Annotated in this window: 54 protein-coding genes (1 of these 54 only partly in view); 34 read left to right on the top strand and 20 right to left on the bottom strand. The window is 64.5% G+C overall.

The annotated features are described in order from the left end of the window. Nucleotides 1-318, top strand: the 3' portion of a protein-coding gene (locus tag N826_RS44735) for a hypothetical protein (RefSeq protein ID WP_186818094.1). Its footprint begins 90 nt before the window's first position; only the last 318 of its 408 coding nucleotides appear in the window; its start codon lies beyond the left edge, outside the window; its stop codon occupies nt 316-318. A gap of 98 nt (nt 319-416) precedes the next feature. Further along, entirely contained in the window at nt 417-704 is a 288-nt protein-coding gene (locus N826_RS45950) for a DUF3800 domain-containing protein (RefSeq protein WP_211099257.1), read from the top strand. Between the two features lie 83 nt (nt 705-787). Here N826_RS45950 and N826_RS11065 read toward each other — a convergent pair whose 3' ends face one another. After that, nucleotides 788-1,501, bottom strand: a complete 714-nt coding sequence (locus tag N826_RS11065) for an SDR family NAD(P)-dependent oxidoreductase (RefSeq protein WP_147040807.1) — start codon at nt 1,499-1,501, stop codon at nt 788-790. 109 nt (nt 1,502-1,610) lie between these two features. On the opposite strand from N826_RS11065, the gene N826_RS11060 reads away from it, so the two are divergent. The 3 genes from N826_RS11060 to N826_RS11050 all read left to right on the top strand — a co-directional run bounded on the left by N826_RS11060 (nt 1,611) and on the right by N826_RS11050 (nt 3,056). Continuing rightward, nucleotides 1,611-2,147: an RbsD/FucU family protein gene (locus tag N826_RS11060; protein ID WP_063772239.1), complete on the top strand. Its 537-nt coding sequence runs from the start codon at nt 1,611-1,613 to the stop codon at nt 2,145-2,147. Between the two features lie 114 nt (nt 2,148-2,261). Beyond that, nucleotides 2,262-2,765: a hypothetical protein gene (locus N826_RS11055; protein WP_063772238.1), complete on the top strand. Its 504-nt coding sequence runs from the start codon at nt 2,262-2,264 to the stop codon at nt 2,763-2,765. A 6-nt stretch (nt 2,766-2,771) separates the two neighbouring features. Continuing rightward, nucleotides 2,772-3,056, top strand: a complete 285-nt coding sequence (locus tag N826_RS11050) for a PGPGW domain-containing protein (protein WP_052831035.1) — start codon at nt 2,772-2,774, stop codon at nt 3,054-3,056. A 39-nt stretch (nt 3,057-3,095) separates the two neighbouring features. On the opposite strand, the gene pyrB is transcribed toward N826_RS11050, so the two are convergent. Continuing rightward, nucleotides 3,096-3,971, bottom strand: a complete 876-nt coding sequence (pyrB, locus tag N826_RS11045; RefSeq protein WP_044428658.1) for an aspartate carbamoyltransferase — start codon at nt 3,969-3,971, stop codon at nt 3,096-3,098. 247 nt (nt 3,972-4,218) lie between these two features. On the opposite strand from pyrB, the gene N826_RS11040 reads away from it, so the two are divergent. The 3 genes from N826_RS11040 to N826_RS44165 all read left to right on the top strand — a co-directional run bounded on the left by N826_RS11040 (nt 4,219) and on the right by N826_RS44165 (nt 6,605). Next, entirely contained in the window at nt 4,219-5,379 is a 1,161-nt protein-coding gene (locus N826_RS11040) for a L,D-transpeptidase family protein (RefSeq protein WP_052831033.1), read from the top strand. A 165-nt stretch (nt 5,380-5,544) separates the two neighbouring features. Next, a complete protein-coding gene (locus tag N826_RS11035; protein ID WP_044428656.1) occupies nt 5,545-6,333 on the top strand; it encodes an SDR family oxidoreductase in 789 nt (262 codons plus the stop codon). 107 nt (nt 6,334-6,440) lie between these two features. Further along, on the top strand, nt 6,441-6,605 hold the full coding sequence (locus N826_RS44165) for a hypothetical protein (RefSeq protein WP_169789323.1): 165 nt from the start codon (nt 6,441-6,443) through the stop codon (nt 6,603-6,605). Nucleotides 6,606-6,630: 25 nt separating this feature from the next. Here N826_RS44165 and N826_RS11030 read toward each other — a convergent pair whose 3' ends face one another. From N826_RS11030 to N826_RS11020, 3 genes are all read right to left on the bottom strand, one after another. After that, nucleotides 6,631-7,077, bottom strand: coding sequence for a hypothetical protein (locus tag N826_RS11030; RefSeq protein WP_147040805.1), 447 nt, complete (start codon nt 7,075-7,077; stop codon nt 6,631-6,633). 35 nt (nt 7,078-7,112) lie between these two features. After that, entirely contained in the window at nt 7,113-8,174 is a 1,062-nt protein-coding gene (locus N826_RS11025; protein ID WP_044428650.1) for an SPOR domain-containing protein, read from the bottom strand. A gap of 110 nt (nt 8,175-8,284) precedes the next feature. Next, nucleotides 8,285-9,544 (bottom strand): MFS transporter, encoded by a 1,260-nt coding sequence (locus N826_RS11020; protein WP_169789322.1) that lies wholly within the window; start codon nt 9,542-9,544, stop codon nt 8,285-8,287. Between the two features lie 227 nt (nt 9,545-9,771). Here N826_RS11020 and katE point away from each other — a divergent pair, with 227 nt between their 5' ends. The 5 genes from katE to N826_RS10995 all read left to right on the top strand — a co-directional run bounded on the left by katE (nt 9,772) and on the right by N826_RS10995 (nt 15,280). Beyond that, complete coding sequence (katE, locus tag N826_RS11015) at nt 9,772-11,895, top strand: catalase (protein ID WP_044428647.1); 2,124 nt, start codon at nt 9,772-9,774, stop codon at nt 11,893-11,895. 210 nt (nt 11,896-12,105) lie between these two features. Then, nucleotides 12,106-13,239: an alpha/beta hydrolase gene (locus N826_RS11010; protein ID WP_211099256.1), complete on the top strand. Its 1,134-nt coding sequence runs from the start codon at nt 12,106-12,108 to the stop codon at nt 13,237-13,239. Nucleotides 13,240-13,268: 29 nt separating this feature from the next. Then, entirely contained in the window at nt 13,269-14,297 is a 1,029-nt protein-coding gene (locus N826_RS11005; protein WP_244619627.1) for an alpha/beta fold hydrolase, read from the top strand. A 20-nt stretch (nt 14,298-14,317) separates the two neighbouring features. After that, entirely contained in the window at nt 14,318-14,593 is a 276-nt protein-coding gene (locus N826_RS11000; protein WP_044428960.1) for a GNAT family N-acetyltransferase, read from the top strand. Between the two features lie 6 nt (nt 14,594-14,599). Beyond that, nucleotides 14,600-15,280, top strand: coding sequence for a TenA family protein (locus tag N826_RS10995; protein ID WP_044428645.1), 681 nt, complete (start codon nt 14,600-14,602; stop codon nt 15,278-15,280). A gap of 9 nt (nt 15,281-15,289) precedes the next feature. Here N826_RS10995 and N826_RS10990 read toward each other — a convergent pair whose 3' ends face one another. Next, nucleotides 15,290-17,926: a GAF domain-containing protein gene (locus N826_RS10990; RefSeq protein ID WP_044428643.1), complete on the bottom strand. Its 2,637-nt coding sequence runs from the start codon at nt 17,924-17,926 to the stop codon at nt 15,290-15,292. 655 nt (nt 17,927-18,581) lie between these two features. Between N826_RS10990 and rpoH the strand changes: the two genes are divergently transcribed. Then, on the top strand, nt 18,582-19,481 hold the full coding sequence (rpoH, locus tag N826_RS10985; RefSeq protein WP_044428640.1) for an RNA polymerase sigma factor RpoH: 900 nt from the start codon (nt 18,582-18,584) through the stop codon (nt 19,479-19,481). Nucleotides 19,482-19,536: 55 nt separating this feature from the next. Here rpoH and N826_RS45700 read toward each other — a convergent pair whose 3' ends face one another. After that, nucleotides 19,537-19,662 (bottom strand): hypothetical protein, encoded by a 126-nt coding sequence (locus N826_RS45700; protein WP_280178475.1) that lies wholly within the window; start codon nt 19,660-19,662, stop codon nt 19,537-19,539. A 191-nt stretch (nt 19,663-19,853) separates the two neighbouring features. Between N826_RS45700 and chrA the strand changes: the two genes are divergently transcribed. Continuing rightward, entirely contained in the window at nt 19,854-21,248 is a 1,395-nt protein-coding gene (gene chrA / locus N826_RS10980; protein ID WP_044428637.1) for a chromate efflux transporter, read from the top strand. Between the two features lie 64 nt (nt 21,249-21,312). Here the strand turns inward: chrA and N826_RS10975 are convergent, their stop codons facing one another. After that, entirely contained in the window at nt 21,313-21,888 is a 576-nt protein-coding gene (locus N826_RS10975) for a type 1 glutamine amidotransferase domain-containing protein (RefSeq protein WP_044428957.1), read from the bottom strand. Nucleotides 21,889-22,174: 286 nt separating this feature from the next. Here N826_RS10975 and modD point away from each other — a divergent pair, with 286 nt between their 5' ends. The 3 genes from modD (at nt 22,175) to N826_RS10960 (ending at nt 25,236) form a co-directional block, all read left to right on the top strand. Further along, the gene (gene modD, locus N826_RS10970) at nt 22,175-23,035 is read left to right on the top strand and encodes a ModD protein (protein ID WP_044428635.1); all 861 of its coding nucleotides are present in this window, start codon (nt 22,175-22,177) and stop codon (nt 23,033-23,035) included. Next, a complete protein-coding gene (locus N826_RS10965; RefSeq protein WP_044428633.1) occupies nt 23,032-23,736 on the top strand; it encodes an NnrU family protein in 705 nt (234 codons plus the stop codon). Before modD ends, N826_RS10965 begins: the two co-directional genes overlap by 4 nt. A 72-nt stretch (nt 23,737-23,808) precedes the next feature. Further along, entirely contained in the window at nt 23,809-25,236 is a 1,428-nt protein-coding gene (locus N826_RS10960; RefSeq protein WP_044428631.1) for an ATP-binding protein, read from the top strand. Nucleotides 25,237-25,379: 143 nt separating this feature from the next. Here N826_RS10960 and N826_RS10955 read toward each other — a convergent pair whose 3' ends face one another. Next, nucleotides 25,380-25,781: a DUF29 domain-containing protein gene (locus tag N826_RS10955; protein ID WP_244619626.1), complete on the bottom strand. Its 402-nt coding sequence runs from the start codon at nt 25,779-25,781 to the stop codon at nt 25,380-25,382. A 23-nt stretch (nt 25,782-25,804) separates the two neighbouring features. Next, a complete protein-coding gene (locus N826_RS10950; protein ID WP_044428629.1) occupies nt 25,805-27,022 on the bottom strand; it encodes an argininosuccinate synthase in 1,218 nt (405 codons plus the stop codon). Nucleotides 27,023-27,301: 279 nt separating this feature from the next. Here N826_RS10950 and N826_RS10945 point away from each other — a divergent pair, with 279 nt between their 5' ends. Further along, on the top strand, nt 27,302-27,592 hold the full coding sequence (locus tag N826_RS10945) for a hypothetical protein (RefSeq protein WP_186818093.1): 291 nt from the start codon (nt 27,302-27,304) through the stop codon (nt 27,590-27,592). 20 nt (nt 27,593-27,612) lie between these two features. Here the strand turns inward: N826_RS10945 and N826_RS10940 are convergent, their stop codons facing one another. The 4 genes from N826_RS10940 to N826_RS10925 form a co-directional block, all read right to left on the bottom strand. Further along, nucleotides 27,613-27,873: a hypothetical protein gene (locus N826_RS10940; protein WP_044428627.1), complete on the bottom strand. Its 261-nt coding sequence runs from the start codon at nt 27,871-27,873 to the stop codon at nt 27,613-27,615. A gap of 17 nt (nt 27,874-27,890) precedes the next feature. Then, complete coding sequence (locus N826_RS10935; protein WP_044428626.1) at nt 27,891-28,133, bottom strand: hypothetical protein; 243 nt, start codon at nt 28,131-28,133, stop codon at nt 27,891-27,893. 90 nt (nt 28,134-28,223) lie between these two features. Next, nucleotides 28,224-29,417: a dual-specificity RNA methyltransferase RlmN gene (gene rlmN, locus N826_RS10930; RefSeq protein WP_044428625.1), complete on the bottom strand. Its 1,194-nt coding sequence runs from the start codon at nt 29,415-29,417 to the stop codon at nt 28,224-28,226. A gap of 98 nt (nt 29,418-29,515) precedes the next feature. Continuing rightward, the gene (locus tag N826_RS10925) at nt 29,516-30,061 is read right to left on the bottom strand and encodes an invasion associated locus B family protein (RefSeq protein WP_084720657.1); all 546 of its coding nucleotides are present in this window, start codon (nt 30,059-30,061) and stop codon (nt 29,516-29,518) included. Between the two features lie 178 nt (nt 30,062-30,239). Between N826_RS10925 and N826_RS10920 the strand changes: the two genes are divergently transcribed. Together N826_RS10920 and N826_RS10915 are read left to right on the top strand one after the other, a co-directional pair. Then, nucleotides 30,240-30,899 carry a sigma-70 family RNA polymerase sigma factor gene (locus N826_RS10920; RefSeq protein WP_308518277.1) on the top strand — a complete coding sequence of 220 codons (660 nt, stop codon included), beginning with the start codon at nt 30,240-30,242 and terminating at the stop codon, nt 30,897-30,899. Nucleotides 30,900-30,912: 13 nt separating this feature from the next. Continuing rightward, a complete protein-coding gene (locus N826_RS10915) occupies nt 30,913-31,590 on the top strand; it encodes a ChrR family anti-sigma-E factor (protein WP_044428616.1) in 678 nt (225 codons plus the stop codon). Nucleotides 31,591-31,614: 24 nt separating this feature from the next. On the opposite strand, the gene N826_RS10910 is transcribed toward N826_RS10915, so the two are convergent. Continuing rightward, nucleotides 31,615-32,313 (bottom strand): extensin-like domain-containing protein, encoded by a 699-nt coding sequence (locus N826_RS10910; protein ID WP_044428614.1) that lies wholly within the window; start codon nt 32,311-32,313, stop codon nt 31,615-31,617. 240 nt (nt 32,314-32,553) lie between these two features. Between N826_RS10910 and N826_RS10905 the strand changes: the two genes are divergently transcribed. Genes N826_RS10905 through N826_RS10895 form a run of 3 tightly spaced genes read left to right on the top strand, consistent with a single transcriptional unit; the run spans nt 32,554 to nt 36,319 of the window. Then, nucleotides 32,554-34,191, top strand: a complete 1,638-nt coding sequence (locus N826_RS10905) for an OpgD/OpgG family glucan biosynthesis protein (protein WP_084720656.1) — start codon at nt 32,554-32,556, stop codon at nt 34,189-34,191. Next, nucleotides 34,188-36,128 (top strand): glucans biosynthesis glucosyltransferase MdoH, encoded by a 1,941-nt coding sequence (gene mdoH, locus N826_RS10900; RefSeq protein ID WP_044428611.1) that lies wholly within the window; start codon nt 34,188-34,190, stop codon nt 36,126-36,128. Before N826_RS10905 ends, mdoH begins: the two co-directional genes overlap by 4 nt. Next, the gene (locus N826_RS10895; RefSeq protein WP_044428609.1) at nt 36,128-36,319 is read left to right on the top strand and encodes a DUF1289 domain-containing protein; all 192 of its coding nucleotides are present in this window, start codon (nt 36,128-36,130) and stop codon (nt 36,317-36,319) included. Before mdoH ends, N826_RS10895 begins: the two co-directional genes overlap by 1 nt. A 152-nt stretch (nt 36,320-36,471) precedes the next feature. Here N826_RS10895 and N826_RS10890 read toward each other — a convergent pair whose 3' ends face one another. Together N826_RS10890 and ubiG are read right to left on the bottom strand one after the other, a co-directional pair. Next, nucleotides 36,472-36,744 (bottom strand): hypothetical protein, encoded by a 273-nt coding sequence (locus tag N826_RS10890; RefSeq protein WP_044428608.1) that lies wholly within the window; start codon nt 36,742-36,744, stop codon nt 36,472-36,474. Nucleotides 36,745-36,924: 180 nt separating this feature from the next. Next, the gene (gene ubiG, locus N826_RS10885; protein ID WP_084720655.1) at nt 36,925-37,725 is read right to left on the bottom strand and encodes a bifunctional 2-polyprenyl-6-hydroxyphenol methylase/3-demethylubiquinol 3-O-methyltransferase UbiG; all 801 of its coding nucleotides are present in this window, start codon (nt 37,723-37,725) and stop codon (nt 36,925-36,927) included. A 251-nt stretch (nt 37,726-37,976) separates the two neighbouring features. Between ubiG and N826_RS10880 the strand changes: the two genes are divergently transcribed. The 9 genes from N826_RS10880 to N826_RS41635 all read left to right on the top strand — a co-directional run bounded on the left by N826_RS10880 (nt 37,977) and on the right by N826_RS41635 (nt 49,368). Then, a complete protein-coding gene (locus tag N826_RS10880; protein WP_044428606.1) occupies nt 37,977-39,212 on the top strand; it encodes an aspartate kinase in 1,236 nt (411 codons plus the stop codon). A gap of 81 nt (nt 39,213-39,293) precedes the next feature. Continuing rightward, nucleotides 39,294-40,397 carry an NAD(P)H-dependent flavin oxidoreductase gene (locus N826_RS10875; RefSeq protein WP_044428604.1) on the top strand — a complete coding sequence of 368 codons (1,104 nt, stop codon included), beginning with the start codon at nt 39,294-39,296 and terminating at the stop codon, nt 40,395-40,397. Nucleotides 40,398-40,496: 99 nt separating this feature from the next. Beyond that, a complete protein-coding gene (ptsP, locus tag N826_RS10870; RefSeq protein WP_044428943.1) occupies nt 40,497-42,749 on the top strand; it encodes a phosphoenolpyruvate--protein phosphotransferase in 2,253 nt (750 codons plus the stop codon). Between the two features lie 115 nt (nt 42,750-42,864). Then, nucleotides 42,865-44,127, top strand: coding sequence for a helix-turn-helix domain-containing protein (locus N826_RS10865; protein WP_052831029.1), 1,263 nt, complete (start codon nt 42,865-42,867; stop codon nt 44,125-44,127). A 125-nt stretch (nt 44,128-44,252) separates the two neighbouring features. Next, nucleotides 44,253-45,410: a flavodoxin-dependent (E)-4-hydroxy-3-methylbut-2-enyl-diphosphate synthase gene (gene ispG / locus N826_RS10860; protein WP_044428603.1), complete on the top strand. Its 1,158-nt coding sequence runs from the start codon at nt 44,253-44,255 to the stop codon at nt 45,408-45,410. Nucleotides 45,411-45,451: 41 nt separating this feature from the next. Further along, entirely contained in the window at nt 45,452-46,780 is a 1,329-nt protein-coding gene (gene hemA / locus N826_RS10855; protein ID WP_044428602.1) for a glutamyl-tRNA reductase, read from the top strand. Beyond that, nucleotides 46,777-47,838: a peptide chain release factor 1 gene (gene prfA, locus N826_RS10850; protein ID WP_052831027.1), complete on the top strand. Its 1,062-nt coding sequence runs from the start codon at nt 46,777-46,779 to the stop codon at nt 47,836-47,838. Before hemA ends, prfA begins: the two co-directional genes overlap by 4 nt. Before the next feature lie 10 nt (nt 47,839-47,848). After that, nucleotides 47,849-48,727 (top strand): peptide chain release factor N(5)-glutamine methyltransferase, encoded by an 879-nt coding sequence (gene prmC, locus N826_RS10845; RefSeq protein WP_244619625.1) that lies wholly within the window; start codon nt 47,849-47,851, stop codon nt 48,725-48,727. A gap of 296 nt (nt 48,728-49,023) precedes the next feature. Next, nucleotides 49,024-49,368 (top strand): DUF4167 domain-containing protein, encoded by a 345-nt coding sequence (locus tag N826_RS41635; RefSeq protein ID WP_425600601.1) that lies wholly within the window; start codon nt 49,024-49,026, stop codon nt 49,366-49,368. A gap of 64 nt (nt 49,369-49,432) precedes the next feature. On the opposite strand, the gene N826_RS10835 is transcribed toward N826_RS41635, so the two are convergent. Both N826_RS10835 and N826_RS10830 read right to left on the bottom strand, forming a co-directional pair. Beyond that, a complete protein-coding gene (locus N826_RS10835) occupies nt 49,433-50,194 on the bottom strand; it encodes an MOSC domain-containing protein (protein WP_044428600.1) in 762 nt (253 codons plus the stop codon). 280 nt (nt 50,195-50,474) lie between these two features. After that, a complete protein-coding gene (locus N826_RS10830; RefSeq protein ID WP_244619624.1) occupies nt 50,475-50,954 on the bottom strand; it encodes an NUDIX domain-containing protein in 480 nt (159 codons plus the stop codon). Nucleotides 50,955-51,175: 221 nt separating this feature from the next. Between N826_RS10830 and clpB the strand changes: the two genes are divergently transcribed. Beyond that, on the top strand, nt 51,176-53,830 hold the full coding sequence (clpB, locus tag N826_RS10825) for an ATP-dependent chaperone ClpB (protein ID WP_044428598.1): 2,655 nt from the start codon (nt 51,176-51,178) through the stop codon (nt 53,828-53,830). A gap of 120 nt (nt 53,831-53,950) precedes the next feature. On the opposite strand, the gene N826_RS10820 is transcribed toward clpB, so the two are convergent. Further along, nucleotides 53,951-55,441 (bottom strand): M23 family metallopeptidase, encoded by a 1,491-nt coding sequence (locus tag N826_RS10820; protein WP_244619623.1) that lies wholly within the window; start codon nt 55,439-55,441, stop codon nt 53,951-53,953. Nucleotides 55,442-55,965: the final 524 nt, after the last annotated feature.

Below are 55,965 nucleotides of genomic sequence, written 5' to 3'. Positions count from 1 at the left end.
CCGAAGGAACGGCATTTTGTCCTTGCCGGTATCGCCATCAACGAGCAGCAAATTCATTGGCTTGGGCAAGAGTTAGAGCGCGTTGTCGCTACGACTAAACATCACACACCAAGCAGCTTGGAGTTACATGGCAACCAGATTTTGGCGGGAAGAAACTGGTGGCGCAGTGTCGATAAAGAAGAACGCTGCCGTATTATCCGAGACAGTCTTTTAGCAGCTCAGTCATTACATGGAAATGATACGTGGTGCCTATTCGGCGTGATCGTAGATAAAACCCAGATCGGTGATGAGGATCCAGTAGAATATGCATTTGAATAAATCGTAATGCGGTTCGACAAATTCCTCATGCGCCGCTATCGGAATAATAAAAAGATAAAGGACTGCTCGTTCTTGATAAATCGACAAGAGAGACACGTTTGCAATCTTTGGCTATCGAATTCAAAAGCGCAGGTCATCGCTGGGGCTTTCCAAGGAACATAGTCGACGTTCCCTTCTTTGTGGATTCACAAGCAACTCGGCTGATTCAGTACGCCGATCTCGTTTCGTATGCGCTTTGGAGAAAATTCGAACAAGGCGACAGCGAGTTCTTCGAAGCGATTTCAAGCTCGTTCGACTCTGACGGTGGGGCTGTCCATGGTTTGCACCACCTTAAAGGCAGATCCGAAGCCTGCGATTGTCCTGCTTGCGCCAACAGGCTCTTGTAGATGCTGTAGCGGCCAACTTGGTTTTTGGATCGATATGTGAGGTGCCAAGACAATACGTGAAGGTCGTATTCACGACGTCGTCATCATCTCCCGCCCGCCACCGGCAGGACCGCTCCCGTGACATAGGAGGCGGCGTCCGAGCACAGCCAGAACACCGCCTCCGCCACCTCGTCCGCCGTGCCGGCCCTGTTCATCGGGATCTCGCCCCGCATGGTTTCCAGCCGGGCGGTGATGCGGTCGGTATCCGCCGGGTCCGACAGGGTCAGGCCGGGAGCCACGGCGTTGACCCGGATGCCCTGTGATGCCACTTCGGCGGCAAGTCCGGCGGTGAACACGTCGATGGCTCCCTTGGTGGCGGCGTAGTGGACCCACTGGTCCGGGCTGCCGCGCTTCGTCGCGGTCGATGATAGGTTGACGATCGACCCGCCGCCCCTCGCGGCCATGTGCTTGATAGCTTCGCGAGCGCACAGGATGGGGCCGATCAGGTTGGTCGCGGTCACGTCCCGCAGCAGGTCGGCGGTCACGTCCTCGATCCGGCGGCGCGGGCCGGTGATGCCGGCATTGTTGACCAGCGCGTCGATCCGGCCGAAGTCGGCCACGACCTGGCGGAACAGGGAAATAACATCCGCCTCGCTCCTGATATCGCAGCGGTAAGCCGATGCGGGACCGCCGGCCGGCGGCTCCCGGGTCGTCCAGGTGAAGGCAACGCGCCAGCCCCGCGCCGCGAACAGTCTGACGGTCGCGGCGCCGATGCCGCGCCCGCCGCCGGTGATGAGGACGGTTTTCCGGATGGTCATGGCGGCCATGGAACACCGTTGTCGCCCGTCTTGCAACCTCCGCCCCGCAGCGGCGGTTATCTTCGGGGGTGCGGTGTGGACCGCCCATACCGGAGGAACCGACGCCATCATGCTCAAGGGACTGGACCCGCTGCTCAATGCCGATCTTCTCTATGTCCTCGCGGCCATGGGGCATGGCGACGAGCTGGCGCTGGTGGACAGGAACTTCCCCGCCGTATCGCTGGGCGCCCGGGTAATAAGGCTGGAAGGCGTCGACGCCCCGAGGGCTCTGGAGGCCATCCTCAGCGTCATGCCGCTCGACGACATGCTGGATACGCCTTACACCCGCATGGTCGATCTGGGGTCAGCCGAGATCGAGGAATCCGATGTCTGCCGCGAGTTCATCCAGATCGTCGAGCGCCATGAAGGGCCGCGCTGGCAGATCGGCCGCCTCGACCGGTTCGGCTTCTACGACCGTACGCGCGCCGCTTTCGCGGTCGTGGTGACGGGCGAGACCCGCGTCAACGGCAGCCTGCTCCTGACCAAGGGAGTGGTCCGGCCGGCGGAGCCGATCCAGCCGCCGCCGGAGGCGGTCCAGGCAGGAAAGGCCGAGTCCGGCAGGTCCGAACTTGAACAAGCCGACTCCGTACCTGCCGCAAGCTCCTGACGCCCTCCCTCCGATTTGCTGCGGGAAACATCTTCGCCGACACGCTCCATTCCTGTTATTCTGTCGGCAAGCAGCAATTCCAGAGCGGGTGGTTCTTTTCATCGGGAGACTACCATGGTGGTAGGGCGCCGTTACCTGATCCGGCAGACATCGGGCGACCTGGTCGAGCTTTCCCACCGGGACTTCGACCGCGCCGACGACCGTATCGCTCCGATCGCCGGCCTCGCCGGCCGTTGCGTCGAGATGGTCTCGGTCGTGGTGGTCGAAGCACCCGATCATAAGCGCGTCGTGTCCGATGTCGCCTTCACCAAGGTCTATTTCGACGCCGACGGGTTCGTCGACGTTTCCAAGCGTGACCTGATGATCCGCCTGATGCTGGAAAGCTGCGCCGACCGGCGTCCCCCCGCTGCGGCGCGCGACCGCAAGTCGCTGACCGGGTTCGCCCACCGTGCCCGCGGCAGGCTCGACCGCGAGTTCCGCTGGCGTCCCGACCGGGCCGTGCTGAACGAGGTCATGATACGGTTCGACCTGCCGCTGTCCGACCGGCTGGCGCCGGAAGCTTTGACAGCGGAGGGTGCGGGACGCTCGGGGGCCGACATGAAGCCGACCGTCCACTGATCCGCCATGACAAGGCGCCCCGGTTCCGCCACATCCACCCTGTCCGTCGGCCGAATCCGCCAGCTTGCCCTGATCGGCATGGGCTGGACCATCGTCGCCGCCGGCATCCTGATAGCTCCGCTGCCGGGACCCTTCGGCTTGCCGATAGCCCTGGTCGGCACGGTCATCCTGCTGCGCAACTCCGCCGACGCGCGGCGGCTGTTCGTCAGGATGCGCCGCCGCAAGCCCGGCTGGTTCGTCGCGTTCGACCGCTACGTGCGGCGGCGGAAGCGCCGTCCGCCGCCAGCATAGTGAACCGGGCATCCTGAACCGCTCTCGAGCTGAAGCGGATCAGCCCAGCAGATACATCAGCAGCGCCATGCGGACGAACAGCCCGTTCTGCATCTGGCGGAAATAGGCCGCGCGCGGGTCGGCATCCAGCTCCAGCGGGATCTCGTTGACGCGCGGCAGCGGGTGCATCACCGACATCGTCGGCTTGGCCCGGGCCATGTGGTCCAGCGTCAATCCATAGTTGTAATCGCCGGTTGCCTCGAACCGTTCCTTCTGGACCCTTGTGACGTACAGCACGTCGGTGCCGGTCAGCACCTCGTCCAGCGTCGCCACCTGACGGTCGGCCGGGAGGACGAGGTCGGCGGGCATCCGCAGTTCGGTCGGCGAGACGAAGTTGATCTTGACGTCGTACAGGCGCAGCAGGCGGGCGAGGCTGTGGACGGTCCTGCCGTGCTTCAGGTCGCCCATCATGGTGACGGTCAGTCCGTCGATGCCGCCCTGTTCCGCCATGATGGTGTAGAGGTCGAGCAGGGCCTGGGTCGGATGCTCGCCGACGCCGTCGCCGGCATTGACGATCGGGACCGGCGACACGGCGGCGGCGCGCTGGGCGGCGCCCTTTTCGGGATGGCGCAGCACGATGATGTCGGTGTAGCAGGCCAGCGTCCGGATCGTGTCTTCCAGGATCTCGCCCTTGGAGACGCTGGAGAAGGTCACGTCGTTGATCGGCAGCACCCGTCCGCCGAGGCGGCTCATCGCTGCGAAGAAGCTCGACGACGTCCGCGTCGAGGCTTCGTAGAACAGGTTCGCCAGCAGCTTGCCGCGCAGATGGCTGATGCTGTGCCCCTTCGCCTTGCTGATCCAGTTCGCGTGGTAGAACAGTTCCTCGATGAGCGGTTTGTCGAACTGGTCGATGGACAGGACATGCGTGAGCTTCATCAGGATCTCCAGCGGCAGCGCTGCCGGGGCCGCGAGCGGGGCCGAAGCAGGGGCCGAAAACGAGGACCGGAAAACAGGCCCGGCGCGCGTGCTTTTGCAGCAAAATCGGATCGGACACAACCCGGATGTGATCCCCGGATGGGCAAGCCGGCAACACCTCCGAAGGGCGTGACTTAAATCACGTTCCCGCTCTGGTTCCGCTGCCGCGATGCGCTAAAATAATTGTCCCATATCCTTCGAGTCCGCCATGATTTCCCGCATCGCCCATCCCGTCGCCCTGCTGGCCCTGCTGGTAGCGTTCCTCATCGCTGCCTCCGCCGCTCCGGCGCGGGCCGGCGGGTTCGATCAGGCGCTGGGAGTATGGACGGCGGCGCTGGAAACCCGTCTGGCGGCGCTGGAGGAGGAGGCGCGGGCGGAGGGCGTGCCGGTATCGACGCGGATCGCACGCGGACCGGTGCTGAAACCCGGCATGGTGGACGAGCGCGTGCTCCAGCTCAGCCGGCGGCTGGTCGAACTGGGATACCTTGCGCCCGGTTCCGAGCGCGACATCCATGACGAGACGGTCGCCGGCGCCGTCAGCGTCTTCCAGGCTGAACGCGGCCTGACCCCCGACGGCAAGGTCGGCGGCGCCACTCTGTCGTCCCTCAACGTCACGCCGGCTCAGGAGATCGCGTCGATCCGCGAAACGCTGGCCCGCATGGCGGAGTTCAGGGCCTCGGTGCCGGCCACCATGGTCGTGGTGAACCTGCCGGCACAGGAACTGGCGCTGGTGCGCAACGGCGAAACGGTCCTGACGATGGATACCGCCGTCGGCAGCCCGTCGCGTCCGACTCCGCTGCTGGCCGACCAGATCACCCACGTCATCCTCAACCCGACCTGGACCGTGCCGCCGACCGTCCTGAAGCAGGACAAGCTGCCGAACCTGCGGCGTACCGGCGCACCCGGTATCGATCATGCCTCCGTCTGGCTGGACGGCACGGTGGTCGATCCCGCCTTGGTGGATTGGACCAACGTGTCGCCCTGGCGGGTCCGCATCGTCCAGGAGGCGGGGGACCACAATGCCCTCGGGCGTTACCGGTTCAACCTGACCAACGACGACCAGATCTATCTGCACGGCACCAACGACCCGCGCGTCTTCAACCGCGACAGGCGTGCCGTCAGTTCCGGCTGCGTGCGGCTGGCGGATCCCAGGACGCTGGCGGAGGAACTGCTGATGGCTTCAGGCTTCAACCCTTCGCGGATATCGGCCATGGTCGATGCGGGGGAGACCCGATGGATCAGGCTGGCCCAGCCGATGCCGGTGCGGTTCGTCTACTGGCCGGCCGTGCTGCGCGGCGAGCGTGTCGTGGTGCTGCCCGACATCTACGGGATCGTTCCGCCGCCGGAACTGATCGCCGCGGCCAACTGATCTTGCCTGGCCAGCCCGCGCCCTGCCCGCGACGTCCGCGCCGTCCAGGCCGACGATGACGAGTAGCGCGATTTCCCCAAAGGGCTGAAAAGTAAATGCTTCCTTGCCTCCCGCCGCCATCCGGTTAACGTACCCGGTCGTAATGGAAGTGGGAGGATATGAAGAATGGACCTCGGACTTACGGGCAAGCGCGCCTTGGTACTGGGATCGAGCAAGGGGCTGGGCCACGGCATCGCCGAGCAGCTGGCGGCGGAAGGCGCCCATGTGACGCTGGTCGGCCGTAACGAGGACCGCCTGCGTCAGGCCGCCGAAGCGATATCGGCGCGCGGCGCCGGCACCGCCCGCTACGTGGCGGTTGACATGAACGGACCAGAAGCGGTCGACCGGCTGATGGCCGGCCTTGCCGACGGTCCCGGCGCGATCGACATCCTGGTCAACAACAGCGGTGGACCGCCACCCGGCAACATCTCCGCCGTCACGGCGGAGGACTGGCTGAAGCACTTCCAGGCCATGGTCGTGACCCTGATCGAGACGACCGGCCGCGTGCTTCCCGGCATGCGCGAGCGCGGCTGGGGCCGCATCCTGACCGTCGCATCGTCGGGCGTGATCCAGCCGATCCCCAACCTCGGCATCTCCAACACGCTGCGTGCGTCCCTGGTCAACTGGGGCAAGACGCTGTCGCTGGAGGTGGCACCCGATGGCGTCACGGTGAACACGATCCTGCCCGGACGGATCCAGACGGAACGGCTGGAGCAGCTCGATGCCGTCGCGTCCCAGAAGCAGAACAAGAGCCTGGAAGAAGTAGCCACCGCCAACAAGGCGCAGATCCCGGTCGGCCGCTACGGTACGGTGGAGGAATTCGCTTCGGTCGCGACGTTCCTGCTGAGCGCCCGGGCGAGTTATGTTACGGGCACGGTCACGCTGGTCGACGGCGGCGCCGTGAAATCCCGCTGACCGGGATCGGGCGATAAAGGTTCAGGTTCAAGACACTGGGACGAACGGGCCGGTCTCCCTGTTGAGTCCGTCAACAACCAGCCTTAAACCAGCAAGGGAGATCGACCATGACAGCGGAACCGATGGCACCGGGCGATGACGCACCGGCGGGGACTCCGGGTACCGGCGAGGATATCTGCCCGGATTGCAGAGGAACGGGGCGTTTGAACGGCCAACCCTGTCCCAACTGCGACGGCACCGGCAAAATCATCGAGGGTGTCGGCGGCGGCTGACCGTCAAGTCTTCGCGATGGCGCTGCTAAGAGCCTGCTGCCGCCATGGCGGTGCGAAGCTGGCGGTCCATCCGCCGGCCTAGCGCCTCCGTCATGCGGTTGAACTGCCCCCATGTCAGCCGGCCGGACGTGAGTGCCACATAAAGCTGTTCCTGCTCGTGCCATGTCGTCAGGATCGCGCGGCCAGCAGCCTGCTCCTGCGGGTTCAGCATCGACTGGGCGTTGGGTTCGCAGGCCGACACGGCGGCAAGATACTCCCTGGCCAGCGCCTGTTCCTCGGGCGTAGGCTTGGACGTATCGCCCAGATGCGTCGAGGTCATCTCACCCAGTCCCGGGCTCTTGAGGCGAAGCGGTGCGAAGGCCGGCTGGTTCTCTATCGACTCGACACAGTCCGACGACTGGCTGATTTCGATGGCCAGCGGCGAGGTCGGCGGCGATGCGGCGCAGCCGGCAAGCACCGCAGCCGTAAGCATGGCCGGCAAAACTCCGTGGAACCGTCCGATGCTTGTCATTTGGCTTTGACCGGGGTGCAGTACTGGCCCGAAGCCTTGAACTCCGAGCAGAATTCCGAGACATCGGCCAATTGGCCGAAACCACCGGCCATCAACCGTACGAAGGTTCCCTGACCGGGAATTTCGGCGGTTAGGGTTACCGGCGACCTGTTGATAAGCAGGTCGCGATGCGCTTTCTGAAGGGTCTTCCATCCTGCCGCCGCATGGACTTCGTCCCGGTATGAGGCAAGGTGCGCCATGTAGCCGTGCTGCTGCCCGGCCGCCTGTCTGGTCGCTGGCGGCGAAGACGCCTTCACCAGGATAGGTGTCGTGACCGGGATGCTTACTGGAATGCTGACGGGGATGGACTCGGCAGCCGGAGGAGCCGGCGGCGCGGCAGCCTCACTGGCGGGCGGCGGCACTGCGGGCGCCTGCGCTGCCGCAGGCGGCACTGTTGGTGGCGGCGCTACCGCAGCCGGCTGCGCTTCGGCCATCATCACGGGCGCGGGTGCCGCTGGAGGTGCCGGCCCCTTGGCCGGACCGGACAGATAGCCCGTGGAACGATCGTCGCTGGTCAGCCACTCTCCGGTCCAGGGGTTGACCAGCATGTCGGCCGTAATCTGTATGTAATTCCGTCCGGCGCTTGGGCTGAGGTGATCTTCGGGCGGTTTTTCGGCGATCTTCCCGACCGGCTTGTCATCCGGCTTCTCCGTGGTCTTCTCGACCGTGGGCTCGGCCGGTTTCTCTTCGTGTACGGCCGTGCGCGGAGGAGGCGGAGGAGCCGGCGTCGGCGGAGCCGTCAAGGGAGTCGAGGAGAGTGCGACGCCCGGTGCCGCCGGCGAGGTCATGACAACGGAGTCGTCCTGGGGAGACGATGCGACCATCGCGACCTGCGGCATCGGAGCGGCCCTGGGCGGCATCTCCAGCTTCGCGACCCGTTCGGGCTTCGGCTGCTCGGCGACGTGGCCGCTGGGACGCTTGCCGACGGCGCCGCCGCCACCACCGCCCTGGACCATGTAGCCGGTTGCCGCGGTGGCGCCCAGCATCCCGTAAGCGATAGCGATGAACTTGAAGCTCAAGACGAATCTCCCCTCCAGGCCGATCCGGGAGCAGCACCTGGAGCCGCAGCGTCGAAACCAATCTCAGCGGATTCAGCGAACCGGAATTCTGGCGCGGCCGGGTAAAGATTCTATAAATCGATTGGGGTATTCGGGGTGGCAGTGTCAATTCGGCTCGCGATCAGCGGCACTGCTCCGGCGAGGCAGACGGCTGCCATGATCAGGAAACCCGGCACATAGCTGCCCGACCACGCCACGATCAGGCCGAACAGCGGCGGGGCGACGACGAGCCCAGCGAAGCTGGCGATCAGCACGCCGCCGGTCGCTTCGCTGACGCGGCCCCGGGGCGCCAGCTTCGCGACCTCGGCCAGGAAGAGCCCGTTCCAGCCGCTCGCGGTCAGCCCGAACAGGAAGCAGAAAGTCGCGAACGTCGGAAAGGTCCAACTCGTTCCGACCGTCGCCACCGCCGCCGCCGCCATGGCGATCCCCAGCAATCCCAGCACCAGCCGGGTATGTCCGATCCGGTCGCCGACGACGCCCCAGAAGACGCGGCCTACCAGACCGCCCGTCTGCGCCACCGCGAGCGCCGCACCGGCCAATGTCAGCGGCATCTCAAGCTCGATTACGCAGAAGCTGACCAGGAACGCGTTCAGGCTGATCTGCATGGCGGAATATGCACCCCCCGCCAGCGCCATGGCGCGCAGCCGGGCATCGTCGCGCACCAGCTTCAGCGCCTTGCCATAGCGGCCGAATATCGTGCCGGTCTGCGGCTCCGCCGGGGTTTCCCAAGTGCGGCGGAGCGGCGCCAGCAGCAGGGCGGCCACGCCGCACAGGCATGCGACCAGCAGAAGCCCGCCTTGCCAGCCGACCAGCGGGACCAGGGCCGGCAGCGCCAGGGCTCCGGCGATGCCGCCGATCTGGTTGCCGGTCTGCTTCAGCGAGAAGACCAGTCCGCGCCGTTCCGGCGGCGAGATCCTCATCAGCAGATGCGAACTGGCAGGCGTCTCGGGCGCGAAGACGCATCCCAGCAGCAAGGCTGCCGGCACGAAGATCCAGGCGGTCCCGCTGGACGCCAGCGCCAGGGCGATCCCGCATCCGGTCAGGCAAAGCTGGCTGACCCGCAACGCCCCCAGCCGCATCACGAGGTCGCCGCCGACAGGCGAGGAGACAATGCCGAGCGCGAAGATCACCGCCATGTAGACGCCGACCAGAGCCGAAGGCTCGACCCCGATATCCGCCGCGATGGCGGGTGCTATGGTCGGCACCGCGAACAGGCCTCCCGACACCAGCGCCTGCACCCCCGCCAGCGCCGCCACGGGAAGCATGATCGCACGCAGCGGCGGCTTGGGAGTGCTGGGTGATTTGGAAGCTGAGGTCAGGTCAGTCGGCATGGCCGGCAGCATATAGGGGACGCGCGGGGCGGCAAGGAGGTAATGGAACCCGGCAGTGCGGGGATTTCCTTTGGAACCATTCTAAGCGCAATCGGTTGAGCAACAGGGATTAGCGGACATTGACTTATCGCCGCCTTTGAGCGGCTTGAGCCATATGGCGCGCCATTACGCGCGCTTCGGACATCCGCGTCATCTCCCTCATACGGAAATTGAAGAAGGCGACCCAAATGCCGGACGACAGGCTTACCAGCAGCCGTACAACAGCGACCTTCGGCGATCAGGAGGTCATCCGCGGCGAGGGGGGAGAGACCCATCAGGTGGCTGGCGGCGATGTGCCGGTGCTGACCACCCAGCAGGGTATCCCGGTTTCCGACGACCAGAACTCGCTGCGGATCGGCTATCGCGGTCCGACAGCGCTGGAAGATTTCCATTTCCGCGAGAAGATCTTCCACTTCGACCATGAGCGTATCCCGGAGCGCGTCGTCCATGCCCGCGGCTTCGGCGTCCATGGCTATTTCGAGACCACCGATTCGCTGTCCGACATCACCCGCGCCGACCTGTTCCAGCGCGCCGGGGAAAAGACGCCGGTCTTCGTCCGCTTCTCCACCGTCGCCGGCAACAAGGGTTCGCCCGATCTGGCGCGCGACGTCCGGGGCTTCGCGGTCAAGTTCTACACCCAGGAAGGCAACTGGGACCTCGTCGGCAACAACATCCCGGTGTTCTTCATCCAGGACGCCATCAAGTTCCCCGACCTGATCCATGCCGCCAAGCAGGAGCCGGACCGGGGCTTCCCGCAGGCGCAGACGGCGCATGACAATTTCTGGGACTTCATCTCCCTGTCGCCGGAAAGCATGCATATGGCGCTGTGGATCATGTCCGACCGGACAATCCCGCGCTCTTTCCGCTTCATGGAAGGCTTCGGCGTCCACACCTTCCGCTTCGTCAACGCCGAAGGCAAATCGACTTTCGTCAAGTTCCACTGGAAGCCCAAGCTGGGCATGCAGTCGGTCGTCTGGAACGAGGCGCTCAAGATCAACGGCGCCGATCCCGACTTCCACCGCCGCGACTTGTGGAACGCCATCCAGGCCGGCGACTATCCGGAATGGGAACTGGGCGTCCAGCTCTTCGACCAGGACTTCGCCGAGAAGTTCGACTTCGACGTGATCGACAGCACCAAGCTGATTCCGGAAGAACTGGTGCCGGTCCGGATCGTCGGGCGCATGGTGCTCGACCGCACGGTCGACAACTTCTTTGCGGAGACCGAGCAGGTCGCCTTCTGTACCCAGAACATCGTCCCCGGCATCGACTTCACCAACGATCCGCTGCTCCAGGGTCGCAACTTCTCCTACCTGGATACGCAGCTGAAGCGTCTGGGCAGCCCCAACTTCACCTATCTGCCGATCAACGCGCCGAAGAGGCCGGTCAACCACTTCCAGCAGGACGGCCATATGGCCATGGTCAACCCCAAGGGCCGTGCCAACTACGAGCCGAACTCCTGGGGCGGAGCGGCCGGCGGTCCGCGTGAGGCTCCCGATATCGGGTTCAAGTCGTATCCGGCGGAAGAGCAGGGCGCCAAGCTACGGATCAGGGCGGAAACCTTCTCCGACCACTACAGTCAGGCCCGCCAGTTCTACATCAGCCAGACGCCGGTCGAGCAGACCCACATCGCCGATGCCTTCATCTTCGAACTGAGCAAGGTCAAGACCCCGGCGATCCGCTCGCGGATGGTGTCCCATCTGATGAACGTCGACGACGAGTTGGCCGACAAGGTGATCACGGGCCTGCGGCTGGAGCAGAAGCCCAAGCCCGCCGATGCCGCCCGCCCGACCCGCAAGGACCTGCCGGCGTCCCCGGCGCTCAGCATCCTGCTCAACGGGCCGGACAGCTTCAAGGGCCGCAAAGTCGGCGTGCTGGTCAGCGACGGCGTGGACATCGATCTGGTCAAGTCGCTGAAGGAAGCCGTGCTCGCCGAGGGCGCCATGCTGGAGTTCGTCGCTCCCATGGTCGGCGGCGTCAAGGCCAGCGACGGCACCTGGATCGAGGGCGACGAGAAAATCAACGGCGCTCCCTCCGTCGTCTACGACAGCGTGGCGATCCTGCTGTCGTCGGCTGGAGCGGCATTGCTGGCGAAGGAGGCGACTGCCCGCGACTTCGTCAACGACGCCTTCGCCCACGCGAAGTTCATCGCCTACAACACCGATGCCATGCCGCTGCTGGACAAGGCCGGCGTCGCTCCGGATATCGACAAGGGCTTCGTCGAGCTGAAAGGCTCGGGCGATGCCAAGACCTTCGTTCAGACCTGCCGCAAGGTCAGGTTCTGGGAACGCGAAGCGAAGGTGAAGCAGGTCTAATTTGGAGGCCTGAAATCGGCTGGTAAGTAAATGCGCGGCTGGAAGCATCCGCGCATTTTTTATTGATAGTATTACGCCTGATTTTACCTGAACGATCACGTGCATGTGACGGGTAAATGGGAACTGCCGGTTGGTTTTTCTTGTTGGAGTGATTTGAATAAGACAATGAAGATCGTGGCGCCGGAGCGTGCCGCATCGCGAAAGGTTAAGATGAAGAATCGGCCGAAGCATTCCTCTCTCGCCCCGCTGCTGATGGGGGCCGTGGCCCTGGTGGCCCTTGGGGCCTGCCAGCAGATGTCCAATCTGGGGACCGCCGTGTCCAAGGACCCGGCCGCCGCAGCCCAAGGCGTTCCCACGCTGGCGAGCGCCGACACCGACATGGCCTCCGCATTGCTGGCGCTCCAGGCGCTGGGTCCGAAGCCGATCGAGACGCTGTCCGCACCGGAGGCCCGCAAGCAGCCCACGCTGGGCGACGCGGTCAAGAAGTTGCTTCAGGACGACGGCCAGAGCACCGCTCCCGAAGCAGTGGCATCCGTCCGCAACGTCAGCATTCCCGGTCCTGGCGGTTCGCAGCCGGCACGCATATACGTTCCAGGTGCTGCACGCAGCCCGCTGCCCGTCATCGTCTATTATCACGGCGGCGGCTGGGTGATCGCCGACCTCGACACCTATGACGCGTCGGCCCGCGCGCTGGCGAACCAGTCCGGCGCCATCGTCCTCTCGGCCGAATACCGCAAGGGTCCGGAATCGAAGTTCCCTGCCGCCCACGAAGACGCGCTGACTGCCTATCGCTGGGCTCAGGCCAACGCCAGTCAGTTCGGCGGTGACCCCAACCGCATCGCGGTGGCGGGCGAGAGCGCCGGCGGCAACATGGCGATCGGCGTATCGCGCATGGCAAAGGAACAGGGACTCCGTCCACCGGTCCATCAAGCGCTGATCTATCCGGTCGCCGGCAACGACATGAACACCGAGTCGTACCAGGAGAACGAGAACGCCAAGCCGCTGAACAAGGCGATGATGGGCTGGTTCTTCGACAAGTACCTGCGCAACCCGCGTGACGGCAACAATCCCTTGATCAACGTCGTGGATGCGCCCGATCTGGCAGGGCTGCCGCCCACCACCATCGTCACCGCCGAGATCGATCCGCTGCGTTCCGAAGGGCAGCTGCTGGCTCAGCGGCTGCGCAACGCCGGCGTCGAAGTGGCGTCCAACAACTACGAGGGCGTCACCCACGAGTTCTTCGGCGCGGCTCCGGTCGTGGAAAAAGCCAAGGAGGCGCAGGCCTATGTCGCCAGCCGGCTACGCGAGGCCTTCGTCGGGGGTTCGGCCGGTTCCGGCTCCTGACCTGTTGAGGATATGAAAGAGTAGGGGACATGATGAAGCGGATCGCACGCGCGACGACACTGGTCCTGGGCATCGCACTTGCCGGGGCCTCTCTGATGCCGGTGCGGTCCGCTCTGGCCGATCCGATGCTGGCGGACTTCGACTATCCGCATGAGGTCCGCCGGTTCGAGTTCACGTCACAGGGCCAGCCGCTGTCGATGGCCTACATGGACGTGCCGGCGACGGCCGATCCCAACGGCCGGACCGTCGTGCTTCTGCATGGCAAGAACTTCTGCGGGGCGACTTGGGAAGGCGTCATCCGGCCGCTGACGGAGGCGGGATACCGCGTCGTCGTTCCCGATCAGGTAGGATTCTGCAAATCCAGCAAGCCTCGGGCCTACCAGTTCGGCCTCCACCAGCTGGCGGCCAATACCCGAGCCCTGCTGGATCAAGCCGGTGTCAGCGATCCCATCGTCATGGGCCACTCGATGGGCGGCATGCTGGCGATGCGCTACGCCCTGATGTACCAGGACGAGATGTCGGGATTGGTGCTGGTCAACCCGATCGGACTGGAGGACTGGAAGGCGGAGGGCGTGCCGGTCGTGACGGTGGACGAGCTGTACAAGTCGGAACTGAAGACCGGTGCCGACAGCATCAAGAAGTATCAGCTATCGACCTACTACAATGGCGAGTGGCGTCCCGGCTACGACCGCTGGGTCGAGATGCTGGCCGGCATGTACCGGGGCGAGGGCGGCGATCTGGTCGCCTGGAACCAGGCTTTGACCTCCGACATGGTCTTCATGCAGCCGGTCGTCCATGAGGTGCAGAATATCCGGGTGCCGACGCTGTTGATGATCGGAGAGCGCGACACCACCGCCATCGGCAAGAACCGGGCGCCGGCCGAGCTGGCGAAGCGGCTCGGCAACTACGCCGAACTGGGACGGCGCACGGCCGGACGGATCGGCGGTTCTGTTCTGGTGACTTTCCCGGACCTGGGCCACTCGCCGCAGGTCCAGGCGCCGGATCGGTTCAACGCGGCTTTGCTGGAAAACCTCGGGCAGGTGTCGGCGCAGCGATAGGTACAGTACAGGTAATGGACATGACGGACGCTATCACCGACAACGCGGCGCGAAGCCGCTATGAACTGGATGTGGACGGCAGGATCGTCTTCGCCAATTACCGCCGCAACGGCTCGATCCTGCACATCCCCTATGTCGAGGCGCCGCCGTCCTTGCGCGGCACGGGTGCGGCGGGCCGGCTGATGCGGGGCGTGATGGAAACCGCGCGGGCGGAAGGGTTGAAGGTCGTGCCCATATGCAGCTATGCATCGGCCTGGATACGCCGCCATCGCGAATATCACGATCTGCTGGAGTAACGGGCATTGACCTTCGAAGAGCACCGCGACACCAATCCGGAAGCACGCTTCACCGACTGGCTGCGGGACGGGGCCGAGCCGCACTGGACCCGCATGACGACGCACCGGTTCGCCCATGAACTGGGGGCGGGTACGCTTGGCGATGCCGTCGCCGCCCGCTATCTGGTCCAGGACTACGCCTTCGTGAACAGTTTCGTGGCGCTGCTGGGCTACGCCATCGCCTACGCGCCGTCCATGCCGTCCAAGCGCCAGTTCGCCCAGTTCGCCGCCGCCGTCACCGCCGACGAGAACGACTTCTTCCTGCGGTCGTTCAGGGAACTTGCTGTCCCCGAACCGGTCTGGAAGACGCCGGAGCTTGGACCCGTCACCCGCGATTTCATCGATCTGCTTCAGTCCGCGGGGCGCAGCGGCAGCTATGCCCAGGCGCTCAGCGTCCTGTGTGCCGCCGAGTGGAGCTACCTGACTTGGGCCAAGGCCTGTCCGCCCGAGCGTCCCCGGCAGTTCTGGCTGTCCGAGTGGATCGAGCTGCACGCCATTCCGCCGTTCGAGGCCTTCGTCACCTGGCTGCGCGAGGAGACGGACCGGGTCGGCGCCTCGGTGGACGACGAAACTCGGCGCGTCATGGCCGCGAACTTCCGGCGCATGATGGAACTGGAGGAAGCCTTCTTCGACGCAGCTTATGAGTGAAGTGCGAGGTTACGGCGTTTTCAGCAGATTCCGCAGTGCCACCTCGAAGCCCTCGGTCGAGAAAGGCTTCAGGAGCTTCGGCACGGAGCGGAAGCGGTCCGGCAGGGCATCGTCCGAACTGTAGCCGGTCGCCAGCATGAAGGGTATGCCGCGCGACGCTAGGGCATCGGCGACGTCCCAGGATGGCGTACCGTTGAGATCGACGTCCAGCACGGCGGCGTCGATGACCTCGCTCCTGGCGAGCCTGAGCGCAGGTCCGACCCGGGACGCCGGACCCACCACTTCGCAGCCCGCTTCCTCCAGCAGGTTCTGGATCTGCATCGCGACGAGGCCGGAGTCCTCCACCAGCAGGATGCGGCTGGGAAGGACCGGCTCCGCTTCCATCCGGGGACCGGCTGCCGTCATCGATACCTGCGGGGTCCGTTCCCAATCGACGACATGCTCGACCGGGATGCGGACATGGCACCGGACACCGTCCGCCGCGAAGACCAGCCTGCTTTCGCCATCGACTTCGTAGGCGAGGCTCTTCTCGATCACGATCCGGCCGAAACCGCGGCGTGTCGGCGGCGAAACCGGAGGACCGCCGCGTTCGATCCAGTCGAGCGTGAAAGTCGCTCCCTCGCCGTTCTTGCCGCTCTCGTTCAAGGCCCAGGAGATGTCCACCATTCCATCGGGTACCGACAAGGCGCCGTATTTCGCCGCATTGGTGACCAACTCGTGGATGGCCATGCTGAGCGCCAAGGCGGCCTTCGGCCTCAGCATGACCTCCGGCCCGGTGAGTCGCGTGCGGATCGTCGCTCCTTCCACTCCCGCGGTGTGGGCGCGGGCTTCTTCCTCCAGCAGGCTGCGCAGGTCCGCGCCCTCCCAGCGGCTCTGGGTCAGCAGACTGTGAGCATGGGCCATCGCCCGCAGGCGATGACCGAAGGAGGCGGTGAAGCCGTTCAGCATCTCGGAGGCGGCGCCCGTGACGGCATCGCCACCGCTTCCGCCGCTGGCCGAGGCGTATTGGACCAGCGCCTGGATGTTTGCCAGCGTGTTCTTGACCCGGTGGTCCAGTTCCGCCAGCAGCAGTTCCTGCCGCTGCCGGGACAGCTCGCGTTCCCGCGCCACTTGGTCGACCCGCTGGAGCACGACCTCCAGCAGCGTGGTTCTCAGGGTTTGGGCCGCCGTGATTTCAGCCTCGCTCCAGGGCACGGCCCTGAAACGCACCTGTTCGACCCAGGCATCGAAGGAGCGCCGGGGAGACAGACGGAGTTCGCCCGGCTTCGTTTCCACCGGCTTGTTTGGATTGCCGGCCCAGGTCACGGTCCGGAGGACTTCGGGCCGGAACCAGAAGATGTAGTCGCGCGGACTGCGCGACACCGAAAGCACGAGCACGCCGCAGGCCTGCTCGGCCATGTCGTACCCGTCTTCCCAGACCAAAGGCAAGCGGTCGGTCGCCCAGACGCCCGGCGCATTGCTGGTAGTCAGCCATTCCGCCAGCTTCTTGATCTTCCCTTCATCGGGCGTCGTTCCGATCGACGAGTACCTGCCGTCCAACCACAGGGCGACGCCGCTTGACGGCAGATAATCCTGGAGGTTCGGCTGATGCTGGACAAGGCCGTGGACGATGTCCGGTTCGCCGGAGATCACGGCGACCAGCCGGTCGTGGATGTCGCGCATGCGCATCGCCTCTTCCAGCGTATCGGCCTTGATCCTGGCTTCGAGCTGGAAGGAGAACATCTGGGCGAACAGTTCGCAGGCGGCTCTTAGGCCGGGCGCCAGATGTCTCGGCTGGTCGTGATGGCAGGCGAACAGGCCCCACAGCTTGCCGCCCCGCATGATCGAGACCGACATGGAAGCACGCACGCCCATATTGGCCAGATATTCCAGATGGAGCGGCGAAACGCTGCGGAGAGCGCAGTGGGACAGGTTGACCGGTGCTCCGGTAAGGGGACTGAGGGTTGGAGCCAGCGGCGCCGGCTGGTACCGCGCGTCGACGATCAGGCGCAGCCAGTTGCGGCTGTACAGGTCCCGCGCCTGCGCCGGAATATCGGACGCCGGGAAATGCAGATCCAGATATGTACCGATCTCTCCTTTCCGGGCTTCCGCGAAGACATGGCCGCTGTCATCCTCGTTGAAGCGGTAGACCATGACGCGGGCGAACCCCGTCGCTCGCTGGACCTCCTCGGCCGCACGCTGACAGAAGTCCTTGAGGCCGCCGGCATCCTGTACCGATGCCAGCATCGTCTGGACCAACCCCAGCGGCCCGCCCGGCAGCGGGGGAGCGGACTTCACGGGCTCCATCTCGACGATCATGCCCGCTTCGCCGGCATGGACGGCGGCGTCGAACCTCTGTCCGACCGCCGTCACCTCGAAGCTGAAAAGGTTCTCCGACCGGGGGCCGTGACTGGCGCGCGTCAGGATGTCCCTGATGACCTGGATCGCGTCGGCGCTGACCAGGGCTCCGAACTCGACGCCCAGCAGGTCCTCCGCCGTCAGCCCCAGCAGGACGTCGGTCGGTCCCGCCGCCTGAAGGATGACCAGGCTTTCCGGGTGAAGGACTACCAGGATGCCGTGCGGCTGGATCGATCCGGGTATTTCGATCGGTTCGCGATCGCAATTGGTCAAATCCGCCGTGCCGAACGATGGGTTCGTTACGACCATACAACAACCCCCGGTAAGTTCTTATAGACTGATATCAGTGGCTATCAGCGGCACCGATCATAACCCACCAGCCAGGAATTAACACGCCGACGCATATAAAGAGGTAAAGACGGTCAATATTCGCAACGGCTTAACGTTTAAGCGAAATTTTATTAGCTTTTTGGTTTGTAAAGATTCGGACTCGGGCCGGTAGGACGTGCACCAGGACATGGGGAGCAAGCCTACCTGTCGATACAAACAAGTGATTAGAATCAACAAGCTTCGTAGATAATAGAGTTTAAGACGCAAATCTCTTAAAAAATGGATCGTTCCCGCTATGCCGATTTTAGAACACGGCTATGAGATGTCCGCCAAACGCTATGAATCCTGTTATAAATTTGTTACCATATCGGCCTGTTGATGACTTACGGAACAGGAGTTCAGGTGGTCGAAAACCGCTAAACTCTTGAAAAACGATGAGGAAGGCTTATCTGTTGTCTGTTCGTCGGGGCTTTTGAGCCCATTTCGCAGCGACGAACTTTCCCGGAAATCCCGACCTATCGATCCGGTGGATGTGATTTTCAAAAATCGCCCTCCTTCAAGGGGCGATTTTGTCGCGTCCATGCGGTTCTGGTGGTCAGGGTGGGACATGTCGACGGAAGAGGAGGCTCGACGAATGACGTTATTGAACATTGCGCAGAGCGGCGGCGGCATGGGCCGCTACCTTGAGGAAGCCAAACGCTTTCCCATGCTGAGGCCCGATCAGGAGCAGGATCTGGCGCTGGCATGGCGTGACCGCAGGGACGAGGAAGCGTTGCGGCAACTGACCGGCAGCCATCTGCGGCTGGTGATCAAGATCGCCCGCGGTTTCGCCGGCTATGGCCTGCCTGCGTCGGAACTGATCGCGGAAGGCAATGTCGGCCTGATGCAGGCGGCGCAGAAATTCGATCCCGACCGCGGCTTCCGATTCGCGACCTACGCGATCTGGTGGATCAGGGCCTCGATCCAGGAATACATCCTGCACAACTGGTCGATGGTCAAGATGGGCACGACCGCCGCCCAGAAGAAGCTGTTTTTCAACCTCCGCCGGCTCAAGGGCAGGATGGAGGAACTGGAGCAGGGCGACCTCTCGCCGGAAACGGTCACGAGCATCGCGACCGAGCTGGATGTTCCCGAAACCGAAGTGGTCGAGATGAACCGCCGGCTGTCGATGGGTGACAGTTCCCTCAACGCGGCTGTCGGCGGCGAAGGCGACACCGACTGGCTCGACCTTCTGTCGGACGAGCGTCCGACCCAGGAAGCGGTGGTCGCCGAAGCCGATGAGATGGCGCTGCGCCGCCGCCTGCTCGGCCAAGCGCTGGAGAAGCTGAACGACCGCGAGCGCCAGATCCTGCTGGAACGCCGGCTTGCCGAAGAACCGGCTACGCTGGAGGTGCTTGGCGAACGATACGACGTATCGCGCGAGCGCATCCGTCAGATCGAGGCCCGCGCCTTCGAGAAGCTTCAGAAGGCTGTCCTGAACGCCTCCCAGGCGCTCCGCAAGCCCGTCCGCCAGCCGATGCTGGCGGCGGGCTGAAGGCCCAGGTCCATTATTTTGTGACTCGTTCCGACTCGATTTGAAGATAGCCGGCTCAGATACGGACCGAGGATGTGCTGAACGCTTCGGTCACCGGTTTCTGAACATAGCCTTGCAGGACGACCGCCGAGCCGACGGCCAGAAGGACGGCGGTGAGGATGCCGAGAAAAAAGGCTTTCATGACTGGCTTTCTCCCTGAAGCGAGTGGGGCTGGCACTTCGACGGCGAAGCCTGCCCCTTTATCGTGAACAATACGCTTTGAATGCGCTTGATGCAATCGCACGCCGCCCATTGCGCCCGAACCCAGTCTCCGGCATAGCTTCTCCGGCATAACTGCGGTTCCGCGATCACAGCGCCAGGGGAACTCCCTTCATGACCGACGTTCCGGCCGTCACCGCTCCGGCCCGGCCCTATGGCCACGGCGTCACGCTGGCCCAGGCGTTACGGGTCTGGATGCGAATCGGCCTGCTGAGCTTCGGCGGGCCGGCGGGGCAGATCGCCATGATGCACAGGGTGCTGGTGGAGGAGTTGCGCTGGATCGGTGAGACCCGTTTCCTGCACGCGCTGAACTACTGCATGCTGCTGCCGGGACCGGAAGCCCAGCAGCTCACCGTTTACATCGGCTGGCTGATGCACCGGACGCTCGGCGGACTGATCGCCGGCGTGCTGTTCGTGCTGCCCGGCGTCGTCTCGATCATGGCTTTGAGCTGGATCTATGCCGGTTTGGGCAACGTTCCGCTGGTGGCGGCGCTGTTCTTCGGCCTCAAGGCGGCGGTGCTGGCCATCGTGCTTCAGGCGGTGGTGCGGCTGGGAAACAAGGCGTTGAAGAACGGCGCCATGGTCGGCATCGCGGCAGCCGCCTTCGCCGCCATCTTTCTGTTCGACCTGCCGTTCCCGCTGATCGTGCTGGGAGCCGGGGTGATCGGCTTCCTCGGCGGCCGTTCCGGGCTGCGCGCCTTCCAGGTAGGTGGCGGCCATGCCTCCGCCGGAGGCAAGCCTGTCGCGGATGCGGAGACCCTGCTGGGGGAGGAGACGCCGGACCATGCCCGCCCGTCGCTGGCTTGGTCGTTGAGGATTTCGGCAATCTGCCTCGTCCTCTGGTTCGGACCGATCCTGATGCTCGGACTGTCGCTGGGCTGGGACAGCGTCTATGCGCAGATAGCGCTGTTCTTCTCGAAGATGGCTGTCGTCACCTTCGGAGGCGCCTATGCCGTGCTGGCCTATGTGGCCCAGCAGGCGGTAGAGAACTACGGCTGGCTCCAGCCGGGCGAGATGCTGGACGGCTTGGGCATGGCGGAAACGACGCCGGGGCCGCTCATCATGGTGCTCCAGTTCGTCGGCTTCATGGGAGCCTTCCGCGATCCCGGCGGCCTGCCGCCGCTACTGGCGGGCACTCTGGCGGGGCTGCTGGCAACCTGGGTCACCTTCGTCCCATGCTTCCTGTGGATCTTCCTCGGAGCGCCCTTCGTAGAATCATTGCGCGGCAACCGCGCCCTGACGTCGGCGCTGAGCGCCATCACGGCGGCGGTCGTCGGCGTCATCCTCAACCTCGCGATCTGGTTCGCGCTGCACACCCTGTTCAGGGAGGTAAGGGAGGTCCAGATCGCCGGAATGTCGATCGACTGGCCGGTTGCGGCTACCATCGATCTCGCCGCGCTGGTGCTGACCGCTGCGGCTGTCGTGGCCATCTTCCGCTTCAAGGCCGGCGTCCTGCCCGTCATCGGCGGGTGCGCGGCAGCGGGAGTGCTGCTGCACCTGATCTCGTGAACGCGGATCGGGCCGTGGAGCAATCCCCACGGCCCGCCGCTTGTCTGACTTATTCGGCGGCGGCTTACTCGGCGGCAGCAGCCGCCTGACCACGATGGCGGCCCTCGCCGATCTCCTCGATCAGCTTGGCGCAGAAGGCCGGCAGATCCTTCGGCGTGCGGCTGGTCACGAGACCCTTGTCGGTCACCACTTCCTGGTCGAGCACGGTGGCCCCGGCATTGGTCAGATCGACCCGGATCGGCGTCACGGCGGTCAGCGTCCTGCCCTTGACCAGACCGGCGCTGATGAGGACCTGCGGTCCGTGGCAGATGGCGCCGACCGGCTTGCCGGCCTTGAAGAACTCGCGGACGAACTGGAGCGCCGCCTCGTTGGTGCGCAGTTCATCCGGATTGTAGAGGCCGCCGGGGATCAAGAGCGCGTCGTAATCATCGGCCTTGGCCTCGCTAAGGGCGCGGTCCACGGTGACGTTCTCGCCGGGATCGAGGTGCTTAAAACCCCGGATCGAGCCTTGTTCAGGCGACACGACATGCACGGTGGCGCCGGCGTTCTTCAAGGCCTTTTGCGGTTCGGTCAGTTCAGTCTGCTCGAAGCCATGAGTAGCCAGAATAGCGACCTTGCGGCCATCAATGGACTGAGCCATCTTGTTCCTCCAAATCATGTCGATGCCCAGCATCATTCTTGTTCTAGTCTACAGAGATTCAGTGAATGATGCTGGCTGAGTGCGTCGCGATCTTGCGCGTTGCCCTTGTCAACAGAATTGGGGCCGGTTTCGATATGATCAAGGGGGAAATATTTCGGTTTAGGGAAGGGAACTTTTACCTGTCTCCTGCGGCGAGACGGGCAGGTGCATTGATCCGCCGCAACGGTTAACATCCCGGCGCGCCTTGTAAAGAAGGCGGCGACATTGCGGAAGGACGGCGAACTCCATGCTGCTGGCGATAGGTGACGGCGCCCTGGACGCGCTGCTGGCCCAGGATGCCCCGACGGGTGACCTGACCACCCACGCGCTCGGCATCGGCCGGGCTGCCGGGAGGATCACCTACGCCGCGCGGGCCGACATGGTGCTGTGCTGCGCCGAGGAGGCAGCCCGCATGTTGGAGCGTGTCGGCGTGGCGCCGGACCTGCGTTACGGCAGCGGCGACAGGATCGCCGCCGGAACGGTCTTTCTGGAGGGACGAGGACCCGCTGCGGGTATCCATCTCGCTTGGAAGGTATCGCAGACTTTGGTGGAATATGCCTCCGGCATCGCGACCCGGACCCGCAGGATCGTCGAGGTGGCACGGGCCGAAGCGCCGAATATCGCCGTCGCCTGTACCCGCAAGAACTTCCCCGGCACCAAGGAGATCAGCGTCAAGGCGGTGCTGGCCGGAGGCGCCCAGATGCACCGGCTGGGATTGTCCGAAACGCTGCTGGTCTTCCCCGAGCACGCCGTCTTCCTGGATGGCACGACGGATTTTCATGGGCTGAAGCGCCGGCATCCGGAAAAGAAGCTGGTGGTGGAAGTATCGTCCGTCGAGGCTGCCATGGCGGCGGCGGAAGCCGGCGCCGACGTGCTGCAACTGGAGAAGCTGCCCCCCGAAGCCGTGGCCGACGTAGTCCGGCGCGTGTCCTCGTTGCCGTCGCGGCCCCTTGTCGCCGCCGCCGGCGGCATCAGCGAGACCAATGCCGCCGCCTACGCCGCCACGGGATGCGCCGTGCTGGTGACGTCGGCTCCGTACTTCTCCGGGCCGATGGACGTGAAGGTGGTCATTTCCCGTATCGAAAACTCCGCTGGAGAACGGCCATGACCGGTAACCTAGGCTGGCTCGCCCTCGCCTCCGCCTTCCTGCTGGCGACCCATTTCGGCATCGCCAGCACGGGCCTGCGCGCCACGCTGATCGGGAAGATCGGCGAGGGCGGCTACCGCGCCGTCTATTCGCTGATCTCGCTGGCGGCCTTCGTCTGGCTGGTCATGGCCTATGGCGCGGCTCCCCTGATGCCGGTGTGGTTTCCCGATACATGGATGTGGTTCGTGCCGCTGGCGGTGATGCCGCTGGCCTTCCTGCTGCTGGTCGGCGGCGTCAGCACTCCCAATCCCACGGCGGTCGGCCAGGAAAAGTTGCTGGAGCAGGAGTTGGGGCCGCGCGGCGTGCTGAAGATCACCCGCAATCCGGTGATGTGGGGTATCGGCCTGTGGTCGCTGGCCCACATGGTGCCGAACGGCGACTGGGCATCGCTGCTGTTCTTCGGCACGCTGGCCGTGCTGGCGCTGCTCGGCTCCGTCCTGATCGACGCCAAGAACGCCGCGCGCCATGGCGACGCCTGGACCCGCTGGACCCAGCTAAGCTCCAACATCCCGTTCGTGGCCTTGATCCAGGGCCGCCAGGACCTGGGCATCACGATCCGCGAGATCGGCTGGGTCCGGCTGGCGGTGGCCCTGGTGCTGTACGCCGGTCTGCTGCACGGCCATAGCTGGTTGTTCGGGGTATCGCCGCTGCCGCCGGTGTGAATGTCGTTGACGGTTAGCTGACGGCAGGCCTACAAATAAGATCAAGGCATTGATCTTATTTGTAGGCTGGATATGGAACAGATCACCGATACCGAGATCCGTCGCCGTCTGGCCTTCGACAATCCGTGGTGGACAGCCGGAGTCGGCATCGACCGGGAATACCGGGCTTGGCCGCGACGGGCCTATTTCAAGGCTTTCTACGATCTGGTCGAACGCCGCTCACCCCGCCGCGCCGTTGTCCTGATGGGACCGCGACGGGTCGGCAAGACCGTGATGATCAATCAGGCGATTCAGAGCCTGCTCGATGGCGGCGTCGTGGGTTCGTCGATCTTCTATGTCTCGCTCGATACGCCGCTGTACACCGGCCTGTGGATGGAGAAGCTGCTCAACCTGTTCATGGACGAACACGGCCATGGTCCAGGCGCCGAGCTGTTCGTCTTCTTCGACGAGGTGCAATATCACCCCGATTGGGAGCGGCATCTGAAGTCGCTGGTGGACTCGTTTCGAGACGTGAAGTTCACGGTTTCCGGCTCGGCTGCGGCAGCCTTGCGGCTCAAGAGCCAGGAGTCCGGGGCTGGACGGTTCACCGACTATCACCTGCCGCCGCTGAGCTTTTCGGAGTTCCTGGATTTCCGAGGTCATGGCGCTGGAACATTTTGGGAAACTGAAAAACTCAATACCGAGTTCATCGACTATATCAATTTTGGCGGCTTTCCTGAAGCGATCATGGACGAGGCGGCACGTTCCGATATGTCGCGCTATATCGCCAACGACATCGTTGACAAGGTGTTGCTGCGGGACCTTCCAAGCCTCTATGGCATTGCCGATGTGCAAGAGTTAAAGCGTCTCCTGACCATGCTGGCCTATAACACTGGCAACGAGATCAGCTATGAAAATCTTAGCAAGGAGTCTGGTATTGCCAAAAACACGCTACGGAAATATCTCGAATACCTTGAAGCCGCCTTCCTGATCCTCAGACTACATCGGATTGATCATAATGCTGCACGGTTTAAACGCGAATCCTGCTTCAAGATCTATCTGACGAATCCCAGTCTGCACACAGCCTTGTTTGGCCCTGTTTCCGACGATGAGGACGCACGTCTTGGCCGCTTGGTCGAGACAGCCATCGTAAGCCAAATCGCGCAGGGACCCAATTTCTCAGACTGGCATTATGCTCGTTGGGACAAAGGCGAGGTTGATCTCGTTCAGTTATCAACCATGACTCAGAAGCCAATTAGCGCAATAGAGATCAAGTGGAGCGATCGTATTGCTCAACCGCCCTATGAGGGCATCAGGCATGTCGAGAGCTTCTGCGAAAAGAATGGGCTATCTATTGGTTTAATTTTAACTAAAACTGCTTGGTTTGAGTTGGATAGATCTCGTATAGAACTTAATTTTATGCCAAACAGTCTCTATGCTACTATGGCTGGAGTAGATGGTATTCCTAATGCTATCAAAAAGCGTTTAGCCGCAGCATTTGCTGAGGCAGGGCAATCTTAAGAGTGCCCCCTGTTCCATGATGTATATTAGGTATGCTTGGTATATGAGAGACTTCAAACTTTAAGATTTTCTGAATTGTTTCTGTGGCGGTTCTCCGGCGACCAATCCGGATTTTGGAGTTGCTCCAGGGTATAAGGGCATTCTTACGGGAGTGCCGCTTCTACCATGCAGTCGTCCTGAAGCGCATCGTCACAGCCGTCGAGCCATGCATCCGTCAGGATGATCTGTGGATAGGATAAGAGGCTGGGATGGCTAGCGATCTTGTCGTTCAGGTGACGTCGGGCCTTGCGTACCGATGCGCGCCACTTCGTCCATGAGCCGGTATCAGGTGAATGCTCAAGCTTGAGCAGGTGTTCGATCACGGCCGCCAAGTCGCATCGGATCGAGTCCTTGATCAAACCGCCTAACTGTTCAAGCTCATCGGCAAGGTGCTCCCAATCCAGCGGAGCGTCGATCCGGTCCCGCTGGGCACGTCTCAAAGCCGCCGCTTGATCCTGGGTCCAGGCGAAGAAGTCGTGGTCGTATAGGGTGGGGGGATCGGCCATGTCCGTCCCCCCGTGGTCGCTGCTCAGCTACCCTTCGCCATCGCGCCCAGGCGCAGGCGCAGCGCGTTCAGCTTGATGAAGCCTTCGGCGTCTTTCTGGTTGTAGACGGAGTCGGCTTCGAAGGTCACGTAGTCCAGGCGGTACAGGGAGTTCGGGGACTTGCGACCGACGACGCTGGCCTGACCCTTGAACAGCTTCAGGCGGACGGTGCCGTTGACCTGTTGCTGGGTCGAGTCGATCAGGGCCTGGATCGCCAGACGCTCGGGGCTGAACCAGAAGCCGTTGTAGATCAGCTCGGCGTAGCGGGGCATCACGTCGTCCTTCAGGTGCATCGCACCTCGGTCGAGCGTGATGCTCTCGATGCCGCGGTGGGCAGCCAGAAGGATGGTGCCGCCGGGGGTTTCGTAGACACCACGGCTCTTCATGCCGACGAACCGGTTCTCGACCAGATCGAGACGGCCGATGCCGTTCTGGCCGCCAAGCTCGTTGAGCTTGGTCAGCACCTGCGCCGGCGACAGCGCCACGCCGTCGACCGCGACGGCGTCGCCGTGCTTGAACTCGACCTCGACATAGGTCGGGGTGTCCGGAGCCTTTTCCGGAGCGATCGAGCGGGTGAACATGTCCTCGTCCGGCTCGACCCACGGGTCTTCGAGCGCCTTGCCCTCATACGAGATGTGCAGCAGGTTGGCGTCGGTCGAGTAAGGGGCCTCTCCGCGCTTGTCCTTGGCGATCGGGATCTGGTGCTGCTCGGCGTAGTCCAGCAGGCGGGTGCGGCTGTTCAGGTCCCACTGGCGCCAGGGGGCGATCACCTTGATGTCGGGCTTGAGGGCGTAGTAGCCCAGTTCGAACCTGACCTGATCGTTGCCCTTGCCGGTGGCGCCGTGGGCGACGGCGTCGGCTCCGACCTCGTTGGCGATCTCGATCTGGCGCTTGGCGATCAGCGGCCGGGCGATCGAGGTGCCGAGCAGATACGTTCCCTCGTACAGCGTGTTGGCGCGGAACATCGGGAAGACGAAGTCGCGGACGAATTCCTCGCGCAGGTCGTCGATATAGATGTTGCCCGGCTTGACGCCCAGCAGCTCGGCCTTGGCACGGGCGGGCTCCAGCTCCTCGCCCTGGCCGATATCGGCGGTGAAGGTCACCACCTCGCAGCTGTAGGTTTCCTGCAGCCAGCGCAGGATGACGGAAGTATCGAGGCCGCCCGAATAGGCCAGCACGATTTTTTTGATGTCGCCGCTCATGTGGGTGCCCGTACAGTCCGAGTGTTTCAGTCCGAGAGTTGCTGTGCGAGGTGTCGCAAAACCGCCGGGACATTAGGGCTATCCGCGCCGGGCCGCAAGGCTGTCCGTTTTGTCATATGACGGAACCGGCCCCTGATGGACCGGTCCCTGACGGAACCGGCCCCTGATGGACCGGTCCCTGACGGAACCGGTCTCGCGCAACAAACCGGTCGCGGGGCCGGTTTGACTCCGGCAGGATATCGTTCCTGAATTTCCATTGTGACAAGGTACGGTGTCGCCATGAAAACGGCTTTGGTAATCGGCGTGCTCGTCGCCCTTCTGGGGGCGGCCCTGGTGTTCGGCATCGCGGGCTGGACGCTCGACGGCGCCGACGTGACCATCAGCCCTCACGGGATGCTGGCGCTGATCCTGGGCGGCGTCGGTACCCTGGCGCTGGGCGGAGGGCTGATGTTCCTGGTGTTCTACAGCAACCGGCGCGGCTATGACGACGCGGTGGACGACCGGCCGCATGGCCGGAGCAGGCGCGGACCGCACGGCTCCTGGACGAGCTATGACGATCCGAAGCCCTGAGGAAACCTTCCAAACCGTCTTTACCCGTGGGGTTCTGGGGTCCAGCCCTTGTGCTTGGCTTCTTCGTATCGGGGCCAGCGCACATAGGCGAACAGCCAGATCGCCAGCACGTTCAGGCCGGGCAGCACCAGCAGCAGCACCCACAGCGGCTTGATTCCAAGCCGCGCCAGCAGGAACGATCCGGCGGCCAGCGTCCATGTCAGCATGATGCCGATCACGATCAGCGACACGTTGGGATCGGTGTTGCGGAAGAAGGTGACGGTTTCGATCAGGTTGTCCATGACTTGTACCTTCTCCCTCAAGCCGTCCGGGGCTTCTTGCGTGGCGGCGGCTCGGGCTTCGGCGGCATCGTCGGCCATTTGGAATGGAACAGCACCAGCAGCACCAGCAACTGGCCGAGCAGCGGGATGACGACCGAGACGAAGGTCAGCAGCGACCAGACCGGGTTCAGGCCGGCGCGGATGAAGATCCGCCACAGCGGCCAGAGCGAGGCGAGGCTGAGGATTAGGTTGAACCAGAACGGGTCGAGAAAGTACTGCACGGCGGTCTGTCCAACCTGAGTTATCCGTTGGGCCACGGCCCAACCTACGAGTGCTTGTCTGGTAGGTTGGGCCGTGGCCCAACACCGTTGCTAAAGCGTCAGTTCAGCTTCCTTCTCCGCCACCATCAGCGCCACGGCGGCACGGGCCGCCGCTTCCTCGGCCAGCCGGTCGGACGCGCGCTGCTTGACGCTGTCAGACTTCAACTGGCCGCAGGCGGCCATGATGTCCTCGCCGCGCGGGGTGCGCACGGGGCTGGCGAAGCCGGCGTTGTTGATATAGTCGCCGAACGCCTGGATCGACGCGTTGGTCGAGCGCTCGAACGGCGCTCCCGGCCACGGATTGAACGGAATCAGGTTGATCTTGGACGGGATGTCCTTTAGCAGCCGGACCAGTTCGCGCGCGTCGGCAAGGCTGTCGTTGACACCCTTCAGCATGACGTATTCGAAGGTGATTCGCCGCGCGTTGTTGATGCCAGGATAGGTCCGGCAGGCGTCCAGCAGTTCCTTGATCGGATATTTCCGGTTCAGCGGCACGATCCGGTCACGCAGCTCGTCGTTGACGGCATGCAGGCTGACCGCAAGATTGACGTTCAACTCTTCCCCGCATCGCCGCATCATCGGCACGACGCCCGAAGTCGACAGGGTGATCCGCCGCTTGGAAATGGCGATGCCTTCGCCATCCATCACGATCTTCAGCGCCTTAGCGACGTTGTCGTAGTTATAGAGCGGCTCGCCCATGCCCATCATGACGATGTTGGTCAGCATGCGGCCTTCCTTGGGCGCCGGCCACTCGCCCAGCCGGTCGCGGGCATGCATGATCTGGCCGACGATCTCCGAAGGCTCCAGGTTGCGGACAAGCCGCTGGGTGCCGGTATGGCAGAACCGGCAGGTCAGCGTGCAACCGACCTGGGAAGAAACGCACAGGGTGCCGCGGTCTTCTTCCGGGATATGGACCGTCTCGAACTGCTGGCCGTCGGCCATCTTGAGCAGCCACTTGGCCGTGCCGTCCGACGACTTCAGGTCGCGGCTGACTTCCGGCCGGTCGATGAAGAAGTGTTCAGCCAGCTGCTCGCGCACCGGCTTGGCCAGCGTCGTCATCACGTCGAACGTCGTGGCGCCGCGATGATAGAGCCAGTGCCAGATCTGGCGCGCCCGAAACGCCGGCAGGCTCAACGCGTTAAGCTCGGCCGCGAGTTCATCGCGGTCGAGCCCGATCAAATTCCGGCGCCCGTCAGCCCTCGAGGCCGCCGGCGCGAACATACTTGCATGACTTGAAACACCCATGGCGCGCTAGATGGGGGTTTTCAGCGGTTCTGTCAAATGCTGCGTGGCCGAAAGACACCCCGAAGCCGCGTAAACAGGGGCGATGCTGCCCCACGTCTTCATCGCTTGACGTTGCAGGCCTTGTTGATCGCGTCATAGGCGGCCGACGTGCCGGAGAGGCTGTAGGTGTCGGTCGTGGCGGTGCCGCGATTCGAGGTGCCCTTGATGACCATGGCGGACCCCGTACGGATCGCTTCGACCAGGGACTTGTCGGTCCGCTCGTCGCGTGCCCAGGCGGTGTCGCCGTCGGTGAACAGCTTGAAGTTCTGGTTGCCGACGGAAACCGTCGCTTCGCTGTTGGGCTGATAGGTATAGCCGGTGGTCACGCTCACCACGTCCAGGCTCTTTTCCGCCGGACGATGGGTGATCAGCACATAGATGTCGCCGCGCTGCTTGTAATTGCCTTCGTCCTTTTTGGGACGGCTCGACATGTAGCAGACCTTGTTGCCGTTCTCCTCGTACGAGAAGGCGTTCCAGTCGCGGAACGAGCCGAGCAACTGCGGCTCCGCCGCCATGGCGGTGCCGGAAGAGGCAAGCGCTGCGATAGCGAGGCAGAGTGCGGGAGCGAGGCTGGCGTAACGGGAGAACGTGTATCGGCGGGTCATTGTGCAGGTGCGAAATGGTATCGGCATGGCGCCACACTATACAGGTTGAGGGAGGATTTCCAGCGCCCGTAGCGCCATTTGTCTGTGCTTAACTCCGTTGTGCCCTCATTTGGAAAAATTTCCGTTAACCAGTGATCCGATATAGCGGTCTTGCCGTAGAAATGGCTATGGAACGCGCATGAACTTCACGGCCGCCGGCAGGGAGCCGCCGGCCGGGCTCATCGCGGGGCTTGTTCCGTCAAGCGTCTTCGCCTCCAATGGGAAAATGCCCGATGTCCCGTCCCCGGCCGCCCTGGATGGCCGATCGTCAGACGAACTTCTGGTCGCGATCGCACGCGATCGGGACAAGGACGCTTTCGGCCTGCTGTTCGGCCGGATGGGACCGCGGCTCAAGGCCTATCTGCTGCGCTCGGGCATCGCGCCGTCGCAGGCGGACGAATTGGTGCAGGAGGTGATGCTGATGGTCTGGCACAGGGCCGATACGTTCGATCCGGCGCGTGCCATGGCATCCACCTGGATCTTCACGATCGCCCGCAACAAGCGGATCGACGCCGCAAGGCGCGACCGCCGCCCTGAATTCGATCCGGAAGACCCGGCGCTGGTGCCCGATCAGCCTGCCGCCGCCGACCGGTCGATCGAGCAGGCGGAAGCATCCGCGCGGCTGCGTGACGCCATCGCGAAACTCCCCGCCGAACAGGCGGACCTTCTGCGGCTGGCCTATTTCGAAGACCAGCCGCATTCGGCGATCGCCCGGCACAAGGGACTGCCGCTCGGTACCGTCAAGTCGCGCCTCCGCCTCGCCCTGGAGCGGTTGCGGCGGGAATTGGCAGGAAGCTGATGGATAGCCGTTGATGCTCCCGGTCCATCACCCGAGCCTGGAACTGCTGCTCGACTACGCCGCCGGCTCCACCGGAGAAGCCGCCGGCTTGGCGCTCGCGACCCATCTGGCGCTTTGTCCCGAGTGCCGCGAGGTGGTGGCGCAGTTCGAGTCGTTGGGCGGCGCCCTGCTGGAGGCGATCGAACCGGCTGCCGTGCCGTCCGAGGCGCTGGACAACCTGCTGGCGCGGCTGGACGAGCCGGTTCCGGTTCCGGTTCCGGTTCCGGACCGCCGGTCTCCGGCTGACGACGCTACGCTTGGCCCAGTGCCTCAGCCGCTGCGGGGTTACATCGGCCAGGATCTTGAAACGATCCGCTGGAAGCGGGTCATGCGAGGCGTCGAGCAGGCCGATATCGCCGTCGGCAGGGGCCGTACCGGCAACGTCCGGGCGCGACTGCTGCGGATCGGCCCTGGCGTCAGGGTTCCACGTCATACCCATGCCGGCACCGAGATGACGCTCGTGCTTGCCGGCGGCTTCAGCGATGGGGACAAGCAATACCAGCGCGGAGACTTCAGCTTCTGCGACAGGGAAACCGATCACAGCCCCGTGGCCGACGACGATGGCGAATGTCTCTGCCTGACGGTGATCGACGCGCCGCTTCGCCTGACGGGACCGCTGATGCGGCTGCTGAACCCGTTCATAAGGTTCTGAGCTCCGGGTTCGAAGCATCGGGCATCACCGGCAGGCTCGCCAGCGGCCCATGTCCAGGTGGAAGTGGTCGCGGTGGGCTGCGTTGTAGTCGGGACCGAGCACCGCGTTGAAGAAGCGGCAGGCGCCGTCGTTGACCTCGCGGAGAAAGGCGGCTTCGGCCCCACGGTTGCCGTCCCAGTGACGCGCCAGCGAGACGATCCGGCCATCTTCCAGCACGAACCCCCGGATGTCGATCGCGTTGGCCGTCGCATGCTCGCTGCGCCGGCCCGCCTCGCGGCCATAGACGTTCCGGCAGCTGTAGGTGCCGACATGGTTGATCCGGGAGACTCCGGTCCCCAGGTGCCGGCGCGCCGCCGGGTCCAGCACGTGGCGCTCGAACAGGTGGAGTGCCGCCACCAGCGGACAGGTCGCGACGAACCTGTCGCTATAGGAGATGGAAGCCTGCTCGACACGCGCCGTATCCACCAGCCCGCAGCCGTTCTCGATCGCCCGTCGCGGCTGGGGAGTGAACCGGATGCCGGCCTGCTCCAGCGCCGCGAAGCAGGTCCCCGGCTCCTCACGGAGACCGGCAAGCTGGAGTCTGGTGAAAGCGCCCGGTTCCGCCGTCAGGTCCAGCGGCCCCCACGGGCTCCACGAAGGAGGCACCACGACGATACCAACATAGATCAAGGTGGTGGTGACGCCCGCCATGATCCCGATAAGAAAAACCAGCAACTTTCCCATGGCGAGTACATATGGATCTATGAATTCTCCGTTCCAGATCGGTCGGCAACGCTGTCGCTACTCGCCATGCTTCAGCCTTACGGCCGCCATAATCCGGAGCAGCCCTTTTTTGTCATGTGGCCGGGGACTAAATGGGGGCGTTGTGTGTTTGATGCCGGAAAGCCAGCCCGATAGGGCAGGCCGCATCGGATCAGACGGGTCGTGAAGATCCACCGGCACCGCCAACGGCTCTGAAGGACCATGAACGATATATCGCTCCGCCCGCATTTCCATCGGCCGCTGACCGGTTTCGACCGTCGCCGCTTCCTGATCACCGCCGCCGGCGCCGGCGCCGCCGGGCTGTTGCCGGCCGGCTCCCTGCTGGCTCAGGAAACCCCGCCGCCGCAGCCGGCCCAGCCTGCGACCCAGCCCGCTCCTGCCCCGCCGCCACCGCAGTTCGGGTTCGAGATCGTGCAGCAGGCCGCCCGCGATCTGGCTAAGCAAGGCTATTCCGACGATCGCGCCGAACTGCCGCAGCCGCTCCGGAACCTCTCCTACGACCAGTACCGCGACATCCGGTTCAAGCCGGACCAGTCGCTCTGGCGCGGCCAGAAGCTGTTCCAGCTTCAGTTCTTCCATGTCGGGTTCCTGTACCAGCAGCCGGTGCGGATCAACGTGGTCAGCGGCGGGCAGCCGGCTCCGGTACCCTATCAGCCCGGCATGTTCGACTATGGCGCCAACAATTTCGGCGACAAGCTGCCGGATGACCTCGGCTTCACGGGCTTCCGCGTCCATTATCCGCTGCATCGGCCCGATTACTTCGACGAACTGGCGGTGTATCTCGGCGCCAGCTATTTCCGTATCCTCGGGCGGAACCAGATCTACGGCGCCTCGGCACGCGGTCTGGCGGTCGATACCGCCGCCACCAGCGGCGAGGATTTTCCGCGCTTCCGGGAGTTCTGGATCGAGGAACCGGGCGCCGACGCCACCCGCCTGACGATCTACGCCCTGCTCGACAGCCGCAGCGCCACCGGTGCCTACCGTTTCGTGCTGACGCCGGGCACCGATACGCAGGCGGAAGTGACAGCATCGGTCTATCCGCGCCGGGATATCGGCAAGCTGGGCATGGCGCCGCTGACCAGCATGTTCTTCTTCGGGGAGAACCGGGGGCGCGGCTTCGACGATTTCCGGCCGGAGGTCCATGACAGCGACGGTCTCCTGATGGAAACCGGGCAGGGCGAGTGGATCTGGCGTCCCCTGCTCAACCCGAAGGACCTGCGCGTCTCCTCCTTCACCGACGAGAATCCGCGCCGGTTCGGCCTGATCCAGCGCGACCGCGACTTCCTGCATTACCAGGACCTGGAATCGTCCTATCACCGTCGGCCCAGCTACTGGGTCGAGCCGGTCGGCGACTGGGGCAAGGGCAGGGTGGAACTGGTCGAGATCCCGACCGACGAGGAGATCAACGACAACATCGTCGCGTACTGGGTGCCGGAACGGGCGGTTCGGGGTGGAGAAGGGCTGGACTTCAGCTACCGTCTGCGCTCGGTGCTGGACTCGCCGGAGCGTCCGCCGCTGGGCCGCGTCGTCTCGACCAAGATCGGCAGCTCACGGGTGCCGGGACGACCGGACCTGCCGCGCGAGGGCCGGCACTTCGTGCTCGACTTCGAGGGCGGCGACATCAGCGTCCTGCGCGCCGAGCAGCCGGTGGAAGCGGTGGTCACCACCAGCTCCGGCGAGCTGCGCCAGCCCATCGTCCAGAAGAACACCGAGACCGGTGGCTGGCGCGTCTTCTTCGACCTGCTGCCCGAAAACAAGCCGGCCGACCTGCGCTGCGTCCTGCGCATGCGCGGCCGGGCTTTGACTGAAACCTGGGTTTACCTGTGGTCACCGGGATGAGCGATCCTTCTTCCTCCCTCGATAGAGAACAGGTCGTCGCGGAATTGAGGCGCAAGGCGCTGTGGCGCAGGGGGCTCTATTTCGCTTGCGTCATCCTGTCCACGCTGGCCGGCTCCTATCTGATGGCCGACGTGCTCAGGGCCAACGGCTTCACCGGCATCGAGATGGCGATCCTGGTGCTGTTCACGATCAGCTTCGCCTGGATCTGCACCTCGTTCTGGACCGCCACCATCGGCTTCCTGGTGCGGCTGGCCGGGCGCGACCCCGCCGGGCTGGACCCCCACAAGCCTGTCGTCCTGACGGCCCGCACCGCCATCATCATGCCGGTCTACAACGAGGACCCGACGCGGGTCTTCGCCGGGCTGGAAGCGACGTGGCGTTCCCTCCAGCGGACCGGAGAGGAGAACGAGCGGAATTTCGACCTCTTCATCCTCAGCGACACCCGCAAGCCGGAAATCGCGGAGGCCGAGGAGGCAGCCTGGGCGGCGCTGTGCAACCGGCTGAACGCCGGCGGCCGGATGTTCTATCGGCGGCGGGAGAGCAATATCGGCCGCAAGGCCGGCAACATCGCCGACTTCCTCCGCCAATGGGGTCTCGCCTACGACCACATGCTGGTGCTGGACGCCGACAGCATCATGTCGGGCGATACCATGGTGGCGCTCGCCAAGCTGATGCAGGACAATCCCGGCACCGGGATCATCCAGACCCTTCCGGCCCCGGTGAACCAGGAAACGCTGTTCGGACGCATCCTTCAGTTCGGCAGTCGGGTCTACGGCCCGGCGCTGGTCAGCGGGTTGTCGTGGTGGCAGTTGGGCGAAGGCAATTATTGGGGTCACAACGCGATCATCCGGACCAGCGCCTTCATCGAGCATTGCGGCCTGCCGACGCTGTCTGGGCAGGCCCCGCTGGGCGGCGAGATCCTCAGCCACGACTTCGTCGAGGCCGCCCTGATGCGCAGGGCCGGCTGGCAGGTCTGGATCGTGCCGGAGCTTGAAGGCAGCTACGAGGAACTGCCCCCCAACGTGATCGACTACGCCGTCCGCGACCGGCGCTGGTGCCAGGGCAACCTTCAGCACCTGCGGCTGCTGCCTGCCAAGGGGCTTCACCCCTTGAGCCGCCTGCACCTGATCATGGGCGTGCTGGGCTACGTCTCGTCGCCGCTCTGGCTGATCCTGCTGACGCTCAGCACGATCGATATCCTGACCCAGACCATCGTCGGCCATAACTACTTCGAGCCGGGCTACAACCTGTTCCCCGTCTGGCCGGTGTCGAAGGTGTCGGAGACGATCTCGCTGTTCGTCGTGACGATCGGCATCCTGCTGGTGCCGAAGGTCTACAGCCTGATCCTCACCATTGCCGATGGGCGACTGCGCCGGGGATTCGGTGGGACAGGCAAGCTGCTGCTCAGCGCCTTCCTGGAACTTCTGTTCTCGATGTTGCTGGCGCCGGCCATGATGCTGTTCCACACCCACTTCGTCGTCGCGACCCTGATGGGCCGCAGCGTTCAGTGGAATGCCCAGCCGCGCGGCGAACGGGGTTTGACCTTCCGCGAAGCCGCCGGGCGGAACTGGGTCCATGTGGCGCTGGGCCTGGCCTGGGGCGCCCTGGTGCTCAACATCGCGCCGGACTTCTTCTGGTGGCTGGTGCCGGTGATCACCGGGCTCGTCCTGTCGGTTGCCTTGACCGTCTGGACCAGCCGGACCGATGTCGGCCAGTGGGCGCGGCGCGCCGGGTTGTTCCTGACGCCGGAGGAAACCGATCCGCCGCGCGAACTGCGCCGCCTCGCCGCCGCCGAGGCCGATCCTCCCGCGCCGGCCGATCCCGCCGGTCTTGTCCGCGTGCCGCCGACCCGTCCCAGCGCCATCATGGAGCAAAGCCTGTCCACCTGGGCGCCGCCCGGGGGCATCGCCTCCGACCGCCACGGCGTCGCTCACTGATGGGGAAGCTGAAGACGAAGAACCCTTGCATCGACGTCTGCAAGTACGACTCAGACAAGGTATGCAAGGGCTGCGGCCGGACCAGGACCGAGGTCAAGGACTGGAAGTCGTTCTCCGATGAGAAGAAGGACGCGATCAACCGCCGGGTCCGTGAGAGCCACGGCAAGGAGTTGAAGAAAAAGAAGAAATAGAAAGTCGTGGAGGGTTAGGGTCGCCGTGACTTCAAGGGCTTCATGCTGGCGTCATTGAAGCTTGACCAGTGAGTTCCTGCAAAGATGTCGGGCTTAAGAGGCCCGACCTACCAGAGCTCTCTGACGTAGGTCGGGCCTCTTAAGCCCGACATTCAACGTTCCTGATCGGTTTGTTCGGTGCTTCTCGCATCATCAGCCGCCGTGTATGCGCCTGCCACTTTCTTCGTCCGCACCCGTTTGGGGAGCCGTTCGATCTGCAGGTCATTTCCCGCCTGATCGTCGGCCAGCAGACCGCTTAAGGGACCGATCAATCCCAAAGCCTGCATCACGGAAGCGTAGATTCCAAACGATACGGCGGGATCACCCTTCTCCACGCGGGCCAGCGTTCCACGGGAAATAAAGGCCTGCGCAGCGACCACCTCCATCGGTAGCCGCCGGCGCAGGCGGGCGATACGCAGGTCCGTACCGCTCCTGCCAATCGCCCGTTTTGTGCCAAGGGTGGGGGTATGTGGGGCGGCCGTGACCTGTAATGTCAGCTTCAGCGAGCGTAAACACGTTTGATGTGCGCTCAAGCTGTCATAAGATCAAGGCTGACCGATCGCGCTTCAAGCCTCCGTGCTGGCCCAGAGCATGTAGTTGGTATCCAGGTCGCGGCGGTTGAGGGAGAACTCGTCGCGCAAGGGGTTGTAGGTGACGCCGGTCACGTCCCGGACCGCGACGCCGTGGGGGCGCAATCCGGCGGCAAGCTCCGACGGCTTGAGGAACTTGCGCCAGTCGTGGGTGCCCCTGGGGAGCCAGCGCAGCACGTATTCGGCCCCGACGATGGCCAGCGCGAAGGCCTTGGGCGTGCGATTGATGGTCGCAAGGAACAGCATGCCGCCGGGTTCGAGCAATCCGCAGAGCGACTTGAGGAATAGCGGCACGTCGGCGACGTGTTCGACCACTTCCAGCGCCAGCACCACGTCGAACTTCTCGCCGGACTCGGCCAGCGCTTCCGCCGTGGTCGCGCGGTAGTCGACGGTGACGCCCGACTCGGCGGCGTGCAGGCTCGCCACCTTGATGTTGCGCTCGGCGGCGTCGATGCCGACGACTTCGGCCCCCAGGCGCGCCAGCGGTTCCGCCAGCAGGCCGCCGCCACAGCCGATATCGACGATGCGGAGGCCTTGCAGGGGCAGCACGCCCGCCGGATCGCGGCCGAACCGGGCACAGACCGCATCGCGGATATAGCCGATGCGGATCGGATTGTACTTGTGCAGCGGCTTGAACTTGCCGCGCGGGTCCCACCATTCCGCCGCGATGGCGCTGAAGCGGGCGATCTCCCCGGCATCCACCGTGGTACCGGCCGGGGCGGACTTTCCGGTGGCTGTGGAGGACGAAGCGCTGGAGGCGGTACTGGTGGCAGACATGGGTATGTTCCTGGATGCGGCTCGGTGCCGGATGCGACCGGTGGTCAGTCGGGGCAAGCTTGCTTCGCTTCCCCCGAGATAGTATGGATACCCCGCCTTGCTCCGGCAATGGAACCGCCTGTTCACCGGTCCCCGATCAAAAATGATCCCGGGGCCTATCCGGCTTGGTAGAACAAGGCGGATCGATCGGGCGGCGAAAGTACCGGTCAGGGTGGGGCGACGGTTTCAGAGTTAAGGGCGGCTATACGGCAATGGCGCGGATCGTTCTCAAATTCGGCGGCACATCGGTCGGCGACATCGACCGCATCAAGAATGTGGCGCGCAAGGTCAAGGTGGAAGTCGATGCCGGCCATCAGGTCGCCGTCGTCGTATCGGCCATGTCCGGTGTCACCAACAAGCTGGTGGAGTATTGCGCCGGCATCAGCCCGCTGCACGACGCGCGGGAATACGATGCCGTCGTGGCCTCCGGCGAGCAGGTGACCAGCGGCCTGACAGCCCTTGCCTTGCAGGAACTCGGCATCACCGCCCGCTCCTGGCAGGGCTGGCAGATCCCGATCCGGACCGACGACGTCCACGCCAAGGCGCGCATCGGCACCATCGAGACGGAAGAACTCGAGCGCCGCCTATCCTCGGGCGAAGTCGCCGTCATCGCCGGCTTCCAGGGTCTGTCGCCGAACGGCCGGATCACGACGCTGGGCCGGGGCGGTTCAGATACATCGGCGGTGGCGCTGGCCGCCGCGATCAAGGCTGACCGCTGCGATATCTATACGGACGTTGACGGCGTCTATACGACCGATCCCCGGATCGTGTCGAAAGCGCGCAAACTGTCCAAGATCACTTACGAGGAAATGCTGGAAATGGCGTCGCTGGGCGCCAAGGTCCTGCAAACCCGCTCCGTCGAGATGGCCATGAAGCATGGTGTCCGGGTGCAGGTGCTTTCCAGTTTTGACAAGGCGTCCGGCAGCGACCTGCCCGGAACTCTGGTTGTGGACGAGGACGAAATCGTGGAACAGGAACTGGTCAGCGGCATCGCCTATAGCCGAGACGAAGCGAAGATCACCCTTGTCGGCGTCGCCGACCGGCCCGGCGTCGCCGCCGGCCTGTTCGGCCCGCTGGCCGACGCGTCGGTCAACGTCGACATGATCGTGCAGAACGTGTCCGAGGACGGTGCCAGCACCGACATCACCTTCACCGTGTCGAAGGGCGATCTGGAACGGGCGCGCGGCGTGCTCGAAGCCTCCAAGGAAGAGTTGCAGTACCGCCGCCTGCTGGCCGACAGCAATGTCGTCAAGGTGTCGGTGATCGGCGTCGGCATGCGCAGCCATGCCGGCGTCGCCCAGCGCATGTTCAAGACGCTGGCGGACAAGGGCATCAACATCCAGGTCATCTCTACGTCGGAGATCAAGGTCAGCGTCCTGATCGCCGAGGAATACACCGAACTGGCCCTGCGCGCTCTCCACACCGCCTACGGTCTGGACGCCGCCTGACCGGCGCCTCGGGCGCGCCGGCGGCAGGCTTCGCCTGATGATAGTGAGCGCAATGATGGTGAACCCAGGGATGGCCCGGCCATGACCATAGCCGAAGACCAGACACGGGATGCTCGCGCCCGGCTCGACCGGCTGTGGAGCAGGGGGCGTGACTTCCTGGGCACCGAGTTCGCGATCATGGGCGGCGCCATGACCTGGGTGTCGGAGCGCAACCTTGTTGCCGCCATCTCCAACGGCGGCGGTTTCGGTGTGCTGGCCTCCGGCTCCATGTCGCCGGACCAGCTCGACGCCGAGATCGCCGGCACTAGGGAACGCACGTCCAAGCCCTTCGGCGTCAACCTGATCACCATGCATCCGCGCCTGGACGACCTGATCGGCGTCTGTGCCGGACGGCGGGTCAGCCATGTCGTCCTGGCCGGCGGGCTGCCGCCGTCCGCCGTCATCGGGCGGGTCCGGGAAACGGGCGCCAAAGTCGTCTGCTTCGCTCCCACGGCTGCGACCGCCCGCAAGCTGGTCAAGAACGGCGCGGATGCCATCATGATCGAGGGAATGGAAGCCGGCGGCCATATCGGGCCGGTCTCCACATCGGTCCTGGCTCAGGAAATCCTGCCCGTGGTGTCCGAGGTGCCCGTCTTCGTGGCCGGCGGGATCGGCCGGGGCGAGGCGATCCTGTCCTATCTGGAAATGGGCGCTTCCGGCGTGCAGCTTGGCACCCGCTTCGTCTGCGCCACCGAGTCGATCGCCCATGCGCGCTATAAGCAGGCCTTCATCAACGCGGCGGCGCGCGATGCGATTCCGTCGGTCCAGATCGATCCGCGCTTTCCGGTGATTCCCGTGCGGGCTCTGACCAACGAGGGGACGCGCCGCTTCATGGACTTCCAGCGCACCGTGATCGACCGGTTCACGCGGGGCGAGGTCGGCCAGAAGGAAGCCCAGCTCGAGATCGAGCATTATTGGGCCGGCGCCCTGCGCCGCGCCGTGATCGAGGGCGATATCGAGAACGGTTCGCTGATGGCGGGCCAGAGCGTCGGCATGGTCACCCGCGAACAACCGACTGCGGAGATCCTGAACGATCTGGTCGATCAGGCGGTCCACGCGCTGGCATTGCGAAGCGGCCTCATCGGCAAAGCCTATGGCGGCGAACCAGCCTATGGTTCCAAAATCGTGTCCGGAGTCGTGGAGTAGATGAATGACGCTCCGGGGCGCGACACCCCGGCGCGGGATGCACCGGGTTCGGACCATGCCATGGACATGAAGGATTACGAGATCGAACAGGGAGCGGCCATGCCCGGCATCACGTCCAGGCGCCTGCTGGCAAGGCTGCGCGACGTCATGGCGGGGTCGGGTACCGCCCAGCACCGCCTTGACAAGATCGTCACGCTGATCGGCGCGGAGATGGGCGCCGACGTCTGCTCCTGCTACGTCATGCGGGCGGGCGACATCCTGGAGCTGTTCGCCACCGTCGGCCTCAATCAGTCGGCTGTCCACAAGACGCGCCTGCGGGTCGGGGAAGGCTTGGTCGGCGACATCGCGGCCCATGCCCGGCCGGTTGCGCTCGCCAATGCTCCCTCGCATCCCAACTTCGCCTACCGGCCTGAAACCGGCGAGGAGGCTTTCCTGTCGCTGATGGGCGTGCCGATCCTGCGCGGAGGCCGGGTGCGCGGCGTGCTGGTGATCCAGCACAAGGACAAGCGCGTCTATTTCGAGGAAGAGGTCGAAACCCTCCAGACCATCGCCATGGTGGTGGCCGAACTGACCGCCGGCGGCGAACTGGTCAGCGCGCAGGAGATTTCCTCCGTCGCGGATGCCGCGCTGCTGCCGACCCGGCTGGACGGCGTCAGCCTCAACCGGGGCCTTGCGATGGGGCTGGCGGTGCTGCACCGGCCGCAGCTCACGATCCGCCAGATGGTCGCAGAGGACCCGGAGCACGAGATCGAGCGCTTCCGTCAGGCGCTGGAGGTGATGCACACCGCGATCGACGACCTGCTGCGGGTATCGAGCGTGGAGGGAGGCGAGCACCACGACATCCTGGAGACCTACCGGATGTTTGCCGAGGACCGCGGCTGGCTGTCGCGCATCCGGGAAGCGATCAAGAACGGCTTGACGGCGGAAGCGGCTGTCCAGCGCGTCCAGAACGACACGCGCGCCCGCATGAGCCAGCTGCACGACCCCTATATCCGGGAAAAGCTGCTCGATCTCGACGATCTGACCAACCGGCTGCTCCAGCATCTGGCGGGCAAGGAGTTGCAGGCGGCGGCTTCCCTGCCGGACGACGTGATCCTGGTGGCGCGGTCGATGGGTCCGGCGGAATTGCTGGACTACGACCGCCGGTGCCTGCGGGCGCTGGTGCTGGAGGAAGGCTCGGCCTCCAGCCATGTCGCGATCGTCGCCCGCGCGCTCGACATCCCGGTGGTCGGGCAGTGCATCGACGTGCTGACCCGGATCGAGCCGCTCGACCAGCTCATCGTCGACGGCGACAACGCCCAGGTGCTGGTCCGCCCGGCGGAGGACGTTCAGGACGCCTTTCACAACAGCATGACGATGCGCGCACAGCGCAAGCGCCTGTATGCCGAGATCATCGATGAGCCCGCCGTGTCGCAGGATGGTGTCGCGATGTCGATCAACCTGAACTGCGGCCTTTTGATCGACCTTCAGCATTTGAGCGACACCGGGGCCGACGGGGTCGGCCTGTACCGGACCGAGATCCCGTTCATGATCCGGCCGGCCTATCCGGACGTCGAGGCCCAGACCGAGCTGTACAGCAGGGTGCTGGAGCTTTCCGGCGACCGGCCGATCGTGTTCCGCACCCTGGACGTCGGCGGCGACAAGAGCCTGCCGTACTTCGCTCATCAGGAGCAGGAGAACCCGGCGCTCGGCTGGCGGGCGATTCGGATCGGCCTGGACCGTCCCGCCATGCTGCGCAAGCAGTTGCGGGCGCTGCTCCGGGCATCCGCCGGGCGCGACCTGCGCGTCATGTTCCCCATGATCGCGGAATGCGCCGAGTTCGAGGCGGCCCGCGCCATCCTGGACCTGGAGATCGAGCGTCTGGCGAGAAGCGGTGCTCCGCAGCCGAGGCGGGTGCTGGTCGGGGCCATGCTGGAAGTGCCGTCACTGATCTGGCACCTGCCGGCGCTTCTGCCACGCCTGGACTTCATCTCCGTCGGGTCGAACGACCTGATGCAGTACATGTTCGCCGCCGACCGGGGCAATCCCCGGATCAACAACCGTTACGACCCGCTGTCGCCGCCCATGCTGAACATGTTCCGCCATCTGGTCGGGCTGTGCGATGCGGCCGGGGTGCCGCTGAGCGTGTGCGGCGAAATGGCGGGACGGCCCCTGGATGCCATGGCGCTGATCGGAATAGGCTTCAGAAGCCTGTCGATGTCTCCACCGGCAGTCGGTCCCGTCAAGTCGATGCTGCGCAGTTTGAACGTCTCCGGCTTGAGCGACTATATAGAAACGCTGTATCCGGTCAGGGATCACAGCTTGCGCGAAAAATTGCGCGCTTTTGCCCTGGATCATGGAGTCATGATCTAATTCGTTGCATTCCGCGATGAAAGTTTGTTACAACTTCAGCGACAGTGGCGGGGCGTTTTATCTGGCTTTCTCCGCTTTCTGAACATGAATTCGCTGCGCAACGACGGCTGATGGTATGGGCGACACCAGAGGAAGGAATTTCCACATCGGCGACGCAGCACGCGGCGGCAGCGACCCGGCAGGCGGCGGACTCGCGGCAAACCCTTCCGGCGGTTCCGGCGTGAGAGGTCCTGGCGTCAGCGACATGCTCCGCAGCCGGCGGATGTCCCTCGGCTACGAGCTGAGCGAGATCGCCGTGGCCCTCCGCATCCGCCTGGCCTATCTGGAAGCGATCGAGCAGGCCCGCTTCGACGATCTTCCCGGCGCCACCTATGCCACCGGTTTTCTCCGCACCTATGCCGAGCATCTGGGGCTCGATCCCCAGCTCGTGCTGCGCCGCTTCAAGGAGGAAACCTCCGGCGGACTGACGCCCAAGCCGGAGCTTTACTTGCCCAAGCCGGCGCCGGAAAGCCGCATTCCCGGAGGAGCGCTGCTACTGCTCGCAGTTGTACTGGCGGGCTCCGCCTATGGTGGCTGGTACTACATGAACTCGACAGGCCGCGAACTGGTCGATTTCGTCCCGGAAATGCCGGAACGCCTGGCCACGGCGTTGAACATTGCGCCGGCCGCACCGGCTCCGGGACTGGTCGTTCCGGTAACGCCCGCCGAACAGCCACCGGCGGTTGCTGCGCCGGCGCCTTCGGTTTCAGCCGCTCCTCCGGTCCAGTCTCCAGAGGCCCAGCTTCCAGCGGCACAGTCTCCTGCGGCACAGTCTCCTGCGACGCCTTCTTCCCCGGTGCCCACGGGATCTCCCGCAACGAAACAGACCCCGGCTTCTCCGCCGGCTGCCATCGCCAACGCCACGGCTCCGGACGAGAGCGAAGAGGAAGAGAGTCCGATCGTCGAGTCGACGCCGCTCAACGATCCACGCTCCGCCCAGGCGGCGCCGCAGCCGGTCCCTCCTTCCGTGCCCCTGCCGCCGGTGCCGGGTCAGGTAGCGGGACTGCCGATGCCGCCGGCCCCTCCGGGAGCGCCCGAGGCGGGACAGGGTGACGCCCGCGTCTACGGCGCCACCAGCGGCCAGTCGCGTATCCAGATCCGCGCCACCCAGGACAGCTGGATCCAGGTCCGCGACGGTGCCGGCGATCTGCTGATGACCCGCGTGCTGCGTCCGGGCGACATCTACCGGGTGCCGGACAAGGCAGGCCTGAAGATGCAGACCGGCAACGCCGGCGGCTTGCAGGTATCGGTCGATGGCGCCCAGGGCACCGCCATGGGCACGCCCGGCCAAGTCATGCGCGGCGTCCCGCTCGACCCCGACCGCTGGGCCGGACGATAGCCTCGAGAGCCTGATCCGCGCGTAAGCCGGGGTGGCACCCCGGACTTGCCCTTGACCGGGGGCATGGTCGTCCGCACTTTAGGGGCACGCGGAACCGTGTCCCCATTGGAATCGAAAGCCTGTTCATGACTGTCCGTCCGTACCGCCACATCGAGCGCCGCAAGAGCCGCCTGATCCATGTCGGAAAGGTCCCCGTAGGCGGCGACTCGCCGATTTCGGTGCAGTCGATGACCAACACGCTGACGACGGACGTCAAGGCCACGATCGAGCAGATCCAGCGGATCGAGCAGGCCGGCGCCGACCTCGTACGCGTTTCCTGCCCTGATCAGGAATCGGCCCTGGCGCTCAAGGCGATCACCCGCGAGATCAATATTCCGGTCGTCGCCGACATCCATTTCCACTACAAGCGCGCGATCGAGGCGGCCCAGAACGGCGCCGCCTGCCTGCGCATCAACCCCGGCAACATCGGCTCGGCCGACAGGGTGCGGGAAGTGGTGCAGGCCGCCAAGGACTACGGCTGCTCGATCCGGATCGGCGTCAACGCCGGTTCCCTGGAAAAGGACCTGCTGGAGAAATACGGCGAGCCTTGCCCGGAAGCGATGGTCGAAAGCGCCCTCGACCACGCCCGCATCCTGGAAGATCACGACTTCCGCGAGTTCAAGATCAGCGTCAAGGCATCGGACGTATTCCTGGCGGTCGCAGCATATCAGGGGCTGGCGGAAGCCTGCGATTATCCGCTGCATATCGGCATAACCGAGGCCGGCGGCCTGCGCTCCGGCACGGTCAAGTCCTCGATCGGGCTCGGCATGCTGCTGTGGTCCGGCGTCGGCGACACGATTCGCGTCTCCCTCTCCGCCGAGCCGGAGGAAGAGGTGCTGGTCGCCTACGAAATGCTGAAGTCGCTGGGCCTGCGCCGCCGCGGCGTCACCGTGATCTCCTGCCCAAGCTGTGCCCGCCAGCAGTTCAACGTGATCAAGACGGTGGAGGTGCTGGAACAGCGCCTCGCCCACATCACGACGCCCATGACCGTCTCGGTCATCGGTTGCGTCGTCAACGGTCCAGGCGAAGCGCGGGAGACCGATATAGGCTTCACCGGCGGCGGCGCCAACACCCATCAGGTCTACATCGCCGGCCAGCCCGACCACCGTCTGAAGGACGAGGACATCGTCGGCCATCTGGTCGGTCTGGTCGAGAAGAAGGCGGCCCAGATCGAGGCGGCAAAGGCCGAGGCCGAGAAAGCCGAAGCCGAAGCTGCGGCCGCTGCGGCCGAGGCTGCGGAATGACAGCGGGCTCGCGCCCTGCCTGTCTCCCCTAAGCGCCCGCCATGCCCGGCAGCGGGGCGCGTTCTTCGTCCGAACTGGTTCTGGTCGGTGTCAACCACCGGTCCAGTTCGGGCGCCGTCCGCGACCTGATCTGCACCGAGGAAACCGAAGTCCCGGGCGTGCTCGCCCGTCTCCAGGCCGGCGGGCTTTCCGAATTCTTCTGGCTTTCTACCTGCGACCGGGTGGAAGTTTTGGCCGCCTCCTGCGACCCCGTCCGGACGGCAACCATCGCCGCCGGCGCCCTGGCCGAGCGGGCCGGCATGACAGCCCAGGCGCTGGCGCCCGAACTCTACACCCTGACCGGCGGCGACGCCGTCCGGCACCTCTTCGCGGTGGCCTGCTCGCTCGACAGCCAGGTGGTCGGCGAACCTCATGTCCTGGGCCAGATCAAGGCCGCCCATCGCGCCGCCGTCGCCGCCCATACCACAGGGCCGGAACTGGAAGCTGTGCTCCAGGCCGCCTATGCCGCCGCCAAGCGGGTGCGGACGGAGACCGCGATAGCGGAGCGCCCGGTTTCCATCGCCGCCGCCGCCGTTCAGACCGCGCGCGATATCCACGGCGAACTCGACCGCTCGTCCTGCCTGCTGATCGGCCTCGGCGACATGGGCGAGCTGATGGCGGAGGCGCTGCGCGAGGCAGGTCTCCCCCGCCTGACCGTGACATCGAGGGTCGACCGCCGCGCCGAAGCGGCGGCACGCCGGCTGGGCTGCCACTATTCGCCGGTCGCCGATCTGGATGCCGCACTCCAGTCCGCCGATATCGTGGTGACGGCGGCCGGTCTGGGGCGCTATATCCTGTCGGCGGACCAGATGGACGCGGTGATCCGGAAACGCCGCCGCCGTCCCGTCTTCCTGATCGACACCGCCATCCCCGGCGATATCGATCCGGCGGTGGGCGGCCTGGAAGGCGCCTTCGTCTACGATCTGGCCGATCTGGAACGGGTGGCGCTGGAAGGCCGCGCCACGCGGGAAGCCGCCGCCGCAGCCGCCTGGGCCATCGTGGACCAAGCCGTTGCCGGTTTCGCGCGTGGCAGGGCGGAACGGGCCGCCGTTCCGGCGGTGGCCGCATTGCGCGGCCATTTCGAGGCGGTGCGGACCCGGCTGCTGGCGGAGCATCCCGGCGGGGATCCGGCGGAAGCGACCCGCCTGCTGGTCAACCGGCTGCTTCATCAGCCGTCGCAGGTGCTGCGGGCGATGGCCGCGGCGCACGACATGGAACAGGTGGAGGCGGAACGGCTGCTGCGCCGGCTGTTCCGCTTCGATGAGTCGGATACGACTGAACGTATTGAAGCGGTGCCCGTACCGGGACCGTTTGAGGGTGAGGGACGGTGAGTTTCGAGGATATGTTCAACCGTGTCGCGGCGCGCCACGACGAGTTGCGGGATGCCCTGGCCGGCGGCCAGGTGGAGGCGCACGCCTTCGCCAAGATGTCGAAGGAATACTCCGAGTTGACCCCGATCGCGGAGGCCATTGCCGAGTTGCGCAAGGCCCGGGACGAGCGCCGGGATCTCGACGCCATGCTGGCAGACCCCGAGATGAAGGATCTGGCGGAGGCGGAGCTGGAAGCGCTCGACCGCCGTCTGCCGGAACTCGAGCGCGGTATCCAGATCCTGCTGCTGCCCAAGGACGAGGCGGACGAGAAGAACGCCATCCTGGAAGTCCGGGCCGGCACCGGCGGCGAGGAAGCGGCCCTTTTCGCGGCCGAACTGTTCCAGATGTACCAGCGCTACGCCGCCTTGCGCGGCTGGAAGTTCGAGACGATGGACGTGTCGGAGACGGGGATCGGCGGCTACAAGGAAGCGACCGCCTCGATCACCGGCCGTAGCGTCTTCGCGCGCCTGAAATACGAGAGCGGCGTCCACCGCGTCCAACGAGTCCCCGCGACAGAAGCCGGCGGCCGTATCCACACCTCCGCCGCCACCGTGGCGGTGCTGCCGGAAGCGGAGGAAGTCGATATTCAGATCGACGAGAAGGACCTGCGGATCGACGTGTACCGCTCCAGCGGGCCGGGTGGGCAGTCGGTCAACACGACCGACAGTGCCGTCCGCCTCACCCACCTGCCGACCGGGCTGGTCGTGATCCAGCAGGACGAGAAGTCGCAGCACAAGAACAAGGCCAAGGCGATGCGCGTGCTGCGCTCCCGCCTGTACGACCAGCAGCGCAGCGCCCTGGATGCCGAACGCGCCGCGAACCGCAAGAGCCAGGTCGGCAGCGGCGACCGGTCGGAGCGCATCCGCACCTACAACTTCCCCCAGGGCCGGGTGACCGACCACCGGATCAACCTGACGCTCTACAAGATCGACAAGGTCATGAACGGCGAGGCGCTGGACGAGGTGATCGATCCTCTGATCGCGGCGGACGAGGCCGAACGCCTATCCGAACTGCAATGACCGGCCCGTCATGACCGGCATGGCCCCCTTGTCCGAAACCCCGCTGCTGCGGGAGGTTCTGCGCCATGCCGAAGCCCTGCTCCGCGAAGCCTGCGTCGATACGCCCGAGCTGGACGCGAGGATCCTGATGGGCGCATCTCTCGGAATGACCCGCGAGCACATGCTTATCCATGCCACTGCAAGGCTCAATCAGGCGCAGGTCGGCCGTGTGCTGGGTTTCATCGCACGCCGGGTGGACCGTGAGCCGGTTTCCCGAATCCTTGGCCGCCGCGAGTTCTGGAGTCTCGATTTCCACCTGTCGCCGGCGACGCTCGACCCACGCCCGGACAGCGAGACCCTGATCGACGAGGCGCTGGCCGGTATCCCCGACAGGAAAGCCCCGCTCACCGTCCTCGATCTCGGCACCGGTACCGGCTGCCTGCTGCTGGCCCTGCTGAGCGAGTTGCCGAATGCCGCCGGTACCGGCATCGACAGGTCGGAGGAAGCGGTCGCTACCGCTACCGCCAATGCCCGCCGCCTAGGGTTCGGTCAGCGCGCCCGCTTTGCCGTCGGCGACTGGGGGGACGGACTGTCCGAGCGCTTCGACCTCGTGATATCCAACCCGCCCTATATCCCCGAAGCGGAAATCGAGACCCTGGCGCCGGAAGTCGTTCGATTCGATCCCGTGGCGGCGCTGGCCGGTGGGCCGGATGGATTGAATGCTTACCGCACGATCGTCACGCAGCTACCCAACCTATTGAAATCCAAGGGCAAAGTAATCTTCGAGGTCGGTGCCGGACAAGCGGCCGACGTGGCGAGGCTGCTTGTCACGGCTGGTTTCAGTGGTATCGGGACCCGATGCGACCTCGGCCGCGTGGAACGTGCGGTTTTCGGTCATTTGAGCGGGTGATTCCGCGTTTGCACACAAGAAAAAGGTTGGATTACAGCCGTTTCCCGGCTAGGGTCTTCAATAACGAAGGACCGCAGCACAATTGGCGCGGCCTGCGTGATCAGAACCCCTGACATTCCACCGCGCAGCTATGCTCCGCGGTCGCCCGGCGGCCTTCAGATGTTCCGCCAGGCTGGACAGGGGCGCGCAAATCTCAAAGTGGGGCTCGTAATAGCCGAATGAGACAAGGACCAAACGTTAGGCGTTCTCGCGGCCGGGGCAACAACAACGGTGGCCGCCGACAGAACAACGTCCCTTTGCGCCACCAAACCTTTGACAGCAACGGTCCCGATGTCCGTATCCGTGGCAATGCTTTTCAGGTCTATGAAAAGTATCTGACTCTGGCACGCGACGCCCAGACTGCTGGAGATCGGATTGCGGCGGAAAGTTACTTTCAGCACGCTGAGCATTACTTTCGGATTATCGGTCTGATCAACGAGCAAAGTGGTGAAAACCAGCGCGGACGCGATGGTCGCAACCCCAACGGTGGTCCCAACGGCCACGCCGGCACTAACGGCAACGGCCAGGACCAGGAAGACGACGATCAGGACGATGACGAGGACGAGGAAGCCGAGGACGAACGGGCTCAGATGAACGCCTGAATGGGCCCAATCCGGGTCCCTCTCGCGTTTCGACGTCATCCCGCCGCAAGCGTTCCGCTCGAACTTACTCGATCAGGGTGGCAGCATCGCCCGGTGCGACTCGACCTCCCTGGATCACGCGGGCGTATACACCGCAGTTGCGGTGGGAATATCCCCGCTGAAGAGCCAATGGGATGTTGATGTCGCGTGTCGCAGTGGCCGGGTTTACCTCGGTCGCTGCGCAGCGGCCGATCTGCTCGACCACTTCCAGCACTGCGTCGCCGATTGCGATGCGGTGGCCGATCCATTTTGTCTCGACCCAGGGCTCCAAGCCCTCCAGCAGCAGATTGGCGCGGAAACGCACGGGATCGACCGGCGCGTTGACCACGCGTTCGATGTCGGCCACGCTGCCGGCGTTGAGGATCGAGACGTATTTCTCGCGCGTATCGCTGAACATGACTTCCGGCGCCTCGACAAGGCAGGGGGTACCGGGTGCCTCGCCCTTCATGTAGGCCGCGACGAACTGGTTGATCAGCAGACGACCGGTCGGATTGGTGATCTGGCCACGGGCGACCTGCCTGCCGTTCCTGCGGATCGTCAGGCTGCCGGTACTGGAATCGTAGTCGGTTTCCAGGGCTGCCAGCCGCTCGTTCTTGGCAAGTTGCAGGAAATCGCGTTTCGGCCGCCATCCCGGCTCCGTCGCGTCATAGGCCGAGGCGCCATGGGTAATGGCGAAACGACGATCGTCGGGCAAGCCCTCGCCCGGCCTGAGAACGACCTCGGGAAGGATCTGAGCGCTCAGCCCCTTGACCGGGTAACGATATATCTTCGCAACTGCGGTATCCATGCCTGATCTTATGCCGCTGGGGTACGGTTTCGTCAATCCTGCGTTAACTCAGATCGTCACACAATTGGCCCATGGAACGATCCACGGCAAAATTTGATAATGAGAACGATTTGCATTTGCAGCTAGGATAGTATGGTTTATAACTTCCCTCAGCCGGACCGCACACTCTCTCCTGTTCCGTGATCCGAAACCTCGCAAACTGGCCCGGCCGCCCCCGCTAAAAGCCCAGCGGGGGCAATTTTTTTGCCCATTCTCCAGATCGTCAGTCGACCGATCCAAGTCACCACAGCTCCGACACGGGGCCATCGGACCAGACCTCTTCCAGCCTGCGGCGTGTCGCCGGGGTCGTGTCCTCTGGCAGGGCATCGCGCGGGAAGAACCGGCATTCAGCGATTTCCAGTCCATCGACATCTGGCGTGCCTGACCATTCGTCCACCACGAAGACGCTGACATGGTCGCTTGCGCCATGGCGGAACCGGGCGTAGAGGCCCATCATCCGGGCGGTGCCGATCACTTCAAGGGCGACTTCTTCACGGACTTCCCGTGCCATCGCCTGATGGACCGTCTCTCCCCGGCCGACGCCGCCGCCCGGCATGTGCCAGCCGCCGACATAGTTGTGCCGGATCAGCAGGACGGCGCCCGACCGGTCCCGGATCAAGGCTCTCACTCCCATGGTCACGGGCCTGGATACCGAGAGCCAGCCGACGCGCGTCAGGTGCGCCATGCGAAGCAGGGGTGTACGTGCCAGCAGTTTCTTCAAGCTTCAGGTCTCCCGGGAGCCATGGCCCGACGGGCGGTGATGCTCCAAAAGCATTGTTCCTAACATTGTTTTCTCAGACCGGCGATTGCCGCCCGCCGACCGCTTGTGTGCCGATATCCCCCTCGCCATATAGGTTTCAGCATCCTCCTGGATCGCACATTCAAGTGGGTCAAACGCGGTCGTGCTGCCTAGCGGGCGACCGGACGACAAGGAGTGTAACCATGGACTTCGAGAAGTACACCGAACGTTCGCGCGGCTTCGTACAGGCCACGCAGGGCTTGGCTTTGCGGCGCGGTCATCAGCGGCTGACGCCCGAACATCTGCTCACGACCTTGCTGGAAGACAAGGAAGGGTTGGCCGCCAACCTGATCCGGTCGGCCGGCGGCGACCCCGCGCGGGCCCTGTCCGCCGTGGAGGCTGAACTCAACAAGCAGCCGAAGGTCGAAGGGGCGGGAGCCGGCCAGATCTATCTGGCGCCCGAATTGGCGCGCCTGTTCCAGACGGCCGAAGACCTAGCAACCAAGGCCGGCGACAGCTTCGTCACGGCCGAACGCCTGCTGCTGGCGCTCGCCATGGCGGAAGGCTCACCCTCCGCCCGCATCCTGAAGGAGGCAGGCGTCACGGCGCAGTCTCTCAACCAGGCGATCAACACGATCCGCAAGGGCCGCACCGCCGACAGTGCTTCGGCCGAGCAGGGCTACGACGCGCTGAAGAAGTACGCCCGCGACCTGACCGAAGCGGCGCGCGACGGCAAGCTCGACCCGGTGATCGGCCGCGACGAGGAAATTCGGCGCACCATCCAGGTGCTGGCCCGGCGCACCAAGAACAACCCCGTCCTGATCGGCGAGCCCGGCGTCGGCAAGACCGCCATCGTGGAAGGTCTGGCACAGCGCATCATCAAGGGCGACGTGCCGGAAGGCTTGCGAGACAAGCGACTGATGGCGCTCGACCTCGGCGCCATGGTGGCCGGCGCCAAGTATCGCGGCGAGTTCGAGGAACGGCTGAAGGCCGTGTTGCAGGAGATCACGGCGGCGGCGGGCGAGATCATCGTCTTCATCGACGAGATGCACACCCTGGTCGGGGCCGGCAAGGCCGATGGTGCTATGGACGCGTCCAACATGCTGAAGCCTGCCCTGGCGCGCGGCGAGCTTCACTGCGTCGGTGCGACCACGCTGGACGAGTACCGCAAGCATGTCGAGAAGGACCCGGCGCTGGCGCGGCGGTTCCAGCCAGTCTTCGTCTCCGAGCCGACGGTCGAGGATACGATCTCGATCCTGCGCGGCCTGAAGGAGAAATACGAGCTTCACCACGGCGTCCGGATCACCGACAGCGCGATCGTTGCGGCAGCGACACTGTCGCACCGCTACATCACCGACCGGTTCCTGCCGGACAAGGCGATCGACCTGATCGACGAGGCCGCCTCGCGGCTCCGCATGGAAGTCGATTCGAAGCCGGAAGAGATCGACGAGCTTGACCGCCGCATCATCCAGCTCAAGATCGAGCGGGAAGCCCTGAAGCGTGAAAGCGATCAGGCGTCCCGCGACCGGCTGGAGAAGCTGCAAGGCGAACTCGAGGATCTGGAAGCCAAGTCGGCCGACATGACCGGCCTGTGGATGGCGGAGAAGGAACAGCTCACCGGCGCCCAGAAGCTGAAGGAGCAGTTGGACCATGCCCGCGTTGAGCAGGAACAGGCCCAGCGCAATGGTGATTGGGCCAGGACGGCGGAGCTGTCCTACGGCGTCATTCCGGAACTGGAACGAAAGCTGAAGGCCGCCGAGGAAGTCGCCGGCAACCGGATGCTGAACGAGGAAGTGCGCGACGGCGAGATCGCCGCGATCGTCAGCCGCTGGACCGGCATCCCGGTGGACAAGATGCTGACCGGCGAGCGCGAGAAGCTGCTTGCGATGGAAGGCAAGATCGGCTCGCGCGTGATCGGTCAGGACGAGGCGATCGTCGCGGTGTCTAACGCGGTTCGCCGCGCCCGCGCCGGCCTTCAGGATCCGAATCGGCCGATCGGCTCGTTCCTGTTCTTAGGCCCGACCGGCGTCGGCAAGACCGAGCTGACCAAGGCTCTGGCCGAGTTCCTGTTCGACGACGAAACAGCCATGATCCGGCTCGACATGTCGGAATACATGGAGAAGCACGCGGTCGCCCGCATGATCGGCGCGCCTCCCGGCTATGTCGGCTACGAGGAGGGTGGCGCGCTGACGGAGGCCGTCCGCCGCCGGCCCTATCAGGTGATCCTGTTCGACGAGGTCGAGAAGGCGCACCCGGATGTCTTCAACGTCCTGCTTCAGGTGCTCGATGACGGCAGGCTGACGGACGGGCAGGGGCGTACCGTGGACTTCCGCAATACGCTGATCGTCATGACCTCCAACCTCGGGTCGGAGATCCTGGCCAACCAGCCGGAAGGACAGGATAGCGCCGCCGTGCGCGAGGAAGTGATGGAGATCGTCCGGGGCTCGTTTCGGCCGGAGTTCCTGAACCGGCTCGATGAGATCCTGCTGTTCCATCGGCTGAGCCGTGGGAACATGGGCGGCATCGTCAAGATCCAGCTCGGCCGCCTGCGGAAGATGCTGGCCGACCGCGACATCGATCTGGAAATCGATGACAAGGCTTTGGCTTGGCTCGCCGATGCCGGATACGACCCGGTCTACGGCGCCCGGCCCCTGAAGCGGGTAATCCAGCGGGCGCTTCAGAACCCGCTCGCCACGCTGTTGCTGGAAGGCCGCATCGCCGACGGCCAGAAGGTCGGGATCAGCGCCGGTGAACAGGGTCTGTTGATCGACGGCATTCCCGCCGGTACCCACGTTCCCGGTGCTGGTACTTCGGGCGGTACTGGATCGTCCTGGGCCAGCCCACGGACCGTTCACTAAACGGCCCTGAGCGTTCCGGCGGAAGGGTAGCCCCTTCCGCCGGAACGTCTTGTCTTCGTCCATTCGGATTCCGCAGCAGCGGAAGATCCAGCGATGTTGCGGTGGTTCTCCCGCCGCCGATCAGCAGGTTCGATCGCCCCTGCAGGCATCCGGATGCTCGGCTTCGCCCGTGGCGCTGACGCTCTGGGCCACCTGCTGCGAGCTTTGCAGGTTAGCGGCGAATTGCCGGTCGGTTTCTTCGACGTGATGCTTGAAGGCGACCAGCTCGCGGCCTTCCAGGGCGACGCCGGTCGGCAGATCGACGCTCATCGGATTGATCTGGCGCCCGCCACGCATGACTTCGTAGTGAAGGTGCGGACCCGTGGAACGTCCCGTCGTTCCGACATAGCCGATGATATCGCCCTGCTGTACCCGGCCGCCCCGCCGCATGTCCGTGCCGAACTTGCTGAGATGGGCGTAGGCTGTCGCGATCTGCTGGTTGTGCTTGATGCGGACATAGTTGCCATAGCCGTTCTTGCGGCCGATTTCCTCGATCACGCCATTGCCGGCGGCATAGATCGGCGTGCCGGTCGGCGCGGCGAAGTCCATGCCGGTGTGCATCTTGCTGAAGCCGAGGATGGGATGGCGGCGCATGCCGAACTTCGAGGAAACCCGGGCGCCGTCGATCGGCGTCCTGAGCAGCGCCTTGCGGATGCTCTCGCCCTGGCGGTTGAAGTAATCGACGATGCCGTCCCGGGTCTTGTACCGGAACAGCTCCATCTGCTTGCCGCCAAGAGTCAGCGCCGCATACAGGATATCGCCATCGCGAGCAGCCGCCCCGTCGTCGGTGAAATAGCGCTCGTACATAACCTGGAACTCGTCGCCCGGCTGAACGTCGCGCTGGAAATCCACGTCGTAGGAATAGGCGCGGATCATCGCGGCCATGACCGGGATCGGAACGCCGACGCTGGCGCCGGCCTCGAACAGGCTGCTGTCGATCACGGCCGATGCAGCAGTCTTGCGGCGCTCCAGCGCCTTATCGATCGTCGCGGCTTCGTAACCCTCGCCCTCGACGCGGGCAACCGAGACGGCCCGCTCGGCATCCGGCTCCAGTTCCAGTCCCATGAAGCGCCGGTCGGAGCCGGACTCCCGCTGGAACAGCAGGGCGACCTCCTGGCCGACCTGTAGACGGCGCGGATCGAAGACGCTTCTCAATGCCTCGATGGCGTCATGGGCGTCGATCTTGGGAACCGAAGCGTTGACCAGTAGTCCCAGCAGCGTATCGCCACGGCCGACTTCCACTACCTTGCGGTCAAGATCCGCCAGCGCTTCGGTCTGCCCTTCCTCGGGAAGCGACTCACCCAGCGCGTCCGCCAGCATGGATGTATCACCGGCCGGTGCTCCGGTGTCCTCCACGGCGTCTTCAGCGAAGGCGGTCTTGACCGGGTGGGGACCGGCGGCCTCCTTGTCGAGATCGGCCAGTTCCGGTCCTGTCGTTGCCGCCGCCGGTGCGGAGTCGATAGGGGTTCTGGTGGGATGGTTGTATGGATACTCCCACCCCGCCGACGCGAAGGTGGGCACGCTTGCTAGGCAAAGGGCAAGAGCGGGTATGGCGGCAACCCCTAGACGCACCGGGTGTCCTCCTTGATGAAGCCGAGCACCGGCGGCCCGACCCGTGTATTGGGGGAAACTAAAGCTGGCGAACTGTGAGTTGGACCATGCGCGACGGGAGTATCACTGTCAACGCCGTAGGGATACCGAATCGCGCTTGATCAGCAATTCTTTTGTAGTCAAGCACAATCAGCTTCCACTCTACCTTAACGCCTGGATGCAAGCGGCTGATACCATACGCCTTTCTCGCGGTTGGGGCGGTGCGGAGCGCTTCCACGCGGCTTCCTGTGGATACTTTGTCGGCTTCCGATATTATTGGTAAAGTCGTGTTTACCGTGCGCAGGCGAGCGCGTATGTGCAAGCGCGACAAAATCTTGGTGGAGCACGGTTTCTGACCGAAGCGTCAGAAAAGTTTCAGCGAGATGAATTTTTCTGTTGCGAGGCTGGGGCGCTGGGGCTATACCCCGTCTCACCGAAGCGCTGGTGGCCAACGCCGCAGCAAGCTGAGGGATCAGCCCACCGAGGATGGATCGCACGACGTGCTG

It is taken from the genome of Skermanella aerolata KACC 11604, from assembly GCF_000936425.1.
Classification (GTDB): Bacteria; Pseudomonadota; Alphaproteobacteria; order Azospirillales; family Azospirillaceae; genus Skermanella; species Skermanella aerolata.
This window is presented reverse-complemented; position numbering and strand designations above follow the sequence as displayed.

What these genes read in the sequence shown, in the direction of transcription:
- N826_RS11065 (WP_147040807.1), bottom strand. Translation starts at nt 1,501, where the DNA reads ATGACCATCCGGAAAACCGTCCTCATCACCGGCGGCGGGCGCGGCATC.
- N826_RS11060 (WP_063772239.1), top strand. Translation starts at nt 1,611, where the DNA reads ATGCTCAAGGGACTGGACCCGCTGCTCAATGCCGATCTTCTCTATGTC.
- N826_RS11055 (WP_063772238.1), top strand. Translation starts at nt 2,262, where the DNA reads ATGGTGGTAGGGCGCCGTTACCTGATCCGGCAGACATCGGGCGACCTG.
- N826_RS11050 (WP_052831035.1), top strand. Translation starts at nt 2,772, where the DNA reads ATGACAAGGCGCCCCGGTTCCGCCACATCCACCCTGTCCGTCGGCCGA.
- pyrB (WP_044428658.1), bottom strand. Translation starts at nt 3,971, where the DNA reads ATGAAGCTCACGCATGTCCTGTCCATCGACCAGTTCGACAAACCGCTC.
- N826_RS11040 (WP_052831033.1), top strand. Translation starts at nt 4,219, where the DNA reads ATGATTTCCCGCATCGCCCATCCCGTCGCCCTGCTGGCCCTGCTGGTA.
- N826_RS11035 (WP_044428656.1), top strand. Translation starts at nt 5,545, where the DNA reads ATGGACCTCGGACTTACGGGCAAGCGCGCCTTGGTACTGGGATCGAGC.
- N826_RS44165 (WP_169789323.1), top strand. Translation starts at nt 6,441, where the DNA reads ATGACAGCGGAACCGATGGCACCGGGCGATGACGCACCGGCGGGGACT.
- N826_RS11030 (WP_147040805.1), bottom strand. Translation starts at nt 7,077, where the DNA reads ATGCTTACGGCTGCGGTGCTTGCCGGCTGCGCCGCATCGCCGCCGACC.
- N826_RS11020 (WP_169789322.1), bottom strand. Translation starts at nt 9,544, where the DNA reads ATGCCGACTGACCTGACCTCAGCTTCCAAATCACCCAGCACTCCCAAG.
- katE (WP_044428647.1), top strand. Translation starts at nt 9,772, where the DNA reads ATGCCGGACGACAGGCTTACCAGCAGCCGTACAACAGCGACCTTCGGC.
- N826_RS11010 (WP_211099256.1), top strand. Translation starts at nt 12,106, where the DNA reads ATGAAGAATCGGCCGAAGCATTCCTCTCTCGCCCCGCTGCTGATGGGG.
- N826_RS11005 (WP_244619627.1), top strand. Translation starts at nt 13,269, where the DNA reads ATGATGAAGCGGATCGCACGCGCGACGACACTGGTCCTGGGCATCGCA.
- N826_RS11000 (WP_044428960.1), top strand. Translation starts at nt 14,318, where the DNA reads ATGACGGACGCTATCACCGACAACGCGGCGCGAAGCCGCTATGAACTG.
- N826_RS10990 (WP_044428643.1), bottom strand. Translation starts at nt 17,926, where the DNA reads ATGGTCGTAACGAACCCATCGTTCGGCACGGCGGATTTGACCAATTGC.
- rpoH (WP_044428640.1), top strand. Translation starts at nt 18,582, where the DNA reads ATGACGTTATTGAACATTGCGCAGAGCGGCGGCGGCATGGGCCGCTAC.
- N826_RS45700 (WP_280178475.1), bottom strand. Translation starts at nt 19,662, where the DNA reads ATGAAAGCCTTTTTTCTCGGCATCCTCACCGCCGTCCTTCTGGCCGTC.
- chrA (WP_044428637.1), top strand. Translation starts at nt 19,854, where the DNA reads ATGACCGACGTTCCGGCCGTCACCGCTCCGGCCCGGCCCTATGGCCAC.
- N826_RS10975 (WP_044428957.1), bottom strand. Translation starts at nt 21,888, where the DNA reads ATGGCTCAGTCCATTGATGGCCGCAAGGTCGCTATTCTGGCTACTCAT.
- modD (WP_044428635.1), top strand. Translation starts at nt 22,175, where the DNA reads ATGCTGCTGGCGATAGGTGACGGCGCCCTGGACGCGCTGCTGGCCCAG.
- N826_RS10965 (WP_044428633.1), top strand. Translation starts at nt 23,032, where the DNA reads ATGACCGGTAACCTAGGCTGGCTCGCCCTCGCCTCCGCCTTCCTGCTG.
- N826_RS10960 (WP_044428631.1), top strand. Translation starts at nt 23,809, where the DNA reads ATGGAACAGATCACCGATACCGAGATCCGTCGCCGTCTGGCCTTCGAC.
- N826_RS10955 (WP_244619626.1), bottom strand. Translation starts at nt 25,781, where the DNA reads ATGGCCGATCCCCCCACCCTATACGACCACGACTTCTTCGCCTGGACC.
- N826_RS10950 (WP_044428629.1), bottom strand. Translation starts at nt 27,022, where the DNA reads ATGAGCGGCGACATCAAAAAAATCGTGCTGGCCTATTCGGGCGGCCTC.
- N826_RS10945 (WP_186818093.1), top strand. Translation starts at nt 27,302, where the DNA reads ATGAAAACGGCTTTGGTAATCGGCGTGCTCGTCGCCCTTCTGGGGGCG.
- N826_RS10940 (WP_044428627.1), bottom strand. Translation starts at nt 27,873, where the DNA reads ATGGACAACCTGATCGAAACCGTCACCTTCTTCCGCAACACCGATCCC.
- rlmN (WP_044428625.1), bottom strand. Translation starts at nt 29,417, where the DNA reads ATGGGTGTTTCAAGTCATGCAAGTATGTTCGCGCCGGCGGCCTCGAGG.
- N826_RS10925 (WP_084720657.1), bottom strand. Translation starts at nt 30,061, where the DNA reads ATGACCCGCCGATACACGTTCTCCCGTTACGCCAGCCTCGCTCCCGCA.
- N826_RS10920 (WP_308518277.1), top strand. Translation starts at nt 30,240, where the DNA reads ATGAACTTCACGGCCGCCGGCAGGGAGCCGCCGGCCGGGCTCATCGCG.
- N826_RS10915 (WP_044428616.1), top strand. Translation starts at nt 30,913, where the DNA reads ATGCTCCCGGTCCATCACCCGAGCCTGGAACTGCTGCTCGACTACGCC.
- N826_RS10910 (WP_044428614.1), bottom strand. Translation starts at nt 32,313, where the DNA reads ATGGGAAAGTTGCTGGTTTTTCTTATCGGGATCATGGCGGGCGTCACC.
- N826_RS10905 (WP_084720656.1), top strand. Translation starts at nt 32,554, where the DNA reads ATGAACGATATATCGCTCCGCCCGCATTTCCATCGGCCGCTGACCGGT.
- mdoH (WP_044428611.1), top strand. Translation starts at nt 34,188, where the DNA reads ATGAGCGATCCTTCTTCCTCCCTCGATAGAGAACAGGTCGTCGCGGAA.
- N826_RS10895 (WP_044428609.1), top strand. Translation starts at nt 36,128, where the DNA reads ATGGGGAAGCTGAAGACGAAGAACCCTTGCATCGACGTCTGCAAGTAC.
- N826_RS10890 (WP_044428608.1), bottom strand. Translation starts at nt 36,744, where the DNA reads ATGGAGGTGGTCGCTGCGCAGGCCTTTATTTCCCGTGGAACGCTGGCC.
- ubiG (WP_084720655.1), bottom strand. Translation starts at nt 37,725, where the DNA reads ATGTCTGCCACCAGTACCGCCTCCAGCGCTTCGTCCTCCACAGCCACC.
- N826_RS10880 (WP_044428606.1), top strand. Translation starts at nt 37,977, where the DNA reads ATGGCGCGGATCGTTCTCAAATTCGGCGGCACATCGGTCGGCGACATC.
- N826_RS10875 (WP_044428604.1), top strand. Translation starts at nt 39,294, where the DNA reads ATGACCATAGCCGAAGACCAGACACGGGATGCTCGCGCCCGGCTCGAC.
- ptsP (WP_044428943.1), top strand. Translation starts at nt 40,497, where the DNA reads ATGCCCGGCATCACGTCCAGGCGCCTGCTGGCAAGGCTGCGCGACGTC.
- N826_RS10865 (WP_052831029.1), top strand. Translation starts at nt 42,865, where the DNA reads ATGGGCGACACCAGAGGAAGGAATTTCCACATCGGCGACGCAGCACGC.
- ispG (WP_044428603.1), top strand. Translation starts at nt 44,253, where the DNA reads ATGACTGTCCGTCCGTACCGCCACATCGAGCGCCGCAAGAGCCGCCTG.
- hemA (WP_044428602.1), top strand. Translation starts at nt 45,452, where the DNA reads ATGCCCGGCAGCGGGGCGCGTTCTTCGTCCGAACTGGTTCTGGTCGGT.
- prmC (WP_244619625.1), top strand. Translation starts at nt 47,849, where the DNA reads ATGACCGGCATGGCCCCCTTGTCCGAAACCCCGCTGCTGCGGGAGGTT.
- N826_RS10835 (WP_044428600.1), bottom strand. Translation starts at nt 50,194, where the DNA reads ATGGATACCGCAGTTGCGAAGATATATCGTTACCCGGTCAAGGGGCTG.
- clpB (WP_044428598.1), top strand. Translation starts at nt 51,176, where the DNA reads ATGGACTTCGAGAAGTACACCGAACGTTCGCGCGGCTTCGTACAGGCC.